The organism is Mycobacterium lehmannii (assembly GCF_001499925.1).
Taxonomy (GTDB): domain Bacteria; phylum Actinomycetota; class Actinomycetes; order Mycobacteriales; family Mycobacteriaceae; genus Mycobacterium; species Mycobacterium lehmannii.
Genome location: NZ_LQIR01000034.1, coordinates 285,904 through 342,535, shown reverse-complemented (window position 1 = coordinate 342,535; position 56,632 = coordinate 285,904). Strand labels below are relative to the sequence as shown.

57 protein-coding genes (2 of these 57 running past the window's edge) are annotated in these 56,632 nt (G+C 66.3%); 16 read left to right on the top strand and 41 right to left on the bottom strand.

Annotated features, from left to right (window positions below; all coding sequences use genetic code 11):
- The 6 genes from AU192_RS18570 to AU192_RS18545 all read right to left on the bottom strand — a co-directional run.
- A protein-coding gene (locus tag AU192_RS18570; RefSeq protein WP_064398750.1) for a tyrosine recombinase XerC crosses the window boundary here: on the bottom strand, positions 1 to 139 show its beginning. 764 nt of this gene lie to the left of the window's left edge; 139 of the gene's 903 nt are visible here — the first part of the coding sequence; its start codon is at positions 137 to 139; the stop codon falls past the left edge of the window.
- Between the two features lie 33 nt (positions 140 to 172).
- Positions 173 to 1,333 carry a lactate 2-monooxygenase gene (locus tag AU192_RS18565; protein ID WP_064398749.1) on the bottom strand — a complete coding sequence of 387 codons (1,161 nt, stop codon included), beginning with the start codon at positions 1,331 to 1,333 and terminating at the stop codon, positions 173 to 175.
- A 24-nt stretch (positions 1,334 to 1,357) separates the two neighbouring features.
- Positions 1,358 to 2,206, bottom strand: coding sequence for a siderophore-interacting protein (locus AU192_RS18560; RefSeq protein WP_064398747.1), 849 nt, complete (start codon positions 2,204 to 2,206; stop codon positions 1,358 to 1,360).
- A gap of 132 nt (positions 2,207 to 2,338) precedes the next feature.
- Positions 2,339 to 3,460, bottom strand: coding sequence for a DNA-processing protein DprA (gene dprA, locus AU192_RS18555; RefSeq protein ID WP_064398746.1), 1,122 nt, complete (start codon positions 3,458 to 3,460; stop codon positions 2,339 to 2,341).
- Positions 3,457 to 4,968 (bottom strand): YifB family Mg chelatase-like AAA ATPase, encoded by a 1,512-nt coding sequence (locus tag AU192_RS18550; RefSeq protein ID WP_064398744.1) that lies wholly within the window; start codon positions 4,966 to 4,968, stop codon positions 3,457 to 3,459. The genes dprA and AU192_RS18550 overlap by 4 nt, the downstream gene beginning before the upstream one ends.
- On the bottom strand, positions 4,969 to 5,337 hold the full coding sequence (locus tag AU192_RS18545) for a YraN family protein (RefSeq protein ID WP_064398742.1): 369 nt from the start codon (positions 5,335 to 5,337) through the stop codon (positions 4,969 to 4,971).
- A gap of 137 nt (positions 5,338 to 5,474) precedes the next feature.
- On the opposite strand from AU192_RS18545, the gene AU192_RS18540 reads away from it, so the two are divergent.
- Positions 5,475 to 6,293, top strand: a complete 819-nt coding sequence (locus tag AU192_RS18540) for a DUF1206 domain-containing protein (RefSeq protein WP_064398887.1) — start codon at positions 5,475 to 5,477, stop codon at positions 6,291 to 6,293.
- Here AU192_RS18540 and AU192_RS18535 read toward each other — a convergent pair whose 3' ends face one another.
- Entirely contained in the window at positions 6,294 to 6,653 is a 360-nt protein-coding gene (locus AU192_RS18535; RefSeq protein ID WP_164673998.1) for a heme-binding protein, read from the bottom strand.
- A 188-nt stretch (positions 6,654 to 6,841) separates the two neighbouring features.
- On the opposite strand from AU192_RS18535, the gene AU192_RS18530 reads away from it, so the two are divergent.
- From AU192_RS18530 to AU192_RS18515, 4 genes are read left to right on the top strand one after another with little or no spacing between them, the layout of a single operon-like run.
- Positions 6,842 to 7,858, top strand: coding sequence for an iron ABC transporter substrate-binding protein (locus AU192_RS18530; protein ID WP_064398738.1), 1,017 nt, complete (start codon positions 6,842 to 6,844; stop codon positions 7,856 to 7,858).
- 57 nt (positions 7,859 to 7,915) lie between these two features.
- Positions 7,916 to 9,439, top strand: a complete 1,524-nt coding sequence (locus tag AU192_RS18525) for an ABC transporter permease (protein ID WP_120275710.1) — start codon at positions 7,916 to 7,918, stop codon at positions 9,437 to 9,439.
- Entirely contained in the window at positions 9,436 to 10,485 is a 1,050-nt protein-coding gene (locus AU192_RS18520) for an ABC transporter ATP-binding protein (RefSeq protein WP_064398734.1), read from the top strand. The genes AU192_RS18525 and AU192_RS18520 overlap by 4 nt, the downstream gene beginning before the upstream one ends.
- Complete coding sequence (locus tag AU192_RS18515; protein WP_064398732.1) at positions 10,482 to 12,980, top strand: AMP-binding protein; 2,499 nt, start codon at positions 10,482 to 10,484, stop codon at positions 12,978 to 12,980. Before AU192_RS18520 ends, AU192_RS18515 begins: the two co-directional genes overlap by 4 nt.
- On the opposite strand, the gene AU192_RS18510 is transcribed toward AU192_RS18515, so the two are convergent.
- From AU192_RS18510 to AU192_RS25160, 5 genes are all read right to left on the bottom strand, one after another.
- Complete coding sequence (locus tag AU192_RS18510; RefSeq protein ID WP_064398730.1) at positions 12,961 to 13,764, bottom strand: acyl-CoA thioesterase; 804 nt, start codon at positions 13,762 to 13,764, stop codon at positions 12,961 to 12,963. The genes AU192_RS18515 and AU192_RS18510 overlap by 20 nt on opposite strands.
- Entirely contained in the window at positions 13,761 to 14,981 is a 1,221-nt protein-coding gene (locus AU192_RS18505; protein ID WP_064398729.1) for a CoA transferase, read from the bottom strand. The genes AU192_RS18510 and AU192_RS18505 overlap by 4 nt, the downstream gene beginning before the upstream one ends.
- A 33-nt stretch (positions 14,982 to 15,014) precedes the next feature.
- On the bottom strand, positions 15,015 to 15,755 hold the full coding sequence (locus AU192_RS18500) for an HAD-IIA family hydrolase (protein WP_420799173.1): 741 nt from the start codon (positions 15,753 to 15,755) through the stop codon (positions 15,015 to 15,017).
- Positions 15,756 to 15,819: 64 nt separating this feature from the next.
- The gene (locus AU192_RS18495) at positions 15,820 to 16,164 is read right to left on the bottom strand and encodes a heme-binding protein (protein WP_064398725.1); all 345 of its coding nucleotides are present in this window, start codon (positions 16,162 to 16,164) and stop codon (positions 15,820 to 15,822) included.
- 29 nt (positions 16,165 to 16,193) lie between these two features.
- The gene (locus tag AU192_RS25160) at positions 16,194 to 16,499 is read right to left on the bottom strand and encodes a hypothetical protein (protein WP_082693892.1); all 306 of its coding nucleotides are present in this window, start codon (positions 16,497 to 16,499) and stop codon (positions 16,194 to 16,196) included.
- 301 nt (positions 16,500 to 16,800) lie between these two features.
- On the opposite strand from AU192_RS25160, the gene AU192_RS18485 reads away from it, so the two are divergent.
- The 3 genes from AU192_RS18485 to AU192_RS18470 all read left to right on the top strand — a co-directional run bounded on the left by AU192_RS18485 (position 16,801) and on the right by AU192_RS18470 (position 19,935).
- Positions 16,801 to 17,361 carry a hypothetical protein gene (locus tag AU192_RS18485; protein ID WP_064398721.1) on the top strand — a complete coding sequence of 187 codons (561 nt, stop codon included), beginning with the start codon at positions 16,801 to 16,803 and terminating at the stop codon, positions 17,359 to 17,361.
- 220 nt (positions 17,362 to 17,581) lie between these two features.
- Positions 17,582 to 18,925: a Dyp-type peroxidase gene (locus tag AU192_RS18475; protein WP_064398718.1), complete on the top strand. Its 1,344-nt coding sequence runs from the start codon at positions 17,582 to 17,584 to the stop codon at positions 18,923 to 18,925.
- Complete coding sequence (locus AU192_RS18470; protein ID WP_064398716.1) at positions 18,922 to 19,935, top strand: hypothetical protein; 1,014 nt, start codon at positions 18,922 to 18,924, stop codon at positions 19,933 to 19,935. The genes AU192_RS18475 and AU192_RS18470 overlap by 4 nt, the downstream gene beginning before the upstream one ends.
- 27 nt (positions 19,936 to 19,962) lie before the next feature.
- Here AU192_RS18470 and AU192_RS18465 read toward each other — a convergent pair whose 3' ends face one another.
- Positions 19,963 to 20,751: a spirocyclase AveC family protein gene (locus AU192_RS18465; protein WP_064398714.1), complete on the bottom strand. Its 789-nt coding sequence runs from the start codon at positions 20,749 to 20,751 to the stop codon at positions 19,963 to 19,965.
- A gap of 203 nt (positions 20,752 to 20,954) precedes the next feature.
- Between AU192_RS18465 and AU192_RS18460 the strand changes: the two genes are divergently transcribed.
- Entirely contained in the window at positions 20,955 to 21,611 is a 657-nt protein-coding gene (locus tag AU192_RS18460) for a TetR/AcrR family transcriptional regulator (RefSeq protein ID WP_064398712.1), read from the top strand.
- On the opposite strand, the gene AU192_RS18455 is transcribed toward AU192_RS18460, so the two are convergent.
- The 10 genes from AU192_RS18455 to AU192_RS18410 form a co-directional block, all read right to left on the bottom strand.
- Positions 21,608 to 22,486, bottom strand: a complete 879-nt coding sequence (locus tag AU192_RS18455; protein ID WP_064398711.1) for a mycofactocin-coupled SDR family oxidoreductase — start codon at positions 22,484 to 22,486, stop codon at positions 21,608 to 21,610. The two genes, AU192_RS18460 and AU192_RS18455, sit on opposite strands and share 4 nt — an antisense overlap.
- 63 nt (positions 22,487 to 22,549) lie before the next feature.
- The gene (locus AU192_RS18450; protein ID WP_064398709.1) at positions 22,550 to 23,818 is read right to left on the bottom strand and encodes a cytochrome P450; all 1,269 of its coding nucleotides are present in this window, start codon (positions 23,816 to 23,818) and stop codon (positions 22,550 to 22,552) included.
- Complete coding sequence (locus AU192_RS18445; RefSeq protein WP_064398706.1) at positions 23,815 to 24,726, bottom strand: SDR family NAD(P)-dependent oxidoreductase; 912 nt, start codon at positions 24,724 to 24,726, stop codon at positions 23,815 to 23,817. The genes AU192_RS18450 and AU192_RS18445 overlap by 4 nt, the downstream gene beginning before the upstream one ends.
- The gene (locus tag AU192_RS18440; RefSeq protein WP_064398704.1) at positions 24,723 to 25,946 is read right to left on the bottom strand and encodes a cytochrome P450; all 1,224 of its coding nucleotides are present in this window, start codon (positions 25,944 to 25,946) and stop codon (positions 24,723 to 24,725) included. The genes AU192_RS18445 and AU192_RS18440 overlap by 4 nt, the downstream gene beginning before the upstream one ends.
- Before the next feature lie 10 nt (positions 25,947 to 25,956).
- The gene (locus tag AU192_RS18435) at positions 25,957 to 27,435 is read right to left on the bottom strand and encodes an aldehyde dehydrogenase family protein (protein ID WP_064398702.1); all 1,479 of its coding nucleotides are present in this window, start codon (positions 27,433 to 27,435) and stop codon (positions 25,957 to 25,959) included.
- Entirely contained in the window at positions 27,428 to 28,315 is an 888-nt protein-coding gene (locus tag AU192_RS18430) for an SDR family oxidoreductase (RefSeq protein WP_064398701.1), read from the bottom strand. The genes AU192_RS18435 and AU192_RS18430 overlap by 8 nt, the downstream gene beginning before the upstream one ends.
- A complete protein-coding gene (locus AU192_RS18425) occupies positions 28,308 to 29,453 on the bottom strand; it encodes a spirocyclase AveC family protein (protein WP_064398699.1) in 1,146 nt (381 codons plus the stop codon). The genes AU192_RS18430 and AU192_RS18425 overlap by 8 nt, the downstream gene beginning before the upstream one ends.
- A gap of 3 nt (positions 29,454 to 29,456) precedes the next feature.
- Positions 29,457 to 30,569 (bottom strand): ABC transporter substrate-binding protein, encoded by a 1,113-nt coding sequence (locus AU192_RS18420; RefSeq protein ID WP_064398696.1) that lies wholly within the window; start codon positions 30,567 to 30,569, stop codon positions 29,457 to 29,459.
- Between the two features lie 60 nt (positions 30,570 to 30,629).
- Positions 30,630 to 31,436 carry a CbbQ/NirQ/NorQ/GpvN family protein gene (locus AU192_RS18415; RefSeq protein ID WP_064398694.1) on the bottom strand — a complete coding sequence of 269 codons (807 nt, stop codon included), beginning with the start codon at positions 31,434 to 31,436 and terminating at the stop codon, positions 30,630 to 30,632.
- A gap of 56 nt (positions 31,437 to 31,492) precedes the next feature.
- Entirely contained in the window at positions 31,493 to 33,196 is a 1,704-nt protein-coding gene (locus AU192_RS18410) for a nitric oxide reductase activation protein NorD (protein ID WP_064398692.1), read from the bottom strand.
- Between the two features lie 80 nt (positions 33,197 to 33,276).
- On the opposite strand from AU192_RS18410, the gene AU192_RS18405 reads away from it, so the two are divergent.
- The 4 genes from AU192_RS18405 (at position 33,277) to AU192_RS18390 (ending at position 36,922) form a co-directional block, all read left to right on the top strand.
- Positions 33,277 to 34,206: an SDR family NAD(P)-dependent oxidoreductase gene (locus AU192_RS18405; protein ID WP_064398690.1), complete on the top strand. Its 930-nt coding sequence runs from the start codon at positions 33,277 to 33,279 to the stop codon at positions 34,204 to 34,206.
- Between the two features lie 86 nt (positions 34,207 to 34,292).
- The gene (locus AU192_RS18400; RefSeq protein WP_064398688.1) at positions 34,293 to 34,940 is read left to right on the top strand and encodes a nitroreductase family protein; all 648 of its coding nucleotides are present in this window, start codon (positions 34,293 to 34,295) and stop codon (positions 34,938 to 34,940) included.
- Positions 34,937 to 35,470 carry a nuclear transport factor 2 family protein gene (locus tag AU192_RS18395; RefSeq protein ID WP_066809334.1) on the top strand — a complete coding sequence of 178 codons (534 nt, stop codon included), beginning with the start codon at positions 34,937 to 34,939 and terminating at the stop codon, positions 35,468 to 35,470. Before AU192_RS18400 ends, AU192_RS18395 begins: the two co-directional genes overlap by 4 nt.
- Positions 35,471 to 35,611: 141 nt before the next feature.
- Entirely contained in the window at positions 35,612 to 36,922 is a 1,311-nt protein-coding gene (locus tag AU192_RS18390; RefSeq protein ID WP_235630195.1) for a TetR/AcrR family transcriptional regulator, read from the top strand.
- On the opposite strand, the gene AU192_RS18385 is transcribed toward AU192_RS18390, so the two are convergent.
- From AU192_RS18385 to AU192_RS18370, 4 genes are read right to left on the bottom strand one after another with little or no spacing between them, the layout of a single operon-like run.
- Entirely contained in the window at positions 36,909 to 38,105 is a 1,197-nt protein-coding gene (locus AU192_RS18385; protein WP_064398683.1) for a cytochrome P450, read from the bottom strand. The two genes, AU192_RS18390 and AU192_RS18385, sit on opposite strands and share 14 nt — an antisense overlap.
- Positions 38,102 to 39,091, bottom strand: a complete 990-nt coding sequence (locus tag AU192_RS18380) for an LLM class flavin-dependent oxidoreductase (RefSeq protein ID WP_064398681.1) — start codon at positions 39,089 to 39,091, stop codon at positions 38,102 to 38,104. Before AU192_RS18380 ends, AU192_RS18385 begins: the two co-directional genes overlap by 4 nt.
- Positions 39,092 to 39,107: 16 nt before the next feature.
- Positions 39,108 to 40,181: an NAD(P)H-dependent amine dehydrogenase family protein gene (locus tag AU192_RS18375; protein ID WP_064398680.1), complete on the bottom strand. Its 1,074-nt coding sequence runs from the start codon at positions 40,179 to 40,181 to the stop codon at positions 39,108 to 39,110.
- 15 nt (positions 40,182 to 40,196) lie between these two features.
- On the bottom strand, positions 40,197 to 41,165 hold the full coding sequence (locus AU192_RS18370; protein ID WP_064398678.1) for an LLM class flavin-dependent oxidoreductase: 969 nt from the start codon (positions 41,163 to 41,165) through the stop codon (positions 40,197 to 40,199).
- A gap of 141 nt (positions 41,166 to 41,306) precedes the next feature.
- Here AU192_RS18370 and AU192_RS18365 point away from each other — a divergent pair, with 141 nt between their 5' ends.
- Positions 41,307 to 42,419: an NAD(P)H-dependent amine dehydrogenase family protein gene (locus tag AU192_RS18365; protein WP_064398676.1), complete on the top strand. Its 1,113-nt coding sequence runs from the start codon at positions 41,307 to 41,309 to the stop codon at positions 42,417 to 42,419.
- On the opposite strand, the gene AU192_RS18360 is transcribed toward AU192_RS18365, so the two are convergent.
- The 11 genes from AU192_RS18360 to rplS form a co-directional block, all read right to left on the bottom strand.
- On the bottom strand, positions 42,397 to 42,873 hold the full coding sequence (locus AU192_RS18360) for an Rv2253/PknI dimerization domain-containing protein (RefSeq protein ID WP_082695063.1): 477 nt from the start codon (positions 42,871 to 42,873) through the stop codon (positions 42,397 to 42,399). The genes AU192_RS18365 and AU192_RS18360 overlap by 23 nt on opposite strands.
- Positions 42,873 to 44,564, bottom strand: coding sequence for an MCE family protein (locus AU192_RS18355; RefSeq protein ID WP_064398881.1), 1,692 nt, complete (start codon positions 44,562 to 44,564; stop codon positions 42,873 to 42,875). The genes AU192_RS18360 and AU192_RS18355 overlap by 1 nt, the downstream gene beginning before the upstream one ends.
- Positions 44,564 to 45,724, bottom strand: a complete 1,161-nt coding sequence (locus AU192_RS18350) for an MCE family protein (RefSeq protein WP_064398674.1) — start codon at positions 45,722 to 45,724, stop codon at positions 44,564 to 44,566. The genes AU192_RS18355 and AU192_RS18350 overlap by 1 nt, the downstream gene beginning before the upstream one ends.
- On the bottom strand, positions 45,721 to 47,133 hold the full coding sequence (locus AU192_RS18345; RefSeq protein WP_064398878.1) for an MCE family protein: 1,413 nt from the start codon (positions 47,131 to 47,133) through the stop codon (positions 45,721 to 45,723). The genes AU192_RS18350 and AU192_RS18345 overlap by 4 nt, the downstream gene beginning before the upstream one ends.
- Positions 47,130 to 48,230, bottom strand: coding sequence for an MCE family protein (locus tag AU192_RS18340; RefSeq protein WP_064398876.1), 1,101 nt, complete (start codon positions 48,228 to 48,230; stop codon positions 47,130 to 47,132). Before AU192_RS18340 ends, AU192_RS18345 begins: the two co-directional genes overlap by 4 nt.
- Complete coding sequence (locus AU192_RS18335) at positions 48,230 to 49,255, bottom strand: MCE family protein (RefSeq protein WP_064398673.1); 1,026 nt, start codon at positions 49,253 to 49,255, stop codon at positions 48,230 to 48,232. Before AU192_RS18335 ends, AU192_RS18340 begins: the two co-directional genes overlap by 1 nt.
- Complete coding sequence (locus tag AU192_RS18330; protein ID WP_242656973.1) at positions 49,252 to 50,445, bottom strand: MCE family protein; 1,194 nt, start codon at positions 50,443 to 50,445, stop codon at positions 49,252 to 49,254. Before AU192_RS18330 ends, AU192_RS18335 begins: the two co-directional genes overlap by 4 nt.
- A gap of 594 nt (positions 50,446 to 51,039) precedes the next feature.
- The gene (locus AU192_RS18325) at positions 51,040 to 51,345 is read right to left on the bottom strand and encodes a DUF2469 domain-containing protein (RefSeq protein WP_064398671.1); all 306 of its coding nucleotides are present in this window, start codon (positions 51,343 to 51,345) and stop codon (positions 51,040 to 51,042) included.
- A 54-nt stretch (positions 51,346 to 51,399) separates the two neighbouring features.
- Complete coding sequence (locus AU192_RS18320) at positions 51,400 to 52,131, bottom strand: ribonuclease HII (protein WP_064398668.1); 732 nt, start codon at positions 52,129 to 52,131, stop codon at positions 51,400 to 51,402.
- Positions 52,132 to 52,158: 27 nt separating this feature from the next.
- Entirely contained in the window at positions 52,159 to 52,974 is an 816-nt protein-coding gene (gene lepB, locus AU192_RS18315) for a signal peptidase I (protein WP_064398871.1), read from the bottom strand.
- Between the two features lie 86 nt (positions 52,975 to 53,060).
- Entirely contained in the window at positions 53,061 to 53,402 is a 342-nt protein-coding gene (rplS, locus tag AU192_RS18310) for a 50S ribosomal protein L19 (protein WP_064351209.1), read from the bottom strand.
- Positions 53,403 to 53,725: 323 nt separating this feature from the next.
- On the opposite strand from rplS, the gene AU192_RS18305 reads away from it, so the two are divergent.
- Complete coding sequence (locus AU192_RS18305; protein WP_064398665.1) at positions 53,726 to 54,649, top strand: serine hydrolase; 924 nt, start codon at positions 53,726 to 53,728, stop codon at positions 54,647 to 54,649.
- Positions 54,650 to 54,731: 82 nt separating this feature from the next.
- Positions 54,732 to 55,256, top strand: a complete 525-nt coding sequence (locus AU192_RS18300; RefSeq protein ID WP_064398663.1) for a hypothetical protein — start codon at positions 54,732 to 54,734, stop codon at positions 55,254 to 55,256.
- A 5-nt stretch (positions 55,257 to 55,261) separates the two neighbouring features.
- Here AU192_RS18300 and trmD read toward each other — a convergent pair whose 3' ends face one another.
- The 3 genes in view from trmD to AU192_RS18285 are tightly spaced (at most 9 nt apart) and all read right to left on the bottom strand, a layout consistent with a single transcriptional unit that may run on beyond the window.
- Entirely contained in the window at positions 55,262 to 55,939 is a 678-nt protein-coding gene (gene trmD / locus AU192_RS18295) for a tRNA (guanosine(37)-N1)-methyltransferase TrmD (protein ID WP_064398662.1), read from the bottom strand.
- Positions 55,940 to 55,942: 3 nt separating this feature from the next.
- Positions 55,943 to 56,458 (bottom strand): ribosome maturation factor RimM, encoded by a 516-nt coding sequence (gene rimM / locus AU192_RS18290; RefSeq protein ID WP_064398660.1) that lies wholly within the window; start codon positions 56,456 to 56,458, stop codon positions 55,943 to 55,945.
- 9 nt (positions 56,459 to 56,467) lie between these two features.
- Positions 56,468 to 56,632, bottom strand: partial view of an RNA-binding protein gene (locus AU192_RS18285; RefSeq protein ID WP_003881089.1) — the 3' portion only. The gene runs 78 nt beyond the window's last position; the window shows 165 of its 243 coding nt (coding positions 79–243); its start codon lies beyond the right edge, outside the window; its stop codon occupies positions 56,468 to 56,470.

The following is a 56,632-nucleotide window of genomic DNA, read 5'->3' as shown; positions in this document are numbered from 1 at the left end:
TCAGCCCGACGTCGTGTCCGCGCTCGGCCATGAACCCGAACAGCGACCGAAGGTCGCCGAGATACGCGCGACGGGTGTGCTCGGAGCGGCCTCGCTCCAGCGCGAGGTACTCGTCGAACTCCTCGAGGACGCCTTCCACGACACCAACCGTCGCAGAGTCCCTCGGCAACGCTCAGGTGACGCGCCGCAGCGTGTCCGGAGTGAGATCGGCGAGGGTGGGATAGCCGTCGACGGCCATCGTCAGATCGGCCTCGGCAAGCAGCGATCGCAGCACGTGCACGACGCCGTCTTCGCCGCCGAGCGCAAGTCCGTACGCATAGGGCCGTCCGATCCCCACCGCGGTGGCGCCCAGTGCGAGCGCTTTGACGATGTCGGCGCCGCTGCGGATGCCCGAGTCGAACAGCACCGGCAGCCCGTCGGCCGCCTTCACGACCCCGGGCAGGCAGTCGATGGCCGCCAGCCCGCCGTTGGCCTGTCGTCCGCCGTGGTTGGAGCAGTAGATCGCGTCGACGCCGCCGTCCTTGGCGCGCCGCGCGTCGTCGGGATGACAGATGCCCTTGACGATGAGCGGTAGGTCGGTCAGCGAACGCAGCCACGGCAGGTCGTCCCACGTCAGCGGGTTGCCGAAGAGACCCACCCAGTGCATGACGGTGGCCTGCGGGTTTTCCTCGGGCGGCTGCGGCAGTGCGGCGCGGAACACCGGGTCGCTGGTGTAGTTGGCCAGGCAGCTGCCGCGCAGCTGCGGGAAGTTCGACGTCGACAGGTCCCGTGGCCGCCATCCCGGCACCCAGGTGTCCAGGGTGACGATGATCCCCTTGTATCCGGCAGCCTCGGCGCGGTGGACGAGGCTGGCGGCCAACTCCCGGTCGGTCGGCGTGTACAGCTGGAAAAAGCCTGGCGTATCGCCGAATTCAGCGGCGATGTCCTCGAGCGGGTCTTCGGTGAGGGTCGACACGACCATCGGCACACCGGTGCGCGCTGCGGCACGGGCCGTGACGAGGTCGCCGTGCCCGTCCTGCGCGCAGATGCCGATCACGCCGATCGGCGCCATGAACACCGGCGAGGGCAACGTCATGCCGAACAGGTCGACCGAGAGGTCGCGTTCGCGGGTGGCGCGGAACATCCGCGGCATCAGACCCCAGTTGTCGAACGCGGTTCGGTTGAGCTGCTGGGTCCGCTCATCCCCCGCGCCGCCTGCGACGTAGGAGTACACCGACGGCGGCATGGCCGCTTCCGCCTTGGCCTCCCACTGCGCGAACGTCATCGGCAGCTTCGGCACGATGCCGGAGAGGCCTTGCAGGTAGATCTCGAACTGGTAGTTACCGAACGTCATGCGGCAAGAGTGCCAGGCCGCCAGTCAGGTAGCGGATTCGGCCTTGGCCAGCTCGGCCTTCCATTGGCGGAAGGTCTCTTCGGTGCGGCCGCGACGCCAGTATCCGGAGATCGACGACGCCCATTTGGCCTCCACGCCGCGCTCCTTGCGGATGTAGGGCCGCAGGTTGTGCATGACGGCCTGGGCCTCGCCGTGGATGAACACCTGCACCTGTCCCGGCAGCCACGGGGTCTCTTTGACCGCGGCGATCAGCGGAGCGTGGTCACCGGCCTGATCCTCGGGCACCAGGTCGGCACGCCCGCCCCGATAGATCCACCGCACCTCCACACCGTCGGGCTTCTTCAACGGAACCTCGTCATCGGGCCCGGCGACCTCGATGAAGACTCGCCCGATCGCGTTGTCCGGCATCGCTTCCAGCGCGGCGCTGATCGCGGGCACCGCCGCTTCGTCACCCGCCATCAGATGCCAGTCCGCCGCGGGATCGGGCGCATAGGCGCCGCTGGGACCCATCAGGTAGGCGGGCTGGCCGGGGGTCGCGGCGGCCGCCCAGGGCCCGGCGACGCCGTGGTCACCGTGCACCACGAAGTCGATGCAGATCTCGCGGCGCTCGGGGTCGACGCTGCGCACCGTGTAGGTGCGCACGGTGGGCCGCCGCTCCGGCGGCAGCGACGAGAACGAGTCGAGTGTCAGCGGCTGCGGCAACTGCGCGACATCGATGCCGGGATCGACGATCACGATCTTGACGTAGGCGTCGGTGAACTCGTTCGGGGTGAACGTGTCGAATCCCGATCCGCCGAGAACCAGCCGGATCATGTGCGGTGTCAATTGCTCGGTACGCACCACTTCGAAGGTGTGTATCGGTCGCGCTGCCACGAAGAATCCCTCCCAAAACTCAGCCGGCCTGGTCGACCACACTGGTTCCGAGCCGGCCTCACCGACTATACGAGCGGACGCCGTCGGTCAGGGTTCTACCTCGTACGACCAGCGGCCTTGCCGACAACCGGGTCACCCCGCCGCCAGCTTCCACCTCCCGTCTCGCCCGACCACCAGGCCGGACAACTCCAGGTTCACCAGTGGACCCAGCACCTGACGCGCAGGCAGACCGGATGCGACCGCGACCTCCTCGGCGGTGCGGCCACCCCGGCGCGGAAGCGCGTCGTAGACCCGCTTCTCGATGTCGCCGAGCTCGTCGAGCGGTGAGGCCGGACGTTGCTCCTCGGGTGCCAGTTCACCCATCCTGCCGACCAGTTCGACGACGTCTGCCGCACGCGTGACGATCTGCGCTCCGCTCCGTAGCAGCGCATGGCACCCGACCGACGCCGATGACGTCACCGGCCCTGGCACCGCACACACCGATCGACCGAGCGTCCGTGCCCAAGCCGCGGTGTTGGCCGCACCGCTTCGCGCGCCCGCCTCGACCACGACGGTCGCCCCGGCCAGCGCGGCCACCAACCGATTACGCGTCAAGAACCGGTGGCGCGCGGGTCGCACGCCGGGCGGATACTCGCTGAGAAGCAACCCGTGTTCGGCGATGCGCTGCAGCAGCGCGGAATGCCCGGCCGGATACGGGACGTCGATGCCACCGGCGAGCACCGCGACGGTCACCCCTTCCGCAGCAAGCGTCGCGCGGTGGGCTGCACCATCGATACCGAACGCGCCACCGGACACCACCGCGACGTCGCGCTCCGCCAGCCCGGTCGCGATGTCGCCTGCGACGAATTCGCCGTACGTCGTCGCGGCCCTGGTCCCGACGACTGCGGCGGACCGGAAGGCGACCTCGTCGAGAGCCGCGGGCCCGATCGCCCACAGCACCATCGGGGCATGCGCCTGCGACTGCAACCGGCCCGGAGCGCCGCCTCCGAACGCTGCGAACGACAGTAGCGGCCACTCAACGTCGTCGCTGGTGATCAGCCGGCCGCCGCGGCGCGCCAACACCGCCAAATCGTCGGCAGCACAGTCGATGTCACGACGGGCCTCGGCGTGCCGGTTGACTTCTTCGCCTGCCGAGCCGCGCCGCACCCGCTCCGCGGCTTCCACCGCACCTACCCGCGCCACCAGCGCCACCAGCGCGGGACACGGAGGTTCGACGACCCGCGACAGGTACGCCCAGGCTTCAGTGGTGGTCACGGCAGACCTCCGGCCGGCCGGAAACTCAACGCGGTGGTGACGTCCTCGAGGGTCGGCGATGTCCGGCCCGCCAGGTCGCTCAGCGTCCATGCGACCCGCAACGTGCGATCCATGCCCCGGACGCTGAGTGTGCCGCGATTCAGCGCAGCCTCGAACGGTTTCATCACCGCCGGGGACAGCCGGAACCTGCGGCGCAGCAATGAACCGCTGACCTCGACGTTGGTGCCGATACCGTGTGGCCGCCACCGCTCGGCAGCCGTTGCCCGTGCCGCGGCCACCCGTTCACGCACCACGTCGGTGGACTCACCGTCCTTGGCGACGATCGCGCCTGCGCGTAGCGAGTGCATTCGGACGTGAAGATCGACCCGGTCGAGCAGCGGACCGGAGAGCTTGCCGAGATAGCGTCGCTTCTCGTGGCCGGTGCACACGCAGTCCCGTGGGTCGGGGCGGGCGCACGGACACGGGTTGGCGGCAAGGATCAGCTGGAACCGTGCGGGATAGCGAGCGACGCCGTCACGGCGAGCGAGGCGGATCTCCCCGTCCTCCAGCGGAGTACGCAATGCCTCGAGCACGTTGCTGCCGATCTCGGCGCACTCGTCGAGGAACAGCACGCCACGGTGCGCCCTGCTGACGGCACCGGGCCGCGCCATCCCCGAACCGCCGCCGACCATCGCCGCCACGCTCGACGTGTGATGCGGCGCCACGAAGGGTGGCCGGGTGATCAGCGGGGCATCACCCGAGAGCAGACCCGCCACCGAGTAGATCGCCGTGACTTCCAGCGCCTCGCTCTCCGACAGCGACGGCAGCAAGCCCGGAAGGCGTTGAGCCAGCATCGTTTTGCCGACGCCTGGCGGCCCGGTCAGCATGAGGTGGTGACCGCCCGCCGCCGCCACCTCGACTGCATACCGCGCCTCGGACTGGCCGACCACGTCGGTGAGGTCGGGGACGGGTGCGGGCGGCGAGCACGCCGAGGTGGTGCGAGGCTCGAGGCGTTGTCCGCCTTCCATCCACGACTTCAACTGGCCCAGCGTGCGCACCCCCCACACCTCGATACCGTCGACCAGGCTGGCCTCGGCGAGGTTCCCGGCGGGGACGACGGCCGCCGGCCAGCCTTCCCGCTTGGCGGCCAACACGGCGGGCAGAATGCCCTTGACGGGACGGACCCGTCCGTCGAGAGCCAATTCGCCCAGCAGCACGGTCTTTTCGAGGCGAGGCCATCGCTTCTTCGCGGCAGCCGCCAACACCGACATCGCCAACGCGAGGTCGTAGACCGACCCGACTTTGGGGAGCGTCGCAGGTGAGAGCGCCATCGTCAGCCTGGTCATCGGCCAGTCATACCGAGAGTTCGTGATCGCGGCGCGAACCCGGTCGCGCGCCTCTTGAAGTGCCGCGTCCGGCAGCCCGACCAAGGTGATGCTCGGCAGACCGGAACCGATGTGAGACTCGATCTCGACGATCTGACCGTCGAGCGCGGTCACCGCGACCGAATACGCCCGTCCCAGCGACATCTACCCCACCCCCTGGATGTGGGTGATCTCCGGGCTGCGGCGCCGGCCGATCCTCACCCCGACAACGTCGATGCGCACCTGCGACCATGCGGTCTTCTGGGCGGCCAGCCACAGCCCGGCGAGCCGCCGTAGCCGCCGTACCTTCTGTGGCGTCACCGCCTCTTCGACGCCGCCGAACCGGTCGCTCGTGCGGGTTTTCACTTCCACGAAGACCGCGGTGCGGGCCGAATCGTCGACCGCGATCACGTCCAGCTCGCCGTACCGGCACCGCCAGTTGCGCTCGAGCACCCGAAGCCCCGCCGACCGCAGGTGATCGACCGCGAGTTGCTCGCCCAGCGCGCCGATCTCGGCGCGGGTCCATGAAGTCATGGCTTTACCGTCGAGCAGGACACCGACACATCGGCGGCGCCGCGGTGCCGATGGTCCCCGTCATCCCCAACGCCGGCTTCATCCACAGATCGAGCCGGCACCGTTTCGCCGACGTCAAAAAGGGGGTACACGCCGGCATGACCGACAACTCGTTACACGGAGTCGCCGACCGGGCGACCGACAGCGATGCGTTCGAATACACCGCGCGTGCCGGTTTCGCGATCAGCGGCGTGCTGCATCTGCTCGTCGGCTACCTGATCCTGCGCATCGCCTTGGGATCCGGTGGCAACGCCGACCAGTCGGGAGCGCTGGCGACCTTGGCGCAACAGACGGGCGGCGCAGTGCTCCTGTGGGTCGTCGCCGCCGGACTGCTGGCACTCGGGCTGTGGCGCGTCGCCGAGGCGATCGTCGGCCCGAGGCCTGGTGAGGGCTCGGGCCGTTTCCGCGACGACACACCGGCGTGGAAGCGCGTGAAATCGCTCGGCCTGGCCGCCGTCAACTTCGCGATCGCCTTCTCGGCGGCCCGCTTCGCCATGGGCAGCGGACAGCAGAGTTCACAACAGAACGCCGGCCTGTCCGCGCAGATGATGCAATCCGGTTGGGGCAAGGCCGTGTTGGTCGCGATCGCGGCGGGCTTGATCGTGGTCGGCGGGTACCACGTCTACAAGGGCGTGGCGAAGAAGTTCTTCAAGGATCTGCGGGCTTCGGGCGGCACCGGCGTCACCGCCGTGGGCGTCGCGGGCTACACCGCCAAGGGACTGGTCCTCGCGGGCGCGGGTGTGCTCGTGATCGTGGCCACGCTGCAGGCCGACCCCGCGAAGGCGACCGGGCTCGACGCGGCGGTCAAGACACTCGGGCAGGCGCCGTTCGGCAAGTTCCTTCTCATCCTCGCCGCGGTCGGCATCGCCGCCTTCGGGGTCTACAACTTCGTCCGGGCCCGGTCCGGGCGGATGTGACTATTCGCCCATCGCCTCGAACAGCATCGCCAACTGGCCGGGGCTGACGGCGATCCCGCACTGCGCGCGCATATCGGTCAGCGGTGCGGCGATCCCACGCAGGTCGAGGTACTCGTTGGGATGGGCGGTGAAGTACGCCCGCACGCTGGCGCGGGCAGCATCCGGCGGCTGCGTCGCCGCAGCGGTCAGCACCTCGTTGGCACCCGGGTGCGACTCCAGGTAGCCGCCCGCTTGGCTGAGCACGCCGCTCGCCGTCGTCGCCAACCCGCTGGCCGTGCACGGCGCGGCACTCGCCACGGGGACGGCGCCAAAGGCGCCGGCCGCCACCAGTGCCGCTCCGCATACCATTGCCGATCGCATTGACCTCTTCATCGCCTCGTCCTCCGGTATCTGTGTCGCGAGGCCGACCGCCCCCTGGTTGCAAGCAAACTACCCCGCCGAATTGCTCTGCAAACTGCGGGCGGCGAGGCCGACAAGGTATGTTCGTTAGGTAAACCTCAGCTAAAGATTGCGGCCTGACCTGCACGTACCGCGAAAGGACCCCCTGTATGCGATCACGGTGGAGGCGGATCGCCGCCGTCCTGGCAACCCTCGCGCTGACATCCGGCGCCACGGCTTGCTCGGATTCCGGCGAAAGCGACGAACTGCTGATCTACAACGCCCAGCACGAGTCGCTGACCAAGGAATGGATCGACGCCTTCACCGAGGAGACCGGGATCAAGGTGACCTACCGCCAGGGCGGTGACACCGAACTCGGCAATCAGCTTGTGGCCGAAGGGAAAGCATCGCCTGCCGATGTCTTCCTGACGGAGAACTCCCCGGCGATGGCCGCGGTCGAGCGCGCCGGCCTGTTCGCCGACCTTGAACCCGAGACCCTCGAGCAGGTGCCGCCGCAGTACCGACCGCCGAGCGGCAAGTGGACGGGGGTCGCCGCGCGCAGCACCGTCTTCGTCTACAACACCTCGAGACTGCAGCCCGACCAGCTGCCGAAGTCACTGCTCGACCTGCAGCAGCCGGAATGGAAGGGCCGCTGGGGAGCCCCGCCGACCAAGGCCGACTTCCAGGCGATCGTCTCGGCGCTGCTCCAACTGAAGGGCGAGCCCGCGACCGCACAGTGGCTGGCCGCGATGAAGGCCAATGCCAAGCTCTACAGCGACAACATCGCCACGCTCAAGGCCGTCAACGCCGGCGAGGTCGACGGCGGAGTGATCTACCACTACTACTGGTTCCGCGATCAAGCGAAAACCAAAGAGATGAGCGGCAATACCGCGCTTCACTATTTCAAGAACGAGGATCCCGGGGCCTTCGTCAGCCTATCCGGTGGTGGGGTGCTCGCCTCGACCGACCGAATGGACCAAGCCCAGCAGTTCGTCCGGTTCATCACCGGCAAGGCCGGCCAGGAGGTGCTCGAGAAGGGCACGTCGTTCGAATACCCGGTCGCCAGTGGTGTGCCCGCGAACCCCGCCCTGCCTCCGTTGGACACTCTGCAGGCGCCGAACGTCGACCCGTCGCACCTCGACGCTCAGAAGGTCACCGATCTGATGACGGAAGCCGGCTTGCTGTAAGTGATCGCCGCCGCTCCCCCTGTCCCCCCGCCCGCGGCACCGGTGTCGCGGTCGGACATGACGGCCCGGCCGGGCCCGCTCATCTCGGTCACCGTCGCGATCCTGGTGGCGGCCACCTGTATCCCGCTGGGATACGTGGCCTGGGCGACGGTCTCGGTGGGGTGGACGCGTGCGTACGAACTCGTGGTGCGTCCACGTGTCGGTGAACTGCTCGTCAACACGGTCGCCCTGGTTCTCGTCACGATTCCGCTGTGTGTGGCGATCGGTGTGGGCGCGGCGTGGCTGGTGGAGCGGACGGACCTTCCGGGCCGGGCGCTGTGGCGGCCGCTTTTCGTCGCGCCGCTGGCTGTTCCGGCGTTCGTCAACAGTTATGCCTGGATCGGGGTGATCCCGTCGCTGCACGGCCTGTCGGCGGGCGTGCTGGTCACCACCCTGTCCTACTTCCCGTTCATGTACTTACCGGTCGCCGCGACGCTGCGGCGGCTCGATCCTGCCGTCGAGGAATCGGCACGGGCGCTGGGATCCGGCTCGGCGGGGGTGTTTCTGCGCGTCACGCTTCCCCAGTTGCGACTCGCCATCCTGGGAGGTTCGCTGCTGGTCGGGTTGCATCTTCTCGCGGAGTTCGGCGCGTTTGCAATGTTGCGGTTCGACACCTTCACAGTCGCGATCTTCCAGCAGTTCCAGGCCACCTTCGATGGAGCGGCAGGCAGCATGCTGGCGGGTGTGCTCGTGCTTCTGTGTCTGGCGTTGTTGGTCGTCGAGGCCTCCGCGCGGGGTAACGCCCGGTTCGCCAGGATCGGTTCTGGCGCCCCGCGCGTGAGCGCACCGATTCATTTGCGCCACAGCGTGGTTCCGGCGACGATTGCGCTGACGGCACTGGCTGTGCTGGCCATCGGAGTGCCGGTCGGCACGATCCTGCGGTGGCTGTGGTTGGGAGGTGGCGAGGTTTGGATCGTCGATGACATCATCTCGGCGCTGGGTCAGACCGTCGGATTGGCTTCGGCCGCAGCGGTTGTGACGACTGTGCTCGCGTTCCCGGTCGCTTGGGTGGCCGTGCGCTCGTCCGGCTTTCTTGCTCGCGTCGTCGAAGGCGCCAACTATGTGACCAGTTCGCTGCCCGGCATCGTCACGGCGCTGGCGCTGGTGACCTTCACGATTCACTTCGTGCGCCCCCTCTATCAGAGCCTGACATTGATCGTGTTCGCCTACGTCCTGTTGTTCATGCCCCGCGCGCTGGTCAACGTGCGAGCCGGCCTCGCTCAGGTTCCGCCGAGCCTGGAGGAGGCGGCCCGGTCGCTGGGCAGTTCGCCGACGGCGACCTTTCTCCGGGTGACGCTGCGGCTCACTGCTCCCGCCGCGGCGGCAGGGGCCGCGCTGGTGTTCGTGGCGGTGGCAACCGAACTGACAGCTACCCTGCTGCTCGCGCCCACCGGAACCCGGACGCTGGCGATGATGTTCTGGTCGTTCTCCAGCGAGCTCGACTACGCTGCGGCGGCACCCTATGCACTGGTGCTCGTGGTCCTCGCCATACCGGTGACTTTGCTGCTGTACCGGCAGTCGACGAAGGCGGCGGCACTGTGATCGTCCTCGAAATACACGGGCTGGCCAAGGCTTTCGACGGCCACACGGTGCTCGATCACATCGACCTGGAAATGCAGGCGGGTACCATCACCGCGGTCGTCGGAGCGTCGGGATGCGGCAAGACCACGCTGCTTCGTTTGATCGCGGGATTCGAGACACCGGACGACGGGACGATCGTCATCAGCGGACGCCAGGTCGCGGGTCCGGGCGGTGCCCTCGCACCGCACCGGCGCGCGATCGGTTACGTCGCCCAGGACGGCGCACTGTTTCCGCATCTGACCGTGGGGCAGAACATCGCATACGGCTTGAACGGATCGCTCCGCCGAGCCGAGATTCGCGGCCGGGTCGGCGAATTGCTCGAGACGGTCTCGTTGGATGCCTCCTTCGCAACACGCCGACCGCACGAACTGTCGGGCGGCCAGCAGCAGCGGGTGGCCCTTGCGCGGGCGCTCGCCCGCAAACCAATCGTGATGCTGCTCGACGAACCGTTCAGCGCCCTCGACACCGGCCTGCGCGCGTCAACGCGAAAAGCCGTAGCCCGCCTGCTGATCGATGCCGGTGTCACCACGCTGCTGGTCACCCACGACCAGGAGGAGGCGCTGTCGGTGGCCGATCAGGTCGCTGTCATGCGCGACGGGCGGTTCACGCAAGTGGGCCCGCCGCAGCAGGTGTACCGGCATCCGACCGACCATTTCACGGCCGCATTCCTCGGCGACTGCGTATCCCTCCCCTGCACGGTCACCGACGGTATCGCCGAATGCGCGCTGGGACGAATCCCCCTGCACGGTAGGGGAACTGCACCCACGGGCCCCGCGACGCTGCTTCTCCGGCCCGAACAGCTTGTCGCCAAGGTGGTTTCCGACACCGAGCGGCTCGAGGGCGTCGGGACCGTGCTGGCCGTAGAGTTCCTCGGCCACGACGTGCTGTTGACCGTCGACCCCGCCGGCGACGCGGACCCGATCATCGTGCGCCAGCACAGCCTCGATCCACCGCAGGTCGACACCAAAGTCCACATCCAGGTGGTCGGAAGCGGAGTCGCGCTGTGACCAACCCCCTGATCGAGCACCTCCGCGGCTACGGCGACAACGTCGCGGTGCACACCGATACGCAGCACATGACCTATGCCGCGCTGGCCGACCGGGTTGCTGCCGCGATGCCCGACCTCGGCGAGAGCAGACGCCTCGTGCTCCTCGAAACGCGCAACGACATCGACACGCTCGTGCACTATCTCGCCGCGCTCGCGGCTGACCATGTGGTGCTTCCCGTTCCAGGCGGACGGGAGCACTCGACGATCCTGCGCACCTACGAACCCGACACCGTCGTCGGCGACGGGGTGATCCACCATCGCCGCAGAGGCGGAGGGCGCCGCCTGCACGAGGACCTGGCGATGCTGATGTCGACGTCCGGCACCACCGGATCACCGAAGCTCGTGCGGCTCTCCCGCGACAACCTGCTGTCCAATGCCTGCGCGATCGCGCGCTACCTCCATATCGATGAAACCGACCGTGCGGCGACCACCCTGCCGATGTCCTACTGCTATGGGCTCTCGGTCGTCAACAGTCACCTGCTCCGCGGCGCCGGTCTCATTCTCACGGATCTCTCGGTGACCGACGAGCGGTTTTGGGACCTGTTCCGCCGCCATCGCGGAACCTCGTTCGCAGGTGTGCCCTACACGTTCGAACTGCTCGAGCGGATCAAGTTCGACGCGATGGAGCTGCCGGACCTGAGGTACGTGACGCAGGCCGGTGGGCGCATGCCGCCTGAGCGCGTCCGGCGGTTCGCAGAACAGGCCCGAAACGGCGGCTGGCAGCTGTTCGTCATGTACGGAGCGACCGAGGCGACCGCCCGAATGGCTTATCTGCCACCTGAATTGGCGCTGTCGCGACCCGAGGCCATCGGCCGGCCGATACCGGGCGGTTCGTTCACGATCGAATCGACCGCCGAAGGAGCGGACGACGCCGTGGGCGAACTCGTCTACCGCGGACCCAACGTGATGATGGGCTACGCCCGCGGCCCCGACGACCTGACCCTCGACAAGACCGTCGAATCGCTGCACACCGGCGATCTCGCCCGCCGCGCTCCCGACGGGCTCTACGAAATCATCGGTCGCACCAGCCGGTTCGTCAAGATGTACGGCTTGCGCGTGGATCTGCAACGCATCGAGTTCGCATTGAGCGCCCGCGGTATCACCGCATTCTGCACCAACGACGACGACCGCCTCGTCGTCGCGGCGGCCGGCGCGCACAGTGAACGCGATCTCCAGCGCATCGCGGCCGAGGCCGCCGGCGTACCGGCATCGGCCGTACGCGCAGTCGCAGTGGACGAACTGCCGCTGCTGGAATCCGGCAAACCCGACTACCAAACCGTCCGCGAACTCGCGCGGGGCCCAGACACGACGTCGACCACCGACCTGCGCGAGGTGTTCGCCGACGTGCTGCAGCTCGACCCGGCGGCGGTCGACCCAAACGCGAGCTTCGTCGATCTCGGAGGGAACTCGCTGTCGTATGTGGCGATGTCCGTGCGACTCGAGCGAGCGCTGGGCCAGCTGCCCGCCGGATGGCAGCAGCGGCCGCTTCGCGAACTCGAGAGGCTGGTCAAGCGGCCGCGGACGCGGTGGCGACTGTGGGACGCGACGCTGGAAACCAGCGTGGCGTTGCGGGCTGTGGCGATCATCTTGATCGTCGGTTCGCATGCCGAGTTGTTCGAGCTGTGGGGCGGCGCTCATCTGCTGCTCGGCATCGCCGGATACAACTTCGGCCGGTTCTGCCTGACCCCGGTGTCGCGCACCAAACGGGTCCGCCACCTGCGGAACACCATCGGCTGGATCGCGGTGCCTTCGGTGGTGTGGGTGGGCATCGTCCTGCTGTGGACGTCGGATTACACCTGGACGAACCTGTTGCTGGCCAACAAGATTCTCGGTCCGCACGACAGCATGACCGCAGGCCGCCTGTGGTTCGTCGAGATTCTGGTCTGGACGCTGGTCGCTCTGGCGCTGTTGTTCTGCATTCCGGCGATGGACCGGGTCGAGCGTCGGCGTCCGTTCGCGGTTGCCGTGGTGTTCCTGGTCGCCGGGTTGGCGTTGCGCTACGACGTGCTCGGGCTGGACATGGGCCGGGATGCCTGGTTCACCATGCTCGCGTTCTGGTTCTTCGCCATCGGCTGGGCGGCATCGAAGGCCGGCACAACCTTGCAGCGGGTGCTGCTGACGGCGGTTCTGGCGGTGGCGCTGTACGGCTACTTCGACAGCACGCTGCGAGAGCTTCTCGTGTTCGGCGGTCTCGCCCTGGTGATCTGGTTGCCCACCATCCGCTGCCCCGCGGCGCTGACCGTGGCGGTCGGTGTTCTCGCCGAGGCCTCGCTGTACACCTACCTCGTCCACTACCAGGTGTATGCGATGTTCCCCGGCCACCCCGCCGTCGGCGTGATCGCTTCGCTTGCCGTCGGCATACTGCTCACCTATCTGGTGACGATGGCGCGTCGAGGGCTGCGGGTACGCCGCAGGCAGGGCGCCTCGGCAGAGCTCAATCCCGCTCCGCGATAAGGCCTTCCTGCGCCAGCGTGGCGACGATGACCCCGTCGGCGCGGATCAGGTTCCCGGTGACAACGCCCCTTCCCCGTGCCGCGGCGGGCGAGGTCGTCTCGAGCAGGTTCCACTGGTCGGCGAATACCGGTTGATGAAACCAGATCGACGAATCCGTGGTCCCGCTGCGGTGCGTGCGCGCCCGCATCGAATGGCCGTGAACCTGTAGCGCGGGATCGATCATGTACACGTCGCACACATAGACCGCGATCAGGGTGTGCACGATCGGATCGTCCGGAAGCGGCACTGTGGCGCGCCACCAGAGACGGCGGACGAACTCTCCAGAGGAGCTGTCGTCGACGATCCTGATGTCGAGTTCCTCGAGCGGCATCGACGGCGCGGGCCCGGCGGGACCGGTGCGCGGTAAGGACTCCGGATCGTACAGCGCGGGGAGTCGACGCCCGTGCTCCGGGCCGCGGGTGGGCACGGCGAAGGACACCGTGGCCGTGGTCAGAAGCCGTGTCTGCTGCCGGGATTCCACACGGCGGGCCGAGGACGTGCGGCCGTCGAAGACGCGTGCGACGGTGTAGTCGACGTCGTCGCCCGCCTCTCCGCCGCGCAGGAACTGCAGGTGCAGATTCGTCGGCAACCGGTCTCCGTCGACGGTGCGGCAAGCGGCGGCCAGGCTCTGCGCGACGAACTGACCGCCGTAGGCGCGTTTGCCCGCAGGGCCGCTCGCCGGCCCGACCCAACCGTCCGCCTCCGTCCCGGAGCGCAGCTCGAGCAGGTCGAGCAGCCTGCTCATCCCGCGCGTCCCGTCGCCACCGCGCCCGACGCGACCAGGCCGTCGACCTGATCGGCGGTCAGCCCCAGCCACTCGCCCAACACGGCGACGGTGTCGTCCCCCAGCGCCGGCGACGCGACCGCGGGCGAATACTGTCCGTCGATCGAAATCGGGAGCCCCGGCGCCAGATAGCTGCCGATCCTCGGCTGGTCGAGCGACGTGAACAGCGGGTTGTCGGTGACCCTGTCCTCGGTGGTCGCCTCGGCGAAGGTGCGGTAGCGCTCCCACAGCACCGAGGTCGCCGACAGCGCGGCGCTGATCTCGTCGCCGGTGTGTGCGGTGAACCATTCGGCGAACAATCCGCTCAACGCGTCGCGATGCACGAACCTCTGCCCTTCGTCGGAGAAGTCGGCACCCAGCGTTTCTGCCAGCGCGGCAACCGCTTTCGTCGTACCGGTGAGCTCGGTGAGATCGCGAAAATGCCGACCGGTCAACGCGACGACCATGAACGACACCCCGTCGCTGCTGACGAAGTCCTGGCCGTACTGGCCGTACACCGAGTTGCCGATGCGTTCGCGTGCGGTGCCGTTGACCATGACCTCGGTGAAGAAGCCGAGGTTGCCCGCCGTCGCCAGGGCGACGTTCTCCAGGGGGATGCCGATTCGCTGGCCTTCTCCGGTCACGTCGCGGTGCCGCAGCGCGGTCACGACGGCCAGCGCCGTGTAGAGGCCGCATGCGACGTCCCACGCCGGCAGCACGTGGTTCACCGGTGTGGCGAGTTCGGCTGGCCCGGTGACCAGAGGGAAACCGATACCCGCGTTGACCGTGTAGTCGACCCCGGTGCCGCCGTCGGCGCGACCGGACACCTCGACATGGATCAGGTCGGAGCGAAGCGCTTTGAGCGTTTCGTATGAATGCCATTCGCGCCCGGCCACATTGGTGATCAGGATCCCGCTACTGGCGATGAGCCGCTTGATGAGGTCGCGGCCTTCGTCGGAACGCACGTCAGCGGCGACCGATCGCTTACCCTTGTTCAGGCCCGCCCAGTAGATGCTCTCGCCCTCGCCGGTAACGGGCCATCGGCGGTAGTCGGCGGCGCCGCCGATCGGATCGACCCGCGTCACCTCCGCCCCGAGCTGGGCCAGCGTCATCCCGGCCAGCGGGACGGCGACGAAGCTGGAGATCTCCACAATGCGCACGCCGGCCAGTGGCCGCGTCGCCTCGGATGTGCTGGTCATCGGGGTCAGTTTAGGCAGCGGCCCCGTCGCGACTCACACCAGTTCGATCGCTTCGGCGATGGACGGCAGCACGCGGCTGGGCCGGAACGGGTACCGCTCGACCTCATCGACCGTCGTCGACCCGGTCAGCACGAGGATCGTCTCCAGGCCCGCCTCGATCCCCGCGACGACATCGGTGTCCATTCGGTCGCCCACCATGACCGTGCTCTCCGAATGGGCCTCGATCCGGTTCAGCGCGCTGCGGAACATCATCGGGTTGGGCTTGCCGACGAAGTACGGTTCGCGGCCGGTGGCCTTGGTGATCATCGCGGCGACCGACCCGGTGGCCGGTAGCGGCCCTTCCGCGGACGGCCCGGTGACGTCGGGGTTGGTCGCGATGAACCGAGCCCCGCCGAGGATCAACCGGATCGCCTTGGTGATGGCCTCGAACGAGTAGGTCCGCGTCTCGCCGAGGACCACGAAGTCCGGTTCGACGTCGGTCAGCGTGTAGCCCGCCTCGTGCAGCGCCGTGGTCAGCCCCGCCTCACCGATGACGTACGCGGATCCGCCCGGCAGCTGGTCGGTGAGAAACGATGCGGTCGCCAGTGCGGAGGTCCAGATGGACTCCTCGGGCACGACCAGGCCGGACCGCTTCAGCCGGGCGGACAGGTCGCGCGGCGTGAAGATCGAGTTGTTGGTCAGGACCAGAAAGGGCCGCTGCAGGTCGACGAGCCGCTGGAGGAACTCGGCGGCGCCGGGCAGCGCGTGTTCCTCGCGGACGAGGACCCCGTCCATGTCGGACAGCCAGCACTTCGGTGTGTCGCGCACTGTCCCAGTGTGTCAGTTCCGCTCGCGCTCGTTAGCCCATCGGCAAGTCGGGCATCGCAACGTCGCAGCGGGCCCGGAAGTCGAACGCGGCCTGCCGGACCGCCCGCAGCTCGTCGCGGACCCGCGGATTCGCGTCCAGGTACGCCTTGATCTCCTGCGTCATCTGGTCCCTGGGTTTGCCCTTCAGACCGGTGAAGAACGCGTTCACATCCGGATGCGTGAACAGGTATGACGATGTGCCCGCGGAGACTCCGGACATGACGCCGGCCAAGTCGGCGGCCGTGCAGTTCGGCGGATCGGCGGCGGCGGGTGCGGCACCGAAGAGGATCGCGCCGACGAGCACACCAGCGCCGACAGCACTGCGTCGCAACAACATTGACAACTCCTTACTCGGATGGTGACGTGCTAACGCGGGCCGGGACCACCGCCGGGGCGGCCCGGTCGACCGATGTCTATCCCGGGGGGACCCGGGTCGAGGATGATGTCGACGCCCCAGTCGTCGCTGCAATACCAGGGGTCGGCGCAATAGCCGGGGTAGGCGGGACCGGCCTGCGGGGCGCTGGGCCCTCCGCCCCGGACGGTACCTTGCGCGCAGACGGTGGCCGCCCCCGCGTTCGTGCAGTCCGCCGACGCGACGGGAGCGAGAGCGACAGCGACCGGCGCCACCGAGATCGAGAGCGCTGCCAGCAGGCAGCTGTGGGTTGACCTCATGGCCGCCTCCCTTCTCGTGATCGGATGGCACACCGCGGCCCGGTGGCCGTGCCGCCTTGGCAATACCGGCAGCGTAATTGGACAGCAGCACTTCGTTTCTGAATTCGCGATTCTGCGCTGTTTTCAAACGCTCGCGCCTTTCGTCACGAGGATAGCTCCGCTAATTAGTCAGCCACCAAGTTCCGGACGGAAGCAGTTGGCGGAGATGGCTGGCGCATTGGCCGAATAGCCTGCGAGAAATCGTTCGGACCAGTTCGAGCAGTGCTACTGTCCGCTCACGTAGCGACATTAGGGGAACGCCATGGCAGCCGACCACCGTGATTGGACCAAACCCGCGGCGATGGCCATTCCTGAAACCGGCTATTTCGAACTCGAACGTGGCCGTTACGGCCCCGTCTTTCCGAGGACGCCGGCTTGTTACGGCTTCTCGATCATCGCGAAAGTCAAAGAGGGTCGAGAGGCCGCCGTCCGCGCGTACGGCAAGCAGATCGAAGAGGCGGTCGCGGGCAGCCCCGACGTCCTGGCGCCACTGCGTCTGCACTACTTGCGGTGGGTGTTGTTCGACGTCGGCTCGGGCCTGCACTTCCAGTACCAGGGCATCTTCGACACCGATTTCGACAAGTACACCGAAGACGCCGTGCAGTTGTTCAGCCAGACCGGTATCACCACCGTGTTCACCAACCTCGAGGGGTTCCCCGAGGACTGGCGCGAGAATCCGGAGGCGTTCGTCAAATTCGTTCGCGAACACCATGTTCCGAGCTTTCTCGAGTATGGCGAGTACCCGTACGTGACAGCCGACGAGATCAAGAAGGCGTTGCGCCTCAAAGCGGCGTTCTCCACCATGCTCGACCAGATGCAGTGACGGTCATGAGCACGGCGGATCCATTGGCCGCGGTGCACACATACATCGCAGCCTTCAACGACGGCGATCAGGCCTACCTGGTGCTCCCCGCGACCATGACGTTCAGTGTCGGAGGCACGCAAGTGACACAGGATGGTGCGTCCTTCACGGGGGCGCTTGGCCGGTCGGCTTCGGGCTGGCGAATAACGGCCTGGGCGTGGACGAAAGGTCGTCAACGGCAATGACTTCGACGGCACGAGAGCTCGAGCTCGACGACATACAGCACATTCTGCTGACCCGCACTCCCGCGATCACCGGACGGTACGAATTCCTGACCTTCGACACCGCCGAGGGCGGTCGCGCCTGGCTCGCCGCACTGCTCGACAAGGTTCAGTCCGCCGCCGATGTCCGCGCCACGATGGATACCTCGCACCGCTGGGTCACCATCGCGTTCACCTGGCAGGGGCTGCGCGCGCTCGGCGTCTCCGACGAGTCGCTGGCAAGCTTCCCTGACGCCTTCCGCGAGGGGATGGCCGCACGTGCGAGCATCCTCGGTGACACCGGCGCCTGCGCACCCGAGCGTTGGGTCGGGGGGCTGGCGGGTGACGATCTGCACGCCATCGCGATCCTGTTCTCTCGGACCGACGAGCAATACCGCAAATCCATCGACGAACACGACAAGCTGCTCGCCCGCACCGACGGAGTGCGCAGCCTGTCGTTCCTCGACCTCAACGCCACCCCTCCATTCAATTACGCGCACGACCACTTCGGCTTCCGTGACCGGTTGTCCCAGCCCGTGATGAAGGGATCGGGCGAAGATCCGACGCCGGGCTCCGGCGACCCGTTGGAACCGGGCGAGTTCATCCTCGGCTACCCCGATGAGAACGGTCCCGTATCGGATCTGCCGCAACCGGAGACGTTGTCGCGCAACGGTAGTTACATGGCATACCGTCGGCTGGAGGAACACGTCGCGCTGTTCCGCGAGTATCTGCGCGAGAACTCCGCGGACCCGGAGGGACAGGAACTGCTCGCCGCGAAATTCATGGGTCGCTGGCGAAGCGGCGCCCCGCTGGTTCTCGCGCCCGACAGGGACGATCCCGAGCTGGGCGCCGATCCGATGCGCAACAACGACTTCAACTACAAGCAGATGGACCCCTTCGGGTATGCCTGCCCGCTCGGTTCGCACGCACGCCGCCTCAACCCACGCGACACCGCGCACTACATGAACCGGCGGAGGATGATCCGTCGCGGCGCCACCTACGGTCCGGCGTTACCGGAAGGCGCACCCGACGACGGCGTCGACCGGGGCATCGCCGCATTCATCATCTGTGCCGACCTGGTACGCCAATTCGAGTTCGCGCAGAACGTCTGGGTCAATGACAAAACCTTCCACGAACTCGACAACGAGCACGACCCGATCTGCGGAACGCAGGACGGCACCCTGGACTTCACGGTACCGAAGCGGCCCATTCGTAAGGTGCACAAGGGTATTCCGGCGTTCACCACCCTCAAAGGTGGCGCCTACTTCTTCCTGCCCGGAATGGGCGGCCTCCGTCATCTCGCAGGATTGGGGGAAGGGCCATGACGGCTCCGTCAGCGGCGCGCACCTACAACCAGCACCACATCCCGCGTTCTTACGACGGGCGCAGACGCATCAGTATCTACTGGACGTGGAGCTATCCCTGGGAGGCGCAGCGCGACCCGGGCGAGATGTACAACCGGTTCTCGACCATGACCGAAGTGCGAAACGCTCTCTGGCCCAATTACGAAACACCCGAGTACGACGCCGCCCAGTTCCTCCAGGGCATCGCGGGAACGTTGGAACTCTTCCATCGCTCCACGCTGGCCTTCCAAGCCCTGGCCGGGGAGGCGACCGGACATCCGGTGGCGGTGTTCCAACGAATCGACCAGGCCGGCTACCGCCTGCCGATCGACGAGCGGATCCTCGCCGACACCGACACCCTGATGGTGTTCGGCCTCGACCACATCCTGTCCGAACAGGAAGCCGCAGCCGAAGAGATCGCCGCGATCAAGCAGTGGCTGCAACGCGAAGGCACATGCCTTCTGCTCGCCCCGCATCACGATGTCGGATTCTCCGACGACTTCGGCCAGCGCCAGATCGAGTTCGCACACCACGGCGATCCGTTGGTCCCGCGCCAGCAGCGGTTCGGCCAGTACACCCGGTCGCTGATGACGGCACTCGACGTCCCCGTCCTCAACAAATGGGGCCTACGGCCTGCGGTCATCGAGCGCACGAGCGAGATCGCGCCGTTGACCGGTTTCCGCGACCTCGATTCGCCCGGCCTGCTCGACAATGTCACCACGTTCAACTTCCACCCGCACCTACCCCATTACGAGCTGACCGCACCGGAGAGCGACAGCGTTCGGGTGCTCGGGCGCCAGCGCGTAGACCCGCACCGTCCACACCCCTTCACCGCCGACGGCACCACCGAGTTCAACGCGCTGATCTGGATGCCGCCGGCGGGTCAGCGGGCCGGCGACATCGTGCTGATCGATTCGACACACTTCACGACGTTGTTCGGCGGAACCGACAGCCTGCGCAACCTGTGGCACAACCTGGCGACGATGCGGTGAGTGCAGCACCTATGCCCTGGGGCGGTCTCAGCGGGGCTGGTTCGGCACACCGGGGAACAGCTGCTCGGTTGGACCGGACGTCACGTACCCGCCGAGTTTTGTCACCAGGTGCGGTGCGAACACCGCGCCGTACATCAGGTGGCCCACCACGACGACGGCGGCGATCGACAGCAGTGACGATCCGACAGGGCTCGTCGACCGTTTGTCCGCCCACACCTCGATCACGTTGCGCCCCTGCGAATCGACTCGCCCGAGGAGATAGGTGAACACCATCATCTGCAGACCCATCGCGAATGCGTCGTAGAGCGGATACTGGAACCTGCTGCCCTCGAAGATCGCCAGTCCCGGGATCACGTATCCGTAGTAGAAGACCCCGAGGCGGGGACCGAAGAACCCGTTGAACAGCAGCGCCCAGCAGAAACCGACGACCAGACCCACGATCAGCAGCGTTTGCGGCCTGCGCCAACCGAATCGCCGAATCAGGCCCCGCCCGAGCGCTGCGCCGACCACTGCGGGCAGCACGAAGTAGGGGATGTATCCGATCGGCACCGATGAGGGAAGTCCGCCGCCCCATGTCATGTTCATCGGCCACCACGACGGCATGCGCGGAAGTGCGGGCGGGAACTGGGCATACACCGCCCAGTCGTACGGCGCCTCGATCCACGAGAACGAGATCGCCGAAATCGACAGCAGCAGCAGTGGATGGAGGCGCCCGCGCCGGATGCTCAGGTACACGCCGTAGGCCAGGAACAACACTCCGCCGACGTAGGCGAAGGACAAGCCGACGACCAACGCCGGCGTCAGCTCCGTGCTCATCGGTCGTCCTCCGCGACCGCCTTCTGGCCGCGTGCTTCGGGATCGAAGTACAGCACCAAGCCGACGATCAACGCGAGCAGCCCGAACAGCGTTCCGAGCATGATGAGTTGACCCATGACCACGTCCCTTCCGCACCCTCGCCAGCTGTAATAGTGCACACTATTACCAGTGCTGCGGTCAAGGGACGACTATCGTCATGTGCCGTGCCCCAGCGACGTTCGCCGAAGAAGGGATCCGTCCCGGAGGCGCCTGCCGGGCGCAGGGCCCCAGGCGAGGCCCGGCGGCTCCTGCTGGACGCCGCCCGTGAACTGTTCGCGCGCCGGGACTATCGCAGCACCACCACGCGGGAGATCGCCGAGGCGGCAGGCGTCACCGAATACCTGCTGTTCCGCCATTTCGGCTCCAAAGCGGGCCTGTTCCGGGAAGCCCTCGTTCTCCCGTTCACCGACTTCGTCGACGACTTCGGAAAGACCTGGCAGGCCGTCATTCCCGACAAGGTCACCGAGGAGGAACTGACCCGGCAGTTCGTCGGCCGCCTCTATGACGTGCTCATCGAGCATCGCGGCCTCGTGCTGACCCTCGTCTCCTCGGACGGCCTCACCGACGATGAGATCGACAGCGCCGGTATCGCCGACATCCGTCGGGCGCTCACGCTGCTCGGCCAGATCAGCGCCGAAGGTATCCGCCTGCGCGGGCTGCGCTCGGATCAGCCCGACCTTCCCGCGCACTCGACGGTCGCGATGATCGTCGGGATGGTGGCACTGCGTTCGACCTTCTTCGGCAACAGACCGCCGTCGCGGGAGGCGATCGTCGACGAACTCGTGCAGGCGATCCTGCACGGATTCCTGCACCGGCCTTAGCCGCCGGGCCCGTTGGGCCACTTCAGCAGCGATCCGGCGTCCACGCGGATGTGCTGGCCGGTGATGTAGCGGCTGTCGTCACTGGCCAGAAACACTCCGAGGTTGGCCATGTCCTCGGGCTCGATATACGGAATCGGCATGGCCTGAAAGAGCGTGAAGAGCGGTTCGGCGTCTTCGCGGGTCGGTGTCTTGCCCTCGGCCTTCAGGTCGGGCCGGAAGACGCCGTACATTCCCTCGTTCTGCAACAGGTGGGTGTTGCAGTTCGTGGGGTGGATGGCGTTGATGCGAATCATCCGCGGCGCCAAGTGAAGACACATCTCGTCGACGTACTCGATCACGACGCGCTTGCTCCATCCGTATCCAGCACCGCCGGGTCCCATGTCCGGGCTGGTCGTGGTGCCGCGAATCATGCCCGCGGTGGAACCGGTCACGATGATCGAGGCACCGTCGGGCAGATGTGGTAGCGCCACAGCGACGGTGTTCATCACGCCGACCAGGTCGACGTCGGAGGCGTCGACGAAGCCCATCGGATCGGGGTTTCCCATCGCCATCGGCAGGATGCCGGCGTTGGCGACGACGACGTCGATCTTGCCGAGATCGGCCACCCCCGCCTCCACCGCCTCGCGAAGTTCGTGGCGTTCGCGGACGTCGGCGACCCGGGCCACGACGCGGCGTCCGGTCTCTTTGACGGCGCGCTCGGTTTCGGCGAGATCCTCGGGGGTGGCGAGCGGGTACGGATTCGACGGGATGTCACGGCAGATGTCGACCGCGATGATGTCGGCGCCCTCCTTGGCCATCGCGATCGCGTGCGCGCGACCCTGACCCCTGGCGGCACCCGTGATGAAAGCGACCTTGCCGTCGAGCTTTCCGGTCATGTCAATGCTCCTTCGATTCTTGCCGGTCCAGACACGTGGCGAGGCGCTCGCCGGGACACATCGTCATCCGAGCGGGGTGAACGTGATGTGCAGTTCGTTGAGCCCACGCATGATGAAGGTCGGCTCATAGGTGAAACGGCGGTCGTCGGGCGGACCGTGGTGTTCGGTCGAGATCGCGATGTCGGTCATCCGGTCGAGAATCCGGTTCAACGATATCCGTCCTTCTGCCCGGGCCAACGGCGCGCCCGGGCAGGAATGGACGCCGCGGATGAACGCGATCTGCTCGCGCACATTGGGCCGGTCGGGTCGGAAGACGTTGGGGTCGGCGAACTTCCGCTCGTCGCGGTTACAGGCGCCGGGCAGCAGCATCACCGTCGTTCCCGCAGGCACCTCGACTTCACCGATCTTGGTGGTCGTGCGTGCCATCCGGAAGTGGGACTTGACGGGGCTTTCCATCCGCAACGTCTCCTCGAGGAAGGCGGGGATCTTGCTGCGGTCGTCGCGGAGTTCCTTCTCGAAGTCGGCGTTCTCGGCGATGAACCGCACCGCCGAGCTGACCAACTTCGTGGTCGTCTCGGTGCCGGCTGCGAACAGGAACGTCGACAGGTTCATGACGTCCTCGATCTCGGGCGTCGACCCGTCTTCGTGCTTGGCCTGCGCCAGCTCGGTGAGCACGTCCTCCCGGGGGGAGCGCCTGCGGTCCTCGATGTAGGAGTAGAACTTCTCGTTGAGCCACTCCAGTGGGTTGTGCGATGTCGGCGCGTCCTTGCCGAGCTCGCCGACCGTCTCCATGGCGAAGACCCCTTTGAACTCCTCATGATCTTCGACGGGCACACCGAGAAGGTCGGCGATGACCAGCAGCGAGAACGGTTTGGCATAGGCGGACAGGAATTCACAGCTGCCCTTGGCGAGAAAGGTGTCGAGTTGCTGGTCTGCCAAACGCCACATGAAGTCCTCGTTCTCCTTGAGGCGTTTGGGCGTGATGAGTTTGTTCAGCAGGCCACGGGTGCGAGTGTGCAGCGGCGGATCCTGCGATGTGATGTGTTCGGCCATGGGCACAGCGGCGCGGTGTTGTTCGATCAGCTCGCTGACGTCATCGGACTCCCCTGGCCCGAAGGGCATGCCCGAGAACGGGCCGGCGACCGATACACAGGAGGAGAACGCGGGGTCCTTGTAGACCGCGAGCGCCTCTTCGTAACCGGTCACGGCCAGCACATTGAAGGGAGTCGCTTGGGCCACCGGGCATTTGGACCGCAGATGATCGAAATACGGATACGGGTCGGGGACAAGCGTCGCGTCGGTGAAGAAGTCGACGGTATCGAAATCGGTCACAAGACACTCCTGGTTGCTTCGGTCACGTAGGCGTCGTCGACGCTCATGATCTGGTCGAGGTTCTCGGCGATGTCTTCGACCGTCAGCGGCTGTTTCCAGATCCCTTGGGTGCGCACGACCGCGAGGCGGGAGACACCGCCCATCCCCGTCAGCAAGACCTCACCGTTGAGCGGGCACGACTCGTGCGCCAGGAAAGCCGCTGCGGGAGCGCACAGTTCAGGAGGCATGCTGGCGTTGATCTCGGCCATCATGTCCTCTGACATGCCGTACAGCTCAGCCAGTTGCCGGCCCTGCGAGGCGGACATGCGGGTGTAGGCCCGCGGCGCGATCGCATTGACTGCGATGCCGTGGGCCGCGCCTTCGGTGGCCAGGTTGCGGGTAAGCCCCCAGACCGCGCCCTTGGCCGCGCCGTAGCTGGTCAGTTCGGGGATGCCGCCGAGCATCGCCTCGGAGACGGTGTTGACGATCCGCCCCGTGCCTGCCTTGACGAAATGTGGCCATGCCGCCCGCGCGACGAAAAGCGTTCCGAAATAGTGCACGTCGAGCATTCCGCGGACCCTGTCCTCCGGCAGCGTCTCGAACAGCCCAGGGTCGTGGATGCCGGCGTTGTTGACCACCGCATCGATTCGCCCGAACTCGTCGACCGCGGTGTCCACCACCGTCTGCGCCCCGGACTCGTCGGCGACGGAGGCGTTGCACGCCACCGCCCGGCCGCCGGCTTGCGCGATCTCCTCGACCACCGAGTCAGCCGGACGCGATGCGCATGCGCGACCGTCGATGTCCGCCCCGTTGTCGGCGACGACGACGCAAGCCCCCTTGGCGGCGAGCAGCAGCGCGTGACCGCGGCCGATCCCGCGGCCGCCGCCGGTGACGACCACCACCCGGTCGTCGAAGCGCAGATCGCTCACGGGCTGCCCGACGGGTCGAACACGATGGGCAGCGCGGTCGGAGAACGGAACACCTGCCCGCGGATGTAGGCCTCGTCCGCCCCGGGGTCGAGCCGAAGGTTGGGCAGGCGGTCCAGCAGGAGGTTGAGCGCCACCCGCATCTCCAGGCGTGCCAGATGCATGCCCAGGCAGACGTGCACCCCGTGGCCCCAGCCGATGTTGGCCTTGGCTTCGCGGAAGATGTCGAACTGATCCGGCTGCGGGAAGCGCTCATCCTGTCGGTTGGCCGCACCCAACACCGGCATCACCGACGAACCCTCGGGAATGTGCACACCACCGAGTTCGGTGTCGCGGCTCGCGATCCGGGTGATCATGCTCAGCGGTGGCTCCCAACGCACCGCTTCCTCGATCGCCTGCGGTATCAACGACCGGTCAGCCCGGATCGCGTCGAGCTGTTCGGGGTTCGACAACAAGCCGAACAACAGGTTCCCCAGCGACCGGTACGTCGTCTCGACGCCAGCGGGCAGCAGCAGCCGCAGAAACGAGAAGATCTCTTCGTCGGAGAGCTTTTCCCCGTCGATCTCGGCCGCGCCCAGCCGACTGATCAAATCGTCGCGCGGTTCCTCGCGTCGCGCGGCCAGAATTGGCCGGAAGTAGTCGGCCAGCGCCATCGACGCCTCCCGGCCGCGTTCCGGGTTGATGGTGAACGACAGCAGCGAGATCGACCACTTCTGAAACTGTGCGTAGTCGTCCTGCGGCAGGCCCAACAACCCGGCGATGATCAGCGTGGGGTACGGGAAGTTGAACTCCTTGACGAGGTCGACACGTCCCCGATTGGCGAACCGGTCGATCAGCGCGTTGCCGATCTTGGTCACCAGCGTGTCTTCCCAACGGGCCAGGGCCTTCTGCGAGAACGCCTTGGCCACCAGCGCCCGGTGCCTGCCGTGCTCGGGTTCGTCCATGCCGAGCATCACATGCTTACCGAACACGTCCCCGAACGCCTGGATGATGATCGCCGAGGAGAACGTCTCGTTGTCCCGCAGCATCCGCTGGGCCTCTTCATAGCGATAAACCATGACGATCGGCTTACCCTCTTGCCCTGGTAGACCTGGGATCTCGATCTTCTGGACCGGCTCTTCGCGGCGCAGCCTGGCCATCTCCGTGTAGGGGTCACGCACATCGCCGGAAACGAAGTCGTCGAACTCTCCGAAGTCCTCGAGGTCCTCGAATAACAGTTGCATGGCTTTCCCCCTACGAACCCGCCGGATAGGCGACGGACTTGATCTCGGTGTACTGGTCGAACCCGGCGACACCGTTCTGGCGTCCGATACCGCTGGCTTTGTAACCGCCGAACGGCGTGTCGGCGCCGTACCCGGCGGTGCCGTTCAACCCGATGAATCCGGCGCGTAGTCGTCTTGCCACTGACAGGGCCTTCTCCAGCGTTCCGGCCATCACGTTGCCCGCCAGGCCGTACGGACTGTCGTTGGCGATACGCACCGCGTCGTCCTCGTCGTCGAACGGGATCACCGAGAGCACCGGGCCGAAGATCTCCTCCTGGGCGATGGTCATCGAATTGTCGACGTCGACGAAAAGTGTTGGCTTGACGAAGAACCCCTTGTCCATGCCCTCAGGGGCCTCGGCTCCCCCGACGAGCAGGGTCGCGCCCTCCTCGACGCCCTTGTCGATGTATCCGCGGATGCGCCCGCGCTGCTTGTCGGAGATGACCGGTCCGCACAGCGTGCCCGGATCCTGCGGATCCCCGGGCGCGACACCTTCGTAGATGCCCTTGAGGATTTCGACGCCTTCGTCGTAGCGCGAACGCGGCAGAAGCAGCCGGGTCGGGTTGGCGCACCCCTGACCCGCGTGCATACACGGCGCGATACCCATCATGCAGCCCAGCGCGAAATCCGCGTCCTCGAGCACGATGGTCGCCGACTTGCCGCCCAGTTCCAGGAACAACCGCTTCATCGTCGCGGCGCCCTTCTCCATGATCCGCCTGCCGACGACAGTGGATCCGGTGAACGAGATCAGGTCCACCTTCGGTGACAGGGTGAGTTCTTCACCGACAAAGTGATCCGAGGCGGTGACGACATTGACGACACCCGGTGGGATGTCGGTGTTCTCGGCGATCAGCCGGCCCAGCCGGGTTGCGTTGTACGGGGTGTTGGGCGCCGGCTTGAGCACGACGGTGTTGCCGGTACCGAGGGCTTGGCCGATCTTCTGGATGGTGACCTCGAAGGGGAAGTTCCACGGCACGATCGCCCCGACCACGCCGACGGGTTCGCGCCAGACTTTTCGGGTGGTGTTGACCCCGGTGACCGACACCAGCGCATCGCCCAACGAGGTCTCCCAGGGGTATTCGTCGATCAGCCGAGCCGGGTACCGCAGCGCGTCGGCCAACGGCGCATCGAGTTGGGGGCCGTGCGTGATGGCACGCGGACAGCCCACCTCGAGGATGAGCTCCTCGCGCAGCTCTTCCTGTTCGGACTCGAGTGCCTCCTGCAGCTGCAGCAGGCACCGCTGCCGGAACGCATGGTCGGTGGACCAGTCCGTCTCGTCGAACGCCCGCCGCGCCGCGTCGATCGCGCGGTGCATATCGGCCTTCGAAGCATCGGCGACCTCGCCGAGCACCTCTTCGGTCGCCGGGTTGAGGTTGGTGAAGGTGCCGGCCTCACCGTCGACGAGCTTGCCGTCGATCATCATCTTCGATTCGAAGCAAACGTCAGCCATGGTCTCTGCTCCCTCGTAGCGCGCCGAATCGCGGGATTCCCATCATCAGCCGGATCATCTGGTGCAATCCGGCCGACGGGAACACCCGGTTGGCGATCAACAACATTCGCGCGTCGGGGCCCACCGGCCGCTTGACGAACGGCTTCGAACTGTCCAGCGCCTCGGCCAGGCCCTCCGCGAACTTCTCGGGCGACCGTGCGGCCATGCGCATAGCCGCGCGGCCACGCTTGTCCATCGTGCGGTGGTGCCGCGCATAGGGACCATCCAAATCGCGACAGTCGGTGGTTCCCGCATCGGTGATGATCTCGGTGTCGTAGGTACCGGTCACCAGAATCGTGACGCCGATGCCGAAGGGCGCGATCTCGGCGGCCATCGACTCGCCCCAGCGTTCCAAAGCGCCCTTGACCGCCGAATACGGTGCGGTGGCCGGCATTCCGCGCACACCACCCTGGCTCGACACCAGCACGATGCGGCCGCGCCCGGCTTCGCGCATGGACGGCAGCAACGCCCTGGTCAGCGCGACGGGACCGAAGATGTTGGTCGCGAACATCTGCTCCCACAGATTCACCGGTGTCTCCTCGACCATTCCGGCAGCCGAGATGCCGGCGTTGTGCACCAGCGCATGTGGCGCGCCGACCGCCTCCTCGATGGACTTGGCGGCCGCCTCGATCGACGCGGTGTCGGTGAGGTCGAGCGTGACACCGATCAGGTTCGGATCGTTCGGCGCCGCGCCGGTCGCCTCACGCAGCCGTTGCATGCCGGCATCGACGGACCGCATGGCCGCGACGACCCGCCAGCCCCGCCGGTACAGATGGGTGGCCGATGCCAATCCGAGCCCGCGCGAGGCGCCGGTGATCACGACGCTGCGCGCTTTATCCATTCTGGGCGTCCGGTGCGCACCGGTTGCTCTTCTCACCCAGCTCCACGTCTGGGCGCCCGTCGGGCTGCCCGCTCATCCAGGTCGACATGATGCCGACGGAATACGGACCCGGTTGGCCGTTCGCTTCGTAGAAGCCCTGAGGGTCATAGATCTTCACTTCCGGATACGGCCACGGGCAGGCCACCGACGTGGAGATCTTGGTCGCCTTGACGATCGCGAAAAGCCCGCCGTAACAGAAGTAGGCGACGTTGATGATCACGAACATCACGACGAAGGTGCCCAACCTGGGCCTCGAGGCGAAAATCCGCGCTCGCTGAGCGAGCTTCTCCGCGACCGATTTACCGGTGTCGTCGCGGTAGAGCAGCACGCCGGCGGGGATCATCACGAACGTCACCGCCACCACTTCCCAGATCAACGGGAACTGATAGGTGTCTCCGGTGAACACCGACGCCCACGGCGGCACCTGTGAATAGATGTACATGCCGGTGCGCACCAGGGTGATCTCGAGCGCTGCGTCCACCACCACCCCGATCGGGAAGATGATGGCCGCCAGGCTGATCAGCGGATGGCGCCACACGAACGACTCGACAGGCCTGCGCGCCTGCAGTTTCCGCAAAATCCAGATCGCCGGGAAGTAGGGCCCGAGGTAGAACATCACGTATCCGAGGACCACGAACGGTTCCACCGTCGGTGACAGCGACACCAACGGCCAGTCCTCGGGCAGGTGCGCCAGCTCGGGATTGTAGACCGCGAACGGCGACCAGTTCATGATCGGGTCTTGCCACACGATCAACGACGTCACGAGTGCCATCAGCAACGTCGGGTTGTGCGGGTTTCGTCGCCAGTGCACCACCCACAAGGTGATGATGACGGCCATCGTGACGACGGTGAAGGTCTCGAGGATCACCACCCACGTGGACGTGCTCCACCCGAACAGCACCTCGACGGGCCGCGGTGTCCCCTCGACATCAGGATTGGCGATGCGTGGGGACCCCGGACCCTTACGGGTGTTGACGGCGAAAAACACCGCGACGGCAAGGAGTGCCGCCACCGAGATCGACGGCCCGAGCCAGGACCGTTTCGTCGGCCCCGGAGAGTCCGGCGAGGTGGCTTCGGCCTTCGGCGTTTCAGTGGTCACGGTTCACTCCTCACCAAAGCGGTCGACGAGATGAGAGTTGACGCCGTCGGCGTCCAGCCTTCGAGCGACGAGATACCCGGCGCCCATCCACGCCCGGCGCGTCCAGTTGCCGAACGAGACACGGGTTCCCGGTGCCCCCGCGGCGGCGGGCATCATCTTGACGCGTTCCAAGGCCTCCTTGACGCCGCGCGGACTGAGTGGATGCGCATCGCTGCACGCGCGCAGCAACGCCGTGGCGACGTCGCAGTTCACCACGGGCACACAGTATTCCGGCCTGCGGCCGAACTTCTCCTGGTACTTGTCGAGGAACCGCTGACCAACAGGGTTGCCCTCGTCGTACTGGTCCACGCCAGTCCACCCCATGAACGCGTTCCACATGATCGGGTTGATCCACGCGTTCTGGAATGCCGTGCTGGTGAACCGCGGTGGATCCCAACCGAGTTCTTCCAGCGCCGGGTTGACGAACACGATGCCGAACCCGAAACCGGCATGCACCACGGCCTGCGCCTTGGCTTCGTGCAGTGTGCGCACCGCTTCCGAGACGTCTTGGGCCGTCTGCGCGATCGCGGCTTCGGCGACGATCCGGATCCCCTTGCGCCGGCATGCGTTCCGGAAGTTCTTCACGTACGTCTCGCCGACCAGTGACTGCTCCATGAGGACGCCGACCTCGTGGTGTCCACCCTTGGCCAGAAGGTCCGCCCAGAAGATCGGCTCGTCGGTCAAAGACCCCTGCGGAAACGCGAACGTCCACTCCCCCAGCCATGCGTCGCTGCCGGTGACGCTCAGCGCGGGCACCCGGAACCGCTCCTCGATGGCCTCGCGGGTCGGCACGCAGTTGTCGGTGATGTGCGGGCCGAACACCGCGAGGCACCCCTCGTCGACGAGTTCGCCGTAGGCGTCGATCACCGCCTTGACCGAACCTTTCGGCAGCCCCTCGACCTCCTTGTAGATGATTTCGATGGGGCGATCGATCACGCCATTCTCAACCGCCTCGGCGAAGATCAGCTCGAAGGGATTGGACAGATCTTCCTTCATCTCCTGCGGATACAGGTCGGGCAGCTTGAAGTCCATGAGGTACCCGAACTTGATCGGTTCCGCGGTGCTCTCGTAGGACATGCCACCTCCGTTGTAGAAACCTAATATTTGTTCAGACAGTAGCGAGGGTCATGATCGGGGTCAATCATCCGGCGCCTGGTCGACCAAGTACGCGTCGATCATCTCGAGCAGGCCGCGGGTGACGGTCGCGTCGTCGGTCAGCGGGCCCGCGATCGCGGCCCGTGCGGCGTCCCGCGGGGTCAAACCTTCGCCGATCAGCCGCCCTGCGGCGATCAGTACCCGCGTCGAAGCGACTTCGCGCAGTCCCCCCGTCTCCAACCGCCGGATCGCATGGCCCAGCCGGACCAGGTCCGCGGCGCGGTCGTGAGCGATGCCCGCTTCGCTGGCGACGATCTTCTCCTCGACGTCGGCTGTGGGAAAACCGAATTCGATCGCAACCATCCGCTGCCTTGTGGAGTCCTTGAGATCCTTGAGCACGCTCTGGTAGCCCGGGTTGTAGGAGACGACCAAACAGAACCCGGGCGCCGCTTCCAGCGTGACCCCGAGCCGTTCGATCGGAAGTTGTCTGCGGTGGTCGGCCAGCGGATGCAGCACGACGGTGGTGTCCTGGCGGGCTTCCACGACCTCGTCGAGATAGCAGATGGCGCCGTCGCGGACCGCACGGGTCAGGGGCCCGTCGACCCACTCGGTTTCACCGCCGCGCAGCAGAAACCGGCCGACGAGGTCGGCGGTGGTCAGGTCGTCATGGCAGGCGACGGTGATCAGCGGACGATCCAGGTCATGGGCCATCGCCTCGACGAACCGCGTCTTGCCACAGCCCGTCGGACCCTTCAGTGCGATGGAAAGCCCCTGCTTGTATGCGGCCTTGAAGACCTGCTCCTCGTTCGCGACGGGCACGTAGTAGGGCCGCGGTGGCTTCACCTGCATGGCTTCCCTTCGGTTCGAGCTCGCATAAGGACCCTAGCGCGGAACAGATGTTTGGTTCAAGGTGTAGTCGCAGTCGACACCCGCCGACGCAGGTCCGCGGTGCGTAGCGCCGAGCGGAACAACGGACCGATCACGTCGGCCAGCTGCGTGGGCTTGGGTATCGACGCGTGCGCAGCGCTGCCGAACACCATGGCCAGCTCCCCCGAGTCGGTGGCGGCGCCGATCGTCAAGCACAAGCAGCCGATACCTTCTCGTCGGGCCTCCCCCAACGCCCGGCGTACGTCGGCCGCACCGTAGCGCCGTTCGTAGCCGTGGTCGTAGGCCAAGCCGTCGGACAGCACGACCAGCAGGCGTCGTGACGTGCCCGCCTTCTCCGTCATCACCGCCGTACCGTGCCGAATGGCCGCCCCCAGTCGTGAGTAGGCGCCCGGGGTGAGGCTGCCCAGGCGCCGCATGACCATCGCGTCGAGGTGATCGTCGAAGCGCTTGACTGGCACGAGATGAACCGCCGAGCGACCCTGTGACTGAAACGCGTACAGCGCGACGCGGTCCCCGAGTTCATGGAGGGCAACGGTCAGCGCCGCCGCGGCCGTCCGCTGCTGCTCGTGCACGGTCTGGCCGTAAGTGCCCGATTCGCCTGCCGAACCGGAGACGTCGAGCAGGACGAGTACGGCCAAATCGCGACGCCTTCGCAGATTGTCGAGGTAGACGGCCTCGTCGGGCGTCGAGCCCGCCAGCGTTTCCACGCGTGCCTCGACCGCGGCATCGACGTCGATATCGTCGCCCTGGACCTGCCGGTGACACCGGTCCAGCCCGATGCCCAGGCGGGTGAGGGGGCGCCGCAAGGCGTGGACATCCGGGCGAACCAACGCTTCCCCCTTCTCGATCGGTGCGTCGATCTCGATCACGGTGCACCAGTCGGGACGGTAGCCGCGTCGCTGGAAGTCCCACTCGTCATACGTGCGCCCCCCGGTTGTGGAGGCTTCCCAGCCGTCAGCGTCCACCGCACCGGCCGCACTCGAGGTCACCGCGCCTGCGCCACGAAATCCCCTGCGGGACCGATGGGTTGGCGTATCCGCGCCCGGCGTGCCCGCACCGGAGAGTTTGCGGACACTCTTTGTCATCCGTTTCAGAAGCTTGCCGAGCACACCGCCCCCACCAACGGGACTCGTGAAGGGATCCATCACGTCTTCGCCGTCGTCCAAGCCGTCATCGTCGTCGTCGAGGTCTGCCAGTTCCTTGTTCGCCTCGCGCCGAGGGGCGTGCCCGCCGGCCGATTCCACCTGCGCGGCGGAGGCGCGGTTGGCCAACAGCTTCTGCGCCCTGATGACGCCGAAGCCCGCGGGCGGATCGGCGATGTCACGACTTTGCCCCGCCACCTTCAAGGAACCGACCGCCGAATCCGCGCGGGCAGCAAGGTCACAGTCGAGAAGGCGGCGGACACCCGTCGGCAGCAGGTCGTCGTTGACCGACAACGCCCGCTGACCCTCGACCGCGAGGTACCGGCGCGCCAGGGCCGGCCGCCTGACGAGTTTGCGCACCACGTCCGCTTCCAGGCCTCCACTGGCCAGCAGCGAGGCCTGCACCGTGACCGCCTCGAGTTGGCGGTGCGCGCCGGCGGATGGGTCGACGAACAGCGTGACGCCGTCGGTCCATGCCGGTTCGCCGGGAGTGGCAGGCGCGACCGCTATCGTGCGGCCGGCCAGGGCCGAGGCCAGCAGCGCCAAGCGCTTGGGATCGTCGGCGTCCTCGCTCGTCATCGAGTGCGCCCTTTCTCGTTGACCAAATATCTGTTCCAACGTAGAGTCCGGCCGGACCGCCGTCAATCGCCGGAGGAACGATGATCGATTTCGCCGACCAGGTCGCCGTGGTCACCGGGGCGGGCCGCGGGCTCGGCCGTGTGTATGCGCTCGAGTTGGCAAGGCGCGGAGCATCGATCGTCGTCAATGACATCGGCGCAACCATGCATGGAGGCGGCCTGGACACGGCGGTCGCCGATCAGGTGGTCGACGAGATCACCGCGTCCGGCGGCACGGCCGTAGCGTCCTATGACTCGGTCGACAGCCCGGCTGGCGGTGAGGCCATCGTACGAACCGCCCTCGACGAGTTCGGCCGGCTCGACGCGGTGATCAGCAATGCGGGCATCTTCAACTCCATCGCGTTCGACGAACTGACTCCCGTCGAGTGGCGACGCATGCTTTCGGTTCATCTCGACGGCGCGTTCTACCTGTCGCAGCCCGCCTACCGGGTGATGAAGAAGCAGGGCTACGGGCGGTTCGTATTCATCGCGTCGTCGGCGGGCATGTTCGGTCAGCACCTGGAGGCGCATTACGCGGCGGCCAAGGCCGGCATCGTCGGCCTGACCAATGTCATCGCGCTTGAGGGTGAACCGCACGGCATCCGCGCCAACACCGTGCTGCCCTTCGGGATCTCCCGGATGGTCACCGAAACGCTGGGCGACCCGAAAGCCCTCGAGGACAACGGTTTCTTCGCCGCCATCCGTCCCGAGCTCGTCGCTCCACTGGTGGTGTACCTGGCCAGCCGGGCGTGCGATGTCAACCATCAGAACTTCTCCGCATGCGCGGGCCGGTTCGCCAGGGTCTTCATCGGGCTGAGCGAGGGCTGGCTGGCACCACGGGACGGCGACCCGACGGCCGAGGACATCGCCGGCCACCTCGAGGCGGTCGCGGCCACCGATCCGTTCACCGTTCCGGGATCGATCTACGACGAGGTGTTCGCGGTGACGCGGCGCCTCGGGGTCACCGGCTGAACATCATTCTCGACCGGCCTCACCATCATTGACCAAAAATCTGTTCCGCATTATCGTCTCCGCGGAGACCGAGCACAAGGAGCGCCATGGACATCGACCAGCTCCTGACGACAACCCGATCGGCACGAAAATCGCTTGACCTCGATACAGCTGTCGATCGTCGCGACGTCGCAGAGTGCCTGCGGATCGGGATGCACGCCGCCAACGGCTCGAACCAACAGAGCTGGCGCTGGGTAGCCGTTTTCGACGAGGAAATCCGCGCGCAGCTCGCCGAGCTCTACCGCGACGCCTATCTGCAGAGGGTCGGTGGGCAACTGATCGCCGACCTGTTGCCACCCGAAACACCCGGCAAGAAGATCATGTCCTCGACCGAGTGGCTGGTCGAGAACATGGCGAAAGTCCCACTTCTCGTAATCCCCTGCTACGAACCGTATCTGCCGCGCGTCGACGGTGACGAGTCGTTCTACCAGGCGACGCTGTACGGTTCGATCTTCCCCGCCGTCTGGAACTTCGCGCTCGCGCTTCACACGCGTGGCTACGGAACCTGCGTGACGACGTTGCATCTGACCTACGAGGCAACGGTCCGCGATCTGCTCGGCATCCCGGAAAGTTACGTCCAGGGCTGCCTTCTGCCGGTCGGCCGGCTGCGGCCCGGCGTCAGATTCCGTCCGGCGGAACGTCGACCGATAGCCGAGGTGGTCGCCGTGGACACGTGGGAGGGGACATCGCTGTGAACGAGAGGTTGCAGGCGTTGAGCGACCGCGCGGACATCTTCGACTGCATGCAGCGGTACGCCCGCGGGATGGATCGACGCGACCGCGAACTGGTGCGTTCGGCCTACCACGACGGTGCGGTCGACGAGCACATCGGTTTCGTCGGCCCCGTCGACGAATTCATTGACTGGGCATTCGCGTACCACGAGACGCAACCCCGCTACCAGCACTACCTGCTGAACCACACCGCGGACATCACAGGGGACCGGGCGCACGCCGAAACCTACTATCTGTTCGTCGGCACCGACCGCGCCCCGGCAAACCATCTGACCGTCAACGGCGGCCGCTACATCGACCGGCTCGAGCGCCGGGACGGCCGTTGGGCCATCGCCGCGCGGGTCTGCGTCGTGGAATGGCACACCGAGGGAACGACGCTGATCACCGACGAGACCATGGGCTTTCTCGCCGACATCCTCACCGTCGCGCACGACCGAAGTGACATCTCCTACGAGCGCCCGCTGAACCCCGTTCGCTTTCCCTCCAGTTCGTGACTGCCCGGCCCCGCTGCCGGCGCTTTCCCCTCGACCGACACTGCCCGGTAACCCAGTTCTGGTAACGTTAACCAAACTTTGGGTCGGTTCGACCAAACAGGTGGACGGGAGCCTGGCATTGGAGGTGTCGTGGGGCGTCGTGTGACGCCGAAGGCCGACCTCGCGAAGCACGCGGGCCATTCCTACGACGACGGCACCCGGCGGACCGAAATCTTGCAGACGGCGGCGTCGTTGATCGCCACGTCCGGGCTGCGCACGTCACTTCAAGAGATCGCCGACGCCGCAGGCATCTTGCCCGGCAGCCTGTATCACCATTTCGAGTCCAAGGAGGCAATCCTCGTCGAGTTGCTTCGGCGCTACCACGAGGACCTCGATCGCATCGCCGATCAAGCCCTCAATCGGCTCGACGACCCCGCCCCGCTGTCGGCGTTCGATCGGATCGTCGAGTTGGGCGCCGCAGTCGCCCAGTGCGCGGTGACCCACAGCGCCGCACTACAGATGACGTTCTACGAGACACCGACCTCGAATCCGGAACTGGCCGCGCTGGCTCAACAGCGCCCCGCGAAGATCCTCGAAGCGATGGTGCAGACGCTGCGTGCCGCGCGGTGGAGCGGTTATCTACGCCCGGACGTCGACCTGCCCATCCTTGCCGACCGGATCGTCCAGTCGATGCGCCAAATCGGACTCGACGTCATCCGACACAGCGCAGGCGCCGACAAGGTTGCGGCCACGCTGTGCCGGATCCTGCTGGAAGGACTGGCCACCGTCCCTCCCAGTGACGCCGAACTTGATCGCTCCCCCGCGTTCATCGCCGCCGATGACGCGGTGAAGTCGTGGATCGAGGAGGAAGAGAACGCGCCCAACGATAAGGCCTCACACGTGCGCGCAGTCGCCCGAGCCGAATTCGGGCGAAAAGGGTACGAGGTCACCACGATCCGCGACATCGCATCGGCCGCCGGCCTCGGCACCGGGACGGTGTACCGCTTGATCGGGTCGAAAGAGGAACTGCTGGCCTCGATCATGCAGTCGTTCGGTGAGAAGGTCGCCGAGGTGGGGTGGACGAGCGTGCTGCGGTCCGAGGCGTCGGCGGTCGAGAAACTCGATGCGTTGAGCTGGATCCACACCAACGCGCTCGCCCACTTCGGCGACGAGTTCCGGATTCAGCTGGCATGGATGCGGCAGTCTCCTCCGGACACCCCCAACATCGCATGGCTGTTCACCAAACGCGTCCGTCAAATGAAATCTCTGCTCACCGCGGGGATTCGCGCCGGCGAGATCGCGATTGACGCACCGTCGAACGAGACGCTGGCCCGCGTCGTCATCGGGGTGTCGTGGATCCCGGAGAACCTTCTTCACGACCTGGGCCCCCGCGCGTCGCAGATCCACGTCCGCGACACCCTGCTGCGCGGCGTCACCACGCGCTCGGCAGCCGAGGACGCTAGCCGACGATGATCGGCAGCCTGCCCCAGCCTCGCACGCTGGAGGTGTGGGCCATCGCGGCGTCCTCGTAGTCGACCTCCCACTCGGGCCACCGGCGCAGCATCTCCTCGAGTGCGACCCTGGCCTGCATCCTGGCCAACGACGAACCGAGACAGAAGTGCAGCCCCAGCCCGAACGACAAGTGTGACCCGCCGCGATGGATGTCGAAACTCTCTCCATCGGGATAGCGTCGCTCGTCCCGATTGGCAGAACCGTTGAGCAACAACATCACCGAGCCCTCGGCGATCGTCTTCCCGTACGCCACGGTGTCGCGGGCGACATACCGGCCCTGTACCGGCGACGGCGCCTGGTAGCGCAACACCTCCTCGATCGCACGCGGTATCAGCGAGAAGTCGTCGACCAGTTCGCGTCGCTGATCGGGATGCTCGGCGAGCAGCTGGGCGATGAAACCGATCAGCCTGGTGGTTGTCTCGTTCCCGGCACCAGCGATCATGGATGTGTACGTCAACACCTCGATGCGCGACAGTGGCCGGAGTTGACCGTCGTCCTCGACTTCGGCGTTGAGCAATTGAGTCATGAGATCATCCGACGGATGCTCTGCCCGCCATTCGATGTAGTCGGCGAACAACTGATAAGCGTTCTCGAACGTCGCGGCCGACACTGCCTGAAAACTGCCCTCCTTCAGCCCTATCGACGCATCGGTGTTGTCGCGGATCTGTTGCTGACCCTGCTCGGGTATGCCCAGCAGGTAACCGATCGTCCGCATCGGGATCAACGCCCCGAAATCGCCGATCACGTCGAAACGGGAGGCGCCCGATAAGGAGTCGAGCGCACGAACGCAGAACTGGCGCACTAGAGACTCGATGCCCTCCATTCGGCGCGGTGTGAAGACCTTCGACAGCACCCGCCGGTGAATGTCGTGAAGCGGAGGGTCCTCGAACAGGATCACCCCGGGCGGCACGTCCACACCGCTCATGATGACGTCCATCGTGGTGCCCTTGCCCGACCGATAGGTGTCCCAGTCGTGCAACCCCTGGGCGACATCGTCGTAGCGGCTCAACGCGTAGAAGTTGTACTTGTCGTTGTAATAGAGCGGCGCCTCGTCGCGCATCCGCTTCCAGATCGGGTACGGGTCGTCGTCGATGTCGAAATCGAATGGGTCGTAGTACAGATCGACGGTATCGGTATCGGTCATCTGCTGTTCTCTCCTGTCGTCGTCGGGGTCGCTGCCGCGTCAGCGGCGCGCCTCAGATATGGCCACGCGATCTCGGGTGGAATACCGCCGCACAGCGGCGAAAGGTTGAGAAACCCTCCCCCGCGGATGATTTCGCTCGCCGCATCGGAGGTGATGATCCGGTGCGAACTGTAGTGGTGGCGCAACTCCTCCACATCGCGCGCCGCCGAGATGCCGGCCGAAGCGTGGTTGTCCGGATTCCACCGCGCATACATCTGGGCGTCGTGAAACAGGTGTTCGCCGATCTCTTCCCACGCCTCATCGACGTCGTCGGCGACGAACGTGACCGTCGGCGTGTCGGGCGGGGGCAAAAGCACACCGCCTGGCTCGTACCCGTGCTCGCGTGACGCGGTTTCGTACGCGTCCCGCATACCGGTAACGCTGCCGTTGGCCAGAAGCCCCAGACCGTAACGGCCGGCGCGGCGCGCCGCAGCGAGGCTTGCACCGCCCCACATCAGGGTGGGCCCGCCGCGAGTGCACGGTGGCGGTGACACCATGATGCGGCGATTGTCGTGCACTGTGGGCCGGCCGGTCAGCAGCGCCCGCAGCAAGTCGAGGTTCTCGTCGGCCAGCGCGCCCCGGCGTGACCGGTCGATGCCGAAGTGCTCGAACTCCTCGGGGCGGTAACCCAGCCCGAATACATACGAGGCCCGGCCGTTACTGAGAATGTCGAGCACCGCCACGTCTTCGGCCAGCCGGACCGGATCGTAGAACGGAAGTATCACCACCACGCTGAGCGCCAACCGCTCAGTACGGGCCGCGATCGCCGATGCCAACATCGTGGGTGCGGGAAGATATCCGTCCTCCGATCCGTGGTGCTCGCACAGCACCGCCGCCACGCATCCGTGCTGCTCGGCCCACGCCGACATGTCGATCGCCGCCGCATACAGGTCGGTCGTCGTCGCGCCAAAACTCGGTGCCCGCATGTCGAACCGGATCGAGAACATCGCTGAGTACCGCTGCTCACCCGAACGCGTACCGGGGCAACGTGTTCGGCAGGTCAAGCGAGCTCAGCAGGCCGGCGGGAGCGGCCACCACGTAGGGAATCGCGTTGACCACGCGCATCGCGGTGGCGGCCATCGCGGCATGTCCCGCACCGTGCCCCTCGGCGGCGCCGACGTTCATCGCGCAGTGGATGTCGGGATCACCGTCGATGTCGACGCGATACGTGGCGTCGAACGCCGAGGACGGCCAGTCCGGCGCGACGTCGCGTGCCATCCGGATGATGTGCTGGACGACGATGGCTTCCCGACCGTTGACCACACCCGCGGCCCGAGTGCTCACCGCACCGCACGTGCCGGCCTCGATCGTGCCGAACGCCACCTCGATGTCTCTGTCGGTGATCCGGCGGTCGAGGCTGCCGCGGACCTCCTCGACCTCGACGCCAAGACCGGCCGCGATCAGGTGAATCGGTGCTCGCCAGGCCATTTCGATGAATCCCGGCGTCTTGAGCAGCGGTTCGAAATCGAGTGGGCGTCCGAAGCCCATGCCGTTCATCATCACATCGGCCACCGGGTAGTGGTCGTTGAGCGCGACCTCGGTGACGGTCACGCAACGGATCCGCTTCGACTGCGTGGCCAACACCAGCGCGAGCTGATCGGAGCCGAAGCCGGGAAAGATCCCAGAGGCGTAGAAGGACGCGCCGCCCTTGTTCGCGGCCTGTTCCATCTGGTCGCGCCACTCCGGTGAGTAATAGGCGGGGGGATAGATCAAGGTGGTCGACGACGTCGACACGACATTGATCCCGGCCTCGAGAAGTTTTAGGTAATCGGGCACCGCCGCCGCGTCGCGTTCCGGTCCGCTCGCGGCGTACACCACGCAGTCCGGTTGCAGCGCCACCAACGCATCCGCGTCGTTGGTCGCCGTCACGCCGATCGGATCCCCACCGGCGAGCTCTCCGGCGTCCTTGCCGATCTTGTCCTCGGAGTGCACCCACACACCTACCAGCTCGAGATCAGGTCTGCCCCGGATCGCGTCGATGGCGATCGATCCGACGCCTCCTGTCGACCAGACGACGGTCCTCAGCGGCCTTGTCACGGATTCTCCTGTCGTTCAGATTGATGCGGCTGCCATCGCGGCGCGTTCGAGATACGGCCAAGCCAGCGCGGGCGGTAAACCGCCGCACAGTGGAAGCAGCGGAAGCGGCGTGCCGTCTTCGGCATACGTGGCGGCCTCCTCGGGTGTGAAGATGCGGTACGGCCCGCCCGGTTCCCGCAGTTCGGCCACGCTCTGCGCCCTCGAGATGCTCGCCACCGAATCGTCGCCGTGCCGGTAGGCGGCGGCCATCACCGCGTCGTGCAGCAAGTACGGCCCCAACTCCTGCCATGCCGCGTCCACATCCTCGGCGACGAAGACGGTCGTCGGCGCCCCCTCGCGGGGGAACTGCATGAGTCCGGGCTCGAATCCGTTGTCACGACATTCGTTCTCGTAGAACCGCTTCAGCTCCTCAGAAGCCACCTGGGAGATGAAACCCAGCCCGTGCCGGGCGGCGCGCCGAGCGGCGGCCCTGCTGCCTCCGGCGATCAGCAGGTACGGCCCGCCGGGAGTCGCCGGAGGCGGCGTGACCTGGACGCGGCGGCCGTCGATGTCGATCGGCTCCCCGGTCAACAGTCGCAAGAGCTGCGCCAGCGACTCGTCGGCGACCGCGCCCCGCCGGCTCATGTCCACACCGAAGTGCTCGTACTCCTCGGCGCGGTGCCCGATGCCGAACGCATAGGAGACGCGGCCGCGACTGATGATGTCGAGCACGGCGATGTTCTCGGCCAGCCGGACGATGTCCCAGAAGGTGATCGGCACGGCGGCCAGCATGATCGCCAGCCGCGTGGTTCGCGCGGCGATCGCCGACGCCAGGAGGTGCGGCGACGGCAGATGCCCGTCCTCGGTGCCGTGATGTTCGGAGAGCACGGCGACAACCGCACCGCGCGTCTCGGCCCATTCGCACATCTGCACAGCGCACGCATAAAGGTCGGTTGCAGGCGCGCCGGCAGCGGGCGCGCGCATGTCGAAACGAAGCGTGAACATCAGCGCCGCAAGAAGGCCGAAGGATCCACGACGACCGACTCTAACCTAATTTTTGTTCTGGTTGCGTTTAATAGTGAATGCTATTCTCAGACCTGGCCCGAGACATGGATCTCGCCCCGTCGCGCTCTCCGAGGAGGATCGATGACCGGAGGCAAACACCGCGTGGTGGTCTGGTCGACCGGCGGAATCGGTTCCATTGCGATTCGCGCGATTTCCCAGCGACCCGACCTGGAGCTCGTCGGGGTATGGGTGCACTCCCCCGACAAGGACGGTATGGACGCGGGCGAACTCGCCAACGGACAGCCGATCGGGGTGGCCACCACCACGGACGCCGATGCGTTGGTCGGGCTGCGGCCCGACTGCGTCGTCTATGCGGCCAGCGGGCCCGAACGTGACGCGCTCGCCATCCCCGACTATGTCAAGCTGCTCAACGCCGGGATCAACGTGGTGACGACGAGCACCACCCACCTGGTCAATCCGCATGCCTACGAACCAGCCGAGTGGCGTGATCAACTGGCCGCGGCTGCCAAGGAGGGACAGGTCTCGCTGTACGCCTCAGGCATCGAGCCGGGCTTCGTCGCCGATTACCTACCGCTTGTGCTCAGCACCCAGTCCTCGCAGATCGAGAAGATCCACGCCTACGAGATCGGCCTCTACGACGATTACGGCGTACCCGACATCATGGGCGACGCCTTGGGATTCGGGCGGCCACTCGACTACCAGCCGTGGATCTCCTTCCCCGGCGCCATCGCCGGCGAATGGCAGGGGCAGATCCGCATGGTCGCCGAGGCGCTCGGCGTCGAGGTGCAAGAGGTGCGCGAGACGTTCGACCGCGCGGTGACCGAGCGGACGCTGGAGGTGGCGATGGGCACCGTCGAGGCGGGGACGTGCGGAGCCCTTCGGATGCAGGCCATCGGCATCGTCGACGGCTGTGAGGCGATCGTGATTGAACACGTCACCCGGTTGGCTCCGGATGTGGCTCCGCAGTGGCCGACGCTGCCGAATGCGCTCGGCTATCGGATCGTGATCACCGGTCAGCCCGACATCGAGTGCACGATGGCAGCCACCGTCCGCGACCGCAAGGACGCGGCCATCGAAAGCATGACCTCCGGCGCGGGCGCAATGGTCGCCACGGCCATGCGTGTCGTCAATGCGGTGCCCTATGTCATTGCCGCACAACCGGGTCTGCTCAGCTCGGTCGAGCTACCCTTGACGATCCCGCGGCACGCCTTCAACCCACGCGGGTCAGCCTGAACGGCATCTCGATGTCGAGCACCTTGTTGAAACCGCAGGCGCCACTGGGACCCTCGGTCTTGTCCCACCCCTCGTACTTGTTGGGGTCCTGCGGATAACCCAGCCAGAACACCCACGACTGCTTGCCCGGGTAGGCCGTACCGTCGATGCACGGTTCCCAGTCCGGCACGGTCCTGGTCACCTTCCACCGGCCGCTCATGTACACCAGATCCGCGCTCCAGCCCTGGTCGCTCTCGACCCGACCGGTGCAGTCCTGATACGTGGTGCACGAAGAAGTGATCGTCCACGTCTGCGTCACGCTTGCCTCGTCGTGACGCGAGTCGTTGGTCGTTGCCCACCGGCCGTCGGAAAACGCGGTGAACACGCCGTTGATCGCGACCTCGTTCTGCGCCTGTGCGAGCGGTGCGGAGTGCACCGCCGCGGTGATCGTCACCGCGATCGTCAACGCCCGTATCACTGCTCGCCTCCCTCGTAGATCAACTGCTGCCACGACTTCGGGCGCTGCGCGAGATCAGTTTGGCGGCCGACGTTTCCGTCCGGCGTTGCATACTGGCCGGTCTGCGGGTCGTAGTGCGCGATGGCGACGGATGGTCCCTCCGCGGAGCGCCCGGTGGTGACCGAACTCGGCGTTGCGGGTACCGTCCCGGCCGGAGGCGGCGAACCGTCTGACTGCGGCGGTGGCCCGTGTGGGGTCCCCGCCTGAGGTGCGGGTGCATCGGCGGCGCCCCGCTGGTCCACCGGTTGCGAAACAAGGGGCGGGATCGCGTTCGGAGGCAGCGACGGCATCTTCGCTCCGGGTGCGAGCGGCGGAGGCGGGATTGGCGGCACCATGCCCTGCGGCAGTGGCGTGCCCTCCAGCGGGGCGAAGAGGTTCTCGTCGGCAGTGACCCGATCATCGGGCGGCACTCCCTGCGCGATCAGGTTGGGATCGATCGGGTAGGGCCCGAGCGAGTGCTGGCGCATCGCGAGCGGTTGATAGGGTTTATCGCTGTAGCACAGCTCGACGGTGGGCGCTCGCTTGCCCGGCACACCCATACAAGGCGCGTTGCGCGCACCACGCACGACGATCGGCGAGTCCTGCGGCAGCTTGCAATACAACCCGTCCGGCGTGTCGATCGTGGTCTGATCGTCCGGGCTCCGCCATTGCGAGGGCGGCAGGAAGCCGACGGTGCACGGGTTGGGGTCGGCCATCTGAATGCGGAAGTCACCCAGGGCGATACCGGTGGGATTGTTATGGGGAGCCGACGACTGCACGTTGGCCACGAACGGCGGTAACAGCACGAGCACCTGCTCCAGCGAGGGGCGGTAGGTGACTGCAACCTGACCGATGGTGGTCATGTTGGCCAGCAGCACCGGCAGTGTCGGCTTGATCTGCTCGAGCAGGCCGGCGACCTCATCAACTGCGGCGGGACCCTCGTCCAGAAGAGTGCGGAGCTGCGGGTCGTTGGCAACGACCTGACCGGTGATCCCGGCGAGGCTTCGCGCCCACACCCGCAACGAGTCGGTCGAGCGGACCTGCGAATCCAGCAGAGGCACCGAGTCTTCGGCCAACCTCGCCGAGCGCGACGGGTCCTCGTTCAGGGCTTCGGAGAGCGTGGCCGATGAGTCCACCAGCGAACCCATGTCGAAGCCGGCTCCGCTGAACGCCTTGTACGATTCGTCGATCAATTCGCTCAGGCGACCCTTGGGGATGCTCGCGATCAGGGTGTTCACCTGCTCGAGCATCGGGCTCACCGGCTGCGGAATCGTGGTGTCGGACACGGCGATCACCGATCCGTCTTCCAGATACGGCGGCGACTCGGTGCGCGGAAGCAGCTCGACGTACTGCTCGCCGACGGCTGACACGCTGCGCACTTCGGCCTGCAGATCGGACGGGATTCTCGGCGAGGTGTCGAGCCGCAGCGTCGCGGTGGCCTGGGTGCGGGACACGTCCATCTCGGTCACCTTGCCGACCTGCACCCCGCGATAGGTGACGTTGGCGAACCGGTAGAGCCCACCGGAGGACGGCAACTCCAGTGTGACGGTGATCTTCCCAATGCCCAGCAGGGTGGGCACCTGCATGTAGGCGAACACCATTGCGACCACGCCGATGATCGACGCGATCGAGAAGATCACGAGCTGGATGCGCACCACCCGCGGCAGCATCAGCCACCACCCCCCGGTTCCCACGGTGCGCGCGCAGCATTGGGAATCGGGCCGAAGGGCGGCGAGGTGCCAACGCCCAGTGGGAATTTGGTGTAGTACGCGTCGTATCCGGGGTCACCCGGCGCGGGAATCAACGATGCACGGTTCTGCCCGAGCGCGGTGCCGAGCAGCAATCCACGCTTGAGCCGCGCGTTCGTCCAGTCCACCGTGACGAAGAGATTCACGTAATCACCGCGCACCCCGCGGTCGATCAAGTTCTGGCTCAACGGGAACGTCGGCAAGGCAGCCAGCGCCGTGTCAATCTCTGCGCCCACGTCGGCGAGCGCGCGCAGGGTCGGCTCCAAGTTCTGCAGATTCGTCACGAGGTCGGCCTGCGTGTCGTTGATCAAGCCGGAAACCGTATCGCTGAACTGCCCCAACCGATTCAGTGCGGTGGTGAAGTTGGGCCGTTCCCGGATCAGGACGTCGAGCGCGGGCGGAATTTTGTCAAGCGCGCGGGTGAGCAGCCGTTGTTCATCACCCAACCGCTGCGAGAACCTGTTCAGCTCGTCGATGGTCGCGATGATGTTGTCGCGCTGTTGGTACAGGGTCCCGACGAAGGTGTCCAGCCGGGTGATCAAGTCGCGCACCGTTCCCTGACGTCCCGATAGCGCGGTGTTGAAATTGGCGATGATGTCGCCGATCTGGCCCAGTCCCCCGCCGTTGACCACCGCCGCCAGGGACGACAGCGTCTGTTCCGTCGACGGATAGGTCGACGTCCTGTCGAGAGCGATGGTGGCGCCGGGACTGAGCCTGCCGCGCGGTTCGTCGCCGGGCGGTGGGTCGAGCGCGACGTGCATCGATCCCAGGAGGCTGGTCTGCCCCACCGTGGCCACAGCGTTGCCGGGCACCACGACCTCGGGCTTGACCGAGACCTCCAGGTCGATGTGCCAGCCGTGCAGCGTCATCTTCCCGACGCTGCCGACCACGACATCGTCGATCATCACCGGCGAATTCGACTCGAGGGTCCCGATATTCGCAAGTTCGAGGTGGTAGACGTTGCTATCCGACCCTCGGCCCACCGCGCCCGGCAGGGGCAGCGAGTTGACCCCCTGGAATGAGCAACCGGTGACCGTCAGCAGGATGCTCAGGCCGACCGCCACCATCCGACGAGCCGTCATGAGGGAGCTCCACCGTGTGGGACCGGGGCCACCGCCGCCGGTGGCGCCTGAGCACTCGGCCGCTCGGCGGGCAACAGCATGTCCTGCACGGTCGGCGGGCCCGGTGACGCCGGCGCGACGGCCGCGGGCGGCGGACCGGGCGGGGCGGGCGGCGCACCCCAGCCAGGGGGCGGCGGCACGTCGCCGATTCCCGTGTAGGCCGACACCGCGGGCGGGGGCTCGGGCCGATCGTCGGGCGGCCCGCCCGCACCAGGCATCAGCTCCGGTTCGGAATACCGCAGCATGTACGGGGGCGGGTTCGACGTCAAGAAAAGGCTGAATGGGAACGGCACGTTGTTGATGCTCGCCGTGCGCAGGCCGGGCCCGAGGTACTGCGCGCACAGCTTGCCGGTGGTTGGCGAGGTGACGTTCTGGAGCGCCCCGATCATGCCGCAGAAGGCCCACACCGGATTCGACAGGTTGTTGAGCACGAACACACCGCTGGCGGCGCCGGTACGCGGGTCGAACATGTTGACCGCGTTGGCGATCGAGTGCGGCGCGATGTGCAGTACGTTCTCCAGTGCCATGCGATTGTCGACGAGGTTCTGGGTGACGTTGGCCAGTCGCTGAATTTGTTCGGCGGTCTGGTCTCGGCTGCCCCTGATGAATCGGGTCGTCTCGCCCACGACGGCGGACAAGTTCTTCAGCGCGGCGTCGAGATCGGATCGGCTGTCGTCGACGACGCTGGTCAACGTCGCGAACCTGTCCTGGAACTGCACGATCTGCTCGTTGCTGTCGCGCAGCGCGGTGACGAACGTCTGCAAGTGGTTGATGGTGTCGACGATGTTGCCGCTGCCGTCGGCGAGTATGCGACCGACACCCGAAAGCTGCGCAAGCGTTTGACGCAGTTTGTCGCCGTTGCCGCCGAGCGCGCCGGCCGCGCTGTCGATGAACCTGCCGACCGAACCAGTCGACATACCCTCGGCGGGGCCAAGGTCCGTTGCCAGGCGCATCAGCTGCTCTTTGACCTCGTTCCACTCGACCGGAACTGCCGTGCGGTCCAACGGGATAACGGCACCGTCGGCCATCACCGGCCCCGACTCGTAGGCGGGTGTCAGTTGGACGTACCGCGCCGAGACCAGGTTCTGCGCGACGATAACCGCCTTGGCGCCGGCGGGCACCCTGATGCCGTGGTCGACGACCAACCTCATCTCGGCCTGCGTGCCGACCGGTTTGATCGATTCGATGGAGCCCACCTTGACGCCGGCGATACGGACCTCGTCACCGGGGTAGATGGCGGTCGCGGTGGTGAAGTGGGCGGTGATGGTCGTGGGCCGCAACACGGTCTGCCGGAACAGGACCACGGCGCCGCCGACGAGGGCCACCGCCAGCGCCACTGCGAGCGCACGCTTCACCCAGATGTTGTTCATCGCCCCGGACCCCACTGCTCATGGGGCATCGGAATTCCGTTGTACGGGAACGGAAGCTCGGCGCGCGGCCCGGCATTGTCGGGCGGCTGGCCGGCGTTGACCCCGCGCCGGAACCCGAACGCATAATCGAAGAACGGCTGGAAAATCTGACCGAAGAAGATGTTGGGTATGTAGGCCTGGTAGTAGGGACCGTTACCGATCGTCTCGCCCAACGTGATCTGGAACTTCGCCAGCCCGGGAAGCGCTTTGGCGATGTTGTCGCGGTTGCGCTCCAGGATCTCGGTGACGCCGTTGAGCTTCTCCAATGTGGGGGCGAGCTGTTTCTCGTTGTCGGCGATGAGGCCGGACAGCTGCTGGGACAACGCCGATGTGTGCGCGAGCAGTTCGACGATGGCGTAGCGCCGCGCCGACAACACCGACACCAGGTCGTTGGCGTTCAGAATCAGCGTGCTCACCTGCTGGCTGCGGTCCGACAGGATCTCGGTGACATCGGCGCCGTTTTCCAGCAGATCGCCCAGCGTCTCGTCACGGTCGTTGATCGCCCTTGACAACCGGGTCAGCCCGTCGAACGCCGGGCCCAGCTGCGGCGCCACCTGGTCCAAGGTCGCCGACAGGGTGTCCAGTGATTGGTTCAACGACGCGGTGTCGGTACCGGCGGTGTTGCTCGTCAGCTCGCTGACCGCCTCGGTCAGCGAATACGGGGACGCGGTGCGCGACACAGGGATCACGTCCATCGGGTGCAGCGATCCTTCGCCCTTCGATTCCAGGGTCACGACCCGCTCCCCCAGTAAGGTCCCGGTTCGGATGTGCGCGGTGGTGTCCGACCCCAGCGACACCGAGCCGTCGACCACCAACGTCACCAGCGCGTTGCGCCCCTGGAGCGCAACGGTGGAGACGGTCCCCACCTTGATTCCCGAGATCGTCACGTCGTTGCCCGCCGCCAGCCCCCCCGCGTCGGTGAACTGCGCCTGATACCGCACCGCGGTCGCCCATGACACCAGTCGTTCCGGTGCCAGCCCGACGGCGATGACGAGGACGATCAGCACCACGCCGAGAATCCCGGCGCGGATGAGTTGTCTGCCACGGTATTTCAGCATCAGGGCTCGGCGCACCTCCCGTTTTCCTGTTTGAGCCAGGGGAAGACGGCGGTGCGGCCCTGCAAGTCCGTCACCCGCCACTTGAGTTCGCAGATGTAGTAGTTGAAGAAGCTGCCATACGACCCGGTACGAATCAGCTTTCGGTAGTTCTCCGGCGCCTTCTGCAGGCTCGTGTCGATCCGGTCCTTCTGGAAGTCGAGGTTGGGCGCCAATCGGGCAAGCTCATCGATGGTGCCCGCCAGCGGCGCGCGCGCATCGCTGAGGAGGTCGGCCACGGACGCCGAGCCGTTGTTCAGCGACTCGATCGCTGTGCCGATCGGATCGCGTTCAGCCGCAAGCTCCGTGACGAGCTTCTCCAGGCGGTCGATCGTGCCCGAGAACTTGTCCCCCTCGCGATTCAGGGTCGTAAGCAGGGTGCGCAGATTGTCGATCAGCGCCTGGATCGTCTGATTGTGCTCGGCAAGGGCTGTGGTGAATCCGGAGGTGTTGTTCAGCAGCGACTGCAGGGTGCCGCCCTGCCCCTGGAAGATCTGGATCAACGACGCCGACAAGGCGTTCACATCCTCTGGGTTCAGCCCTCGGATGACGGGTTTGAGGCCACCGAGAAGGAGGTCGAGATCAAGGGCACCCTGCGTGCGCTCCACCGGAATCTGTGAGTCGGGTGGCATCGGTGTTCCGTCGGGCCCCTCGATCAGCTCCAGATACCGGTCACCGACCAGGTTCAGGTACCGGACCGCGGCTCGCGTGCCCGTGGTCATGCGCACATTCGGATCGGCGTCGAAGCTGACCAGCACGGTTTTGTCGGGGCGTAACTTGACGCTGTTGACCGTGCCGACCCGCATCCCGGCCACCCGCACGGACTGTCCGGTCTTCAGCCGGGAGGCGTCGGCGAACACCGCCGTGTAATCCTTGGTGCTGCCGGTCTGGTACTGACCGAAAATGAAGAACAACGATGCGGTAAGCAACGTCATCACGAGCGCGAAAAGCCCGAACTTGACCACGGTCGGCCGCAGCGAACGCCTCATCCGGGCATTCCGATCTGTGCTGTATTACGGGGCGGCCCAGCCGTTTCGGTATCGGGGAACATGATCTGCTTGATGATGTCGGCATTGAGGACGATGCCCGGATAGGTGCGTCGCCACGGATTGGTACCGGTGTCTGCCACCACATACGGTGCGACGGTCTCGAACGGCAGCTTCGGCAGCCCGGTGCACTGCGGCCCCCCTTCGGCGCCTGCCTTGGGCAGATCCAAGGGATAGCGATACCGCTCCTGCGCCCACAGGAAGCCGGCCAGCACCTCGACGCCCGGCGCTTTCAACGGTGGGAAATGCGCTGACTCGACTATGCCGGCCAACGCACACCACAACGCCTGGTTGTACTCGTTGGTCAACGCCGTGGTCGGAACCAGAAGCCGCACGACGTCGGTCAGCGCCTGACGGTTCTGCGTGATCACCTCGTTGCCGACATCGGCCAGGCCGATCACGCTGACGAGCGCCGCATCGAGATCGTCCTGCTCGTCAACCAGGGTCTCGCTGATACGTGTCGCGTTGTCGGTGATACCGATGAAATCCCCTGCCGCGTCTGCGTATGCGCGAAGCACTCCGGGAGCCAGTTTCAGATCGCGGTTGAGCGCCGGCAGGCTGGGCTCCAGCGTCGCGAGGTAGGAGTCGAGGTCGGAAAGCATCTTGCCGAACTTCTGTCCACGACCGGATACGGCTTGGGCGATCGCACCGAGCGTGGCATTCAGTTTCGCCGGTTCGATCGTGGACAGCACCGAGGTCAGCTGCTCGAAGACGGTGTTCACCTCGACCATCACATGCTGGGCCTCGATCACCTGACCGGCGCGCAGCGATTGGGGTGACGGCTCTTCGGGAAAGACGAATTGGACTTGTTTGGCGCCGAACACCGTTGGCGACGCGATGTCGACGAGCGCGTTGGCCGGAATCGCATCGAGCCGCGAAGGATCCATCGCCAGATGCAGTGCCGCCTCACCGCTGGGCAGTTCTTCGATCGCCTCTACCCGTCCCACCTGGACGCCACGGATTTCGACCTTGGCATCGGGATTCATCACCAGGCCGGCGCGCTGCGAGATCACGGTCACCGGAACGGTATCGGCGAAGTCGCCGCGAAATAGGCTCGCCGCCAAAGCGAACACCGCCACGAGTGCGGCGATCGACGCCAATCCGACGAGCGGGCGCAGCAGATAGCGCTTCACCGATCGCTCCCGCGCTCATGCCCGAGGTGCCCCGCACCGCACCCCGCCGATCGGTATGACAAGCCCGCTTTCCCCCCAGTGTGCGATCGAGGACGGTGCAGGACTTTACGCCGGAACATATCTTTGGGTCAATCGCTCCCGTTATCAAGCGGATTTTATTTGTCGCAGATCCTCTCCCCGGTAGCGGCAAAGCCAATATTTGTTTGCTGCACAAGAATGACACACAGTTCACTGCACTTCAACAGGCAGAAATGGGACAATTCGGTGTTATCTGTCTCGCGCTCGTGACGTACGTGACCAAATTGTCAGGTAGGCCGACCGTCGGGCTTGCATGGAACAATGATTAGGCCCACTGCGGGCATTATTCAGCGCAATGACAAGTCGACGGATACAACGCGTCGTCGACGATGCGACTCAATCGTGCCGTGCGACCGACGCCGCGCGAAGCCAAATGGCAATTATTACGAGAATAGAGACGGGCAGTCTTGGAAAGGCCGGCCCCTGTGATTCGGCGCGAAACGTGTTGGTATTTCGGGCGACTACTTACTGTCGCAAGCGTCAGTTGATCGACGCGGCGCGATCGAGGCGCCCCGCCTATTCCGGGAGCCGCAATTCGGGCTTTTCGACCTCTTCGATATTGACGTCTTTGAAGGTGATCACGCGGACCTGTTTGACGAAGCGGGCGGGCCGGTACATGTCCCACACCCAGGCGTCGGCCAACCGCAGCTCGAAATAGACCTCTCCGTCGGAGTTGCGCGGAACCAGTTCGACGCTGTTGGCGAGGTAGAACCTCCGCTCGGTCTCCACCACGTAACTGAACTGGCCGACGATGTCCTTGTATTCGCGGTAGAGCGAGAGCTCCATCTCGGTTTCATATTTCTCGAGATCTTCGGCACTCATCGCTCAGCTGTCCTTCATCTTGGTCGCTGCCCCCTTGTTGGCTCCCATTGTCCCCTACCCCGCTTCGTCACATTGCTCCGGTGGACCCACGTGGCGGGAGTCAACCAGTTCGGTCACCACTCTGATTCCGCCAGCCGTGGCCACCCGGCGGACATTGATGAACGAGTGCCGGTGCTGGCTACAGGGCCCCAGCTCGGCCAGCGCTGCGCTGTGCGCAGGCGTGCTGTAGCCCTTGTGAAGGGCGAAGCCGTACCCAGGGTGTTCGGTCTCCATCTTCACCATCAGACGGTCCCGGCTGACCTTGGCCAGCACGCTGGCCGCCGCGATACACGCCGCCGCCGCATCGCCGCCGACCACCGGAAGCGACGGCGCAGGCAGCCCGGGGACGCGGAAACCGTCGGACAGGACATAGCCCGGTCGCACGGACAGGCCCGCGACCGCGCGGCGCATGCCCTCGATGTTGGCCACGTGCACGCCGCGGCGATCCACCTCATGCGAGGGGATGAACACGACGTGGTAAGCCAGAGCGTAGCGCCGAATCAAGGGGAAAAGCCGCTCGCGCTCCTTTTCGTTCAGCTTCTTCGAATCGTCGAGCGCCGAGAGGCTCTCCAACCGATTCGGGCCGAGGACACAGGCGGCGACGACAAGGGGGCCCGCACACGCACCGCGGCCGACCTCGTCGACGCCGGCCACCGGCCCGAGGCCGCTGCGATACAGCGCAGATTCCAGGGTGCGCAGCCCCGAGGATTTCCGGATCACAGTGCGCGGAGGCCATGTCGCCGGCAAGAACAGCTCTCCTAGTGCGTCTGGCGTTTACGTCTGCGGGTTCTCGCTGCCCACACCACCCCAACGGGAGGGGGGCCATGCGATGAACCGCGCCTTTCCGATGACATTGTCCACCGGGACGGTGCCCGCCGTCGGGTCACCCGTGCACAGCAGACCCTTCTGGGCGTCGGCCGGTGTGTTGGTGCAGTGCGCGCGGGAATCAGCCGAGTGGGTGCGGTTGTCCCCCATCACCCACAACCGGCCTTCAGGCACTTCGACCGGCCCGAACTCATTCCCTAGGCACGGATAGATGGCCGGGTCGGCCTGCATGGTCTCGGGGTCCAGGTACGGCTCGTCGAGGCGCTTGCCGTCGACGGTCAACCCGGTCGCCGCTCGGCATTCCACAGTCTGGCCGCCCACCGCGATGATCCGCTTGACGAGGTCGTTCTCGTCGGGCGGGACGAAACCGACGACCGAGAGCGCGTTCTGCACCCATCGGATCGCGGTGTTGTCCGAGCGGATCGACCGGTAGTTGATGTTCCAGTTGGGCGGGCCCTTGAACACGACGACGTCGCCGGGCTCGGGTGACGAGAACCGGTAGGTCAGCTTGTCGACCATGATCCGGTCGCCGGTGCAGCCCGGGCAGCCGTGCAGGGTCGGTTCCATCGACTCCGACGGAATCAGATACGGCCGGGCGACGAACGTGAGCACGACGTAGTAGATGACGAGCGCGATCGAGATGAGGATCGCGAATTCTCGGAGCGCACCGCCCTTTTTCTTGGGCTTTTCCGTCTCGCCATCCGGCTCGGCGGTCTCGGGCCGGTGCTCGGCTGATGATTCGTCGGGCTCTGAGGAACCGGTCACCGCATCAGGGTAGCCAGCGCCGTGCTCGGCCCCGCGCTGCTCGCGCTCCAAGGATCAAGCCCCGGCGCCGACGGCCGACCGGGATGTCAGCGCTTTTCCTTGATCTTGGCTTTCTTGCCGCGCAGCTCACGCAGGTAGTACAGCTTGGCGCGACGTACGTCGCCGCGGGTCACGACGTCGATGTGGTCGATGTTGGGCGAATGCACCGGGAAGGTCCGCTCGACGCCGACGCCGTAGCTCTCCTTGCGCACGGTGAAGGTCTCCCGGACACCGCCGCCCTGGCGACGCAGGACCACACCCTTGAAGACCTGGATGCGCTCCTTGGAGCCCTCGATGACCTTGACGTGCACGTTGACGGTGTCGCCGGGACCGAAGTCCGGGATGTCGTCGCGCAGTGATGTCTGATCGACGAAGTCCAGCGTGTTCATCGGTGACACTTCCTTGCGGTTGGCGGCTGCGGGCGCTGCAGTCACGTGGACGCCGTGACATGGCCTGCCGAGCCGATCTGATCGGGCGAATCGGGGTGTATCTCGCAGCGGGCGGAACGAGCCGTTCCCGGGTCCTGCACAGACAACTGCTCAATTGTGCCAGATGAGACCTGATCCAGCGAAATCGCGCCGGGTCCGTCGGTCCGCGCTTCGCGAGGTTACCTAAGTAGGCACCCCGGGTAGCCAGTGATTAGGGTTGACACCAGGGTCGAAGCAACGCGGCGGGGCCCCGAGTTTCTCATCCGGGCCATTCGAGGAGGGTCATGCAACGGCGGCCGTCTTTGCTGGTCAAGACGATCGCAATCGCCGCCGCTGCGATCGTGGTCGTCGCTGGGTACGAGACTCAAGCACACGACGCGCCATCGACCGTCATCGCGCCGCAAGGCGGCTCCGGACCGCTGCCCGAATCCCGGCCCGACAAGCCCGCCGCCTCCTTCGGCGGGCTCGTCGCCCGCACGCGCCAGGCCACCGAGCAGGCCGCCGGGGCCGGTGCCGACCTCTCCGTCGCCGTGCTCGACCGCAATACCGGGACTTTCGTGTCCAACGGCAACAACGAGGCGATGCCGATCGCGTCGGTGGTCAAGCTGTTCATCGCCGACGACCTGCTGCTGCAGGAATCGCAGGGGAAGACCGAAATCACGCCCGAGGACCGCAAGGCGTTGGATGCGATGCTGCGGTCATCCGATGACAGCGCGGCCGAGATCTTCTGGAATCGCGGAGGCGGCAGCGAGATCGTTTCGCGCGTCACCGCGCGATATGGCCTGCGCGCGACCAGCACGCCGTACAACGGCCGCTGGTTCAACACCTTGAGCACCACGGAAGATTTGGTGCGGTACTACTCAGAGTTGCTGTCGGGCGGCGGCGGCCTACCCCCCGACGAGACCGACGTCATCGTGTCGAACCTGGCCAGGTCCACTCCGACGGCGCCCGACGGCACCATGCCCGGCGGTGTCTACCCGCAGCGGTTCGGCATCCCCGAAGGGCTCTACGAGGAGCGGGTGGCGGTCAAGCAGGGCTGGTTCTGTTGCTGGAACGGCGGAAACTGGGTGCACTGGTCCACCGGGGCGATCGGTACCGATCGTCGATTCGTCATGGCGATCGCATCGATGCAGCCCGCCGACGACGCCACCGCACGCGACACGGTGACGCAGGCGGTCAAGACCATGTTCCCCGGCGGCCGAATCTAGTCCCCGCGTAGCAAGTCGCCGAAACTCGGCGAGAACCGCGAAAAGGGCACTTCGCGCCGCGCGAATCCGGCACGCTGCGTTGATGACTCCAGCTGGGCATCTGCCGACCATCTCGCGCCGGGCCGCACTCGGTGCGTTCGGGCTGAGCGCCGCCGCCATGGCCACCGCGCCGCAAGCGGCGGGTCAGCTCGATCAGGGCTATGAGGCGATGCTGATGAAATGCATCGACCCTCGGTTCACCACCGAAACGTGGAAGTACATGTCCGGCCGCGGGTGGCAGAACAACTACAGCCAGTTCGCCTTCGCCGGCGGGCCGGTCGGCGCGGTGGCCCCGGCGTTCGCCGGATGGCACGAGACATTCTGGGAGAACCTCGCGATCTCGGTGGACCTGCACTGGCTGACGCGGTTGATCGGTATGGCACACCGCGACTGCGGCGCAGCGGCAGTGGCCTACGGCGACCGGGTGCTGACCGACAAGGTGTACGAGACCGAGATGCTGTCGGGGGCGTTGCGGGCGTTCCGGGACGAGGCCGGCCGGCGACAGCCTGCCCTCGTCGTCGAACTCGGCATCATGGATCTGAACGGAGTTGTCGAAGTCGTCACCTGAGGCGCTCAGTCGAGCAGGTCGGGTCGACGCTCGCGGGTGCGCTCCAACCCTTGTTCGCGACGCCATGCGGCGACCTTGGCGTGGTCGCCGGAGAGCAGGACCTCGGGTACGTCGAGGCCCCGCCAGCTGGGCGGCCGGGTGTAGCTCGGACCCTCGAGGATGCCTTCGGAATGTGAATCCTGTTGATGTGACTGCGGATTGCCGAGCACGTCGGGCAGCAACCGCACGACCGCCTCGATCATCACCAGTGCCGCCGACTCGCCCCCGGGCAGCACGTAATCACCGATCGACACCTCCTCGACGCGCATGCGGCGCGCCGCGTCCTCGACGACGCGCTGGTCGATTCCCTCGTAGCGTCCACACGCGAACACCAGGTGTTTCTCGGTTGCCCATGCGCTCGCATCGGCCTGCCGGAACAGTCGTCCCGCAGGCGTAGGCACCACCAGAAGCGTTTGCCCCGAACAGATCTCGTTGAGCGCCGCGCCCCACACCGGCGCCTTCATCACCATCCCCGGTCCCCCGCCGTAGGGCGCGTCGTCGACCGAGCGGTGCACGTCATGCGTCCAGCGCCGCAGATCGTGCACCTCCAGTTGCACGATGCCGGATTCAATAGCCTTGCCCGGCAACGACTGCCGCAGAGGTTCGAGGTAGGCCGGGAAGATCGTCACAACGTCTATTCGCATGGCTCAGATCTCCAGCAGGCCGTCCGGCGGGTCGATTTCGATGACGTCGTCGGCCAACGACACCGACGTCACGATCGCGCTGACGAACGGCACCAGAACCTCGCGTTCGTCGTCGCGGACCGCGAGCAGCTCACCGGCGGCCGTATGCAGCACCTCGGTGACGGTGCCGACGTCGTCGCCGTCCGTCGTCCGCACCCGCAGGCCCTCGAGCTGATGGTCGTAGTACTCGTCGGGGTCCTCGATCGGCGGCAGTTCCTGGGAGTCGACGAGGAACAGGATTCCGCGAAGGGCGTCGGCGGCGGTGCGGTCGGCGATGCCGTCGAACCGGACCAGCAGACGGCCGCCGTGTTCACGGACCGACTCGATCGTGTACTCGCGCTCGGGACCGCCCTTGGCGGGTCGCCCGCGCAGCGACGTCCCGGCTGCGAACCGCGCGTCGGGATCGTCGGTGCGGACGTCCACCACCACTTCACCGGTGATGCCGTGCGCTTTGGCCACGCGCCCGACAACGAGGTCCATGCTGGCCGATTACTGGTCGGTGTCCACCACGTCGACGCGGATACCGCGACCGCCGATACCGGCGACCAGTGTGCGCAGCGCGGTCGCGGTGCGCCCACCGCGCCCGATCACCTTGCCCAGGTCATCGGGGTGCACGTGAACCTCGACGGTGCGTCCACGCCGGCTGGTCACCAT

Excerpts from the sequence above, each read along its gene's own strand:
- AU192_RS18565 (WP_064398749.1), bottom strand. The coding sequence starts at position 1,333 with ATGACGTTCGGTAACTACCAGTTCGAGATCTACCTGCAAGGCCTCTCC.
- AU192_RS18550 (WP_064398744.1), bottom strand. The coding sequence starts at position 4,968 with ATGTCGCTGGGACGGGCGTATTCGGTCGCGGTGACCGCGCTCGACGGT.
- AU192_RS18545 (WP_064398742.1), bottom strand. The coding sequence starts at position 5,337 with ATGACTTCATGGACCCGCGCCGAGATCGGCGCGCTGGGCGAGCAACTC.
- AU192_RS18540 (WP_064398887.1), top strand. The coding sequence starts at position 5,475 with ATGACCGACAACTCGTTACACGGAGTCGCCGACCGGGCGACCGACAGC.
- AU192_RS18535 (WP_164673998.1), bottom strand. The coding sequence starts at position 6,653 with ATGCGATCGGCAATGGTATGCGGAGCGGCACTGGTGGCGGCCGGCGCC.
- AU192_RS18530 (WP_064398738.1), top strand. The coding sequence starts at position 6,842 with ATGCGATCACGGTGGAGGCGGATCGCCGCCGTCCTGGCAACCCTCGCG.
- AU192_RS18525 (WP_120275710.1), top strand. The coding sequence starts at position 7,916 with ATGACGGCCCGGCCGGGCCCGCTCATCTCGGTCACCGTCGCGATCCTG.
- AU192_RS18510 (WP_064398730.1), bottom strand. The coding sequence starts at position 13,764 with ATGAGCAGGCTGCTCGACCTGCTCGAGCTGCGCTCCGGGACGGAGGCG.
- AU192_RS18505 (WP_064398729.1), bottom strand. The coding sequence starts at position 14,981 with ATGACCAGCACATCCGAGGCGACGCGGCCACTGGCCGGCGTGCGCATT.
- AU192_RS18500 (WP_420799173.1), bottom strand. The coding sequence starts at position 15,755 with ATGGACGGGGTCCTCGTCCGCGAGGAACACGCGCTGCCCGGCGCCGCC.
- AU192_RS18495 (WP_064398725.1), bottom strand. The coding sequence starts at position 16,164 with ATGTTGTTGCGACGCAGTGCTGTCGGCGCTGGTGTGCTCGTCGGCGCG.
- AU192_RS25160 (WP_082693892.1), bottom strand. The coding sequence starts at position 16,499 with ATGAGGTCAACCCACAGCTGCCTGCTGGCAGCGCTCTCGATCTCGGTG.
- AU192_RS18485 (WP_064398721.1), top strand. The coding sequence starts at position 16,801 with ATGGCAGCCGACCACCGTGATTGGACCAAACCCGCGGCGATGGCCATT.
- AU192_RS18475 (WP_064398718.1), top strand. The coding sequence starts at position 17,582 with ATGACTTCGACGGCACGAGAGCTCGAGCTCGACGACATACAGCACATT.
- AU192_RS18470 (WP_064398716.1), top strand. The coding sequence starts at position 18,922 with ATGACGGCTCCGTCAGCGGCGCGCACCTACAACCAGCACCACATCCCG.
- AU192_RS18465 (WP_064398714.1), bottom strand. The coding sequence starts at position 20,751 with ATGAGCACGGAGCTGACGCCGGCGTTGGTCGTCGGCTTGTCCTTCGCC.
- AU192_RS18455 (WP_064398711.1), bottom strand. The coding sequence starts at position 22,486 with ATGACCGGAAAGCTCGACGGCAAGGTCGCTTTCATCACGGGTGCCGCC.
- AU192_RS18440 (WP_064398704.1), bottom strand. The coding sequence starts at position 25,946 with ATGCAACTGTTATTCGAGGACCTCGAGGACTTCGGAGAGTTCGACGAC.
- AU192_RS18435 (WP_064398702.1), bottom strand. The coding sequence starts at position 27,435 with ATGGCTGACGTTTGCTTCGAATCGAAGATGATGATCGACGGCAAGCTC.
- AU192_RS18430 (WP_064398701.1), bottom strand. The coding sequence starts at position 28,315 with ATGGATAAAGCGCGCAGCGTCGTGATCACCGGCGCCTCGCGCGGGCTC.
- AU192_RS18420 (WP_064398696.1), bottom strand. The coding sequence starts at position 30,569 with ATGTCCTACGAGAGCACCGCGGAACCGATCAAGTTCGGGTACCTCATG.
- AU192_RS18415 (WP_064398694.1), bottom strand. The coding sequence starts at position 31,436 with ATGCAGGTGAAGCCACCGCGGCCCTACTACGTGCCCGTCGCGAACGAG.
- AU192_RS18410 (WP_064398692.1), bottom strand. The coding sequence starts at position 33,196 with ATGACGAGCGAGGACGCCGACGATCCCAAGCGCTTGGCGCTGCTGGCC.
- AU192_RS18405 (WP_064398690.1), top strand. The coding sequence starts at position 33,277 with ATGATCGATTTCGCCGACCAGGTCGCCGTGGTCACCGGGGCGGGCCGC.
- AU192_RS18400 (WP_064398688.1), top strand. The coding sequence starts at position 34,293 with ATGGACATCGACCAGCTCCTGACGACAACCCGATCGGCACGAAAATCG.
- AU192_RS18385 (WP_064398683.1), bottom strand. The coding sequence starts at position 38,105 with ATGACCGATACCGATACCGTCGATCTGTACTACGACCCATTCGATTTC.
- AU192_RS18380 (WP_064398681.1), bottom strand. The coding sequence starts at position 39,091 with ATGTTCTCGATCCGGTTCGACATGCGGGCACCGAGTTTTGGCGCGACG.
- AU192_RS18370 (WP_064398678.1), bottom strand. The coding sequence starts at position 41,165 with ATGTTCACGCTTCGTTTCGACATGCGCGCGCCCGCTGCCGGCGCGCCT.
- AU192_RS18365 (WP_064398676.1), top strand. The coding sequence starts at position 41,307 with ATGACCGGAGGCAAACACCGCGTGGTGGTCTGGTCGACCGGCGGAATC.
- AU192_RS18355 (WP_064398881.1), bottom strand. The coding sequence starts at position 44,564 with ATGCTGCCGCGGGTGGTGCGCATCCAGCTCGTGATCTTCTCGATCGCG.
- AU192_RS18350 (WP_064398674.1), bottom strand. The coding sequence starts at position 45,724 with ATGACGGCTCGTCGGATGGTGGCGGTCGGCCTGAGCATCCTGCTGACG.
- AU192_RS18345 (WP_064398878.1), bottom strand. The coding sequence starts at position 47,133 with ATGAACAACATCTGGGTGAAGCGTGCGCTCGCAGTGGCGCTGGCGGTG.
- AU192_RS18340 (WP_064398876.1), bottom strand. The coding sequence starts at position 48,230 with ATGCTGAAATACCGTGGCAGACAACTCATCCGCGCCGGGATTCTCGGC.
- AU192_RS18335 (WP_064398673.1), bottom strand. The coding sequence starts at position 49,255 with ATGAGGCGTTCGCTGCGGCCGACCGTGGTCAAGTTCGGGCTTTTCGCG.
- AU192_RS18325 (WP_064398671.1), bottom strand. The coding sequence starts at position 51,345 with ATGAGTGCCGAAGATCTCGAGAAATATGAAACCGAGATGGAGCTCTCG.
- rplS (WP_064351209.1), bottom strand. The coding sequence starts at position 53,402 with ATGAACACGCTGGACTTCGTCGATCAGACATCACTGCGCGACGACATC.
- AU192_RS18305 (WP_064398665.1), top strand. The coding sequence starts at position 53,726 with ATGCAACGGCGGCCGTCTTTGCTGGTCAAGACGATCGCAATCGCCGCC.
- AU192_RS18300 (WP_064398663.1), top strand. The coding sequence starts at position 54,732 with ATGACTCCAGCTGGGCATCTGCCGACCATCTCGCGCCGGGCCGCACTC.
- trmD (WP_064398662.1), bottom strand. The coding sequence starts at position 55,939 with ATGCGAATAGACGTTGTGACGATCTTCCCGGCCTACCTCGAACCTCTG.
- rimM (WP_064398660.1), bottom strand. The coding sequence starts at position 56,458 with ATGGACCTCGTTGTCGGGCGCGTGGCCAAAGCGCACGGCATCACCGGT.